This window comes from Achromobacter insolitus (assembly GCF_002209555.1).
Lineage (GTDB): Bacteria > Pseudomonadota > Gammaproteobacteria > Burkholderiales > Burkholderiaceae_B > Achromobacter > Achromobacter insolitus.
In genome coordinates this window covers 683,200-738,838 of record NZ_NJIF01000001.1, presented here as the reverse complement: position 1 = coordinate 738,838, position 55,639 = coordinate 683,200, and the positions used below count along the sequence as shown (strand labels likewise).

At 66.4% G+C, this 55,639-nt stretch carries 52 protein-coding genes and 1 pseudogene (2 of these 53 running past the window's edge); 30 read left to right on the top strand and 23 right to left on the bottom strand.

Translation table 11 applies throughout. The features are described 5' to 3' along the window. A protein-coding gene (locus tag CEY08_RS03265; protein ID WP_223306422.1) for a sensor histidine kinase crosses the window boundary here: on the bottom strand, window positions 1-514 show its 5' end (the start). 959 nt of this gene lie to the left of the window's left edge; 514 of the gene's 1,473 nt are visible here — the first part of the coding sequence; the start codon lies at window positions 512-514; the stop codon falls past the left edge of the window. Next, window positions 471-1,178 carry a response regulator transcription factor gene (locus CEY08_RS03260; RefSeq protein ID WP_042796715.1) on the bottom strand — a complete coding sequence of 236 codons (708 nt, stop codon included), beginning with the start codon at window positions 1,176-1,178 and terminating at the stop codon, window positions 471-473. Before CEY08_RS03260 ends, CEY08_RS03265 begins: the two co-directional genes overlap by 44 nt. A gap of 166 nt (window positions 1,179-1,344) precedes the next feature. Here CEY08_RS03260 and CEY08_RS03255 point away from each other — a divergent pair, with 166 nt between their 5' ends. Continuing rightward, on the top strand, window positions 1,345-2,685 hold the full coding sequence (locus tag CEY08_RS03255) for a CitMHS family transporter (RefSeq protein ID WP_063642089.1): 1,341 nt from the start codon (window positions 1,345-1,347) through the stop codon (window positions 2,683-2,685). A 39-nt stretch (window positions 2,686-2,724) separates the two neighbouring features. Then, the gene (locus CEY08_RS03250) at window positions 2,725-3,465 is read left to right on the top strand and encodes an SDR family oxidoreductase (RefSeq protein WP_076815920.1); all 741 of its coding nucleotides are present in this window, start codon (window positions 2,725-2,727) and stop codon (window positions 3,463-3,465) included. A gap of 10 nt (window positions 3,466-3,475) precedes the next feature. Here the strand turns inward: CEY08_RS03250 and CEY08_RS03245 are convergent, their stop codons facing one another. After that, window positions 3,476-4,441 (bottom strand): tripartite tricarboxylate transporter substrate-binding protein, encoded by a 966-nt coding sequence (locus CEY08_RS03245; RefSeq protein WP_076815918.1) that lies wholly within the window; start codon window positions 4,439-4,441, stop codon window positions 3,476-3,478. 41 nt (window positions 4,442-4,482) lie between these two features. Then, the gene (locus CEY08_RS03240) at window positions 4,483-5,814 is read right to left on the bottom strand and encodes an arylsulfatase (RefSeq protein ID WP_076815916.1); all 1,332 of its coding nucleotides are present in this window, start codon (window positions 5,812-5,814) and stop codon (window positions 4,483-4,485) included. A 93-nt stretch (window positions 5,815-5,907) separates the two neighbouring features. Between CEY08_RS03240 and CEY08_RS03235 the strand changes: the two genes are divergently transcribed. Further along, window positions 5,908-6,801 carry a LysR family transcriptional regulator gene (locus CEY08_RS03235; RefSeq protein ID WP_232033758.1) on the top strand — a complete coding sequence of 298 codons (894 nt, stop codon included), beginning with the start codon at window positions 5,908-5,910 and terminating at the stop codon, window positions 6,799-6,801. Window positions 6,802-6,817: 16 nt separating this feature from the next. On the opposite strand, the gene CEY08_RS03230 is transcribed toward CEY08_RS03235, so the two are convergent. From CEY08_RS03230 to CEY08_RS03195, 8 genes are all read right to left on the bottom strand, one after another. Continuing rightward, entirely contained in the window at window positions 6,818-7,528 is a 711-nt protein-coding gene (locus CEY08_RS03230; protein WP_076815913.1) for an SDR family NAD(P)-dependent oxidoreductase, read from the bottom strand. A 30-nt stretch (window positions 7,529-7,558) separates the two neighbouring features. Continuing rightward, window positions 7,559-8,599: a histone deacetylase family protein gene (locus CEY08_RS03225; RefSeq protein ID WP_084738617.1), complete on the bottom strand. Its 1,041-nt coding sequence runs from the start codon at window positions 8,597-8,599 to the stop codon at window positions 7,559-7,561. A gap of 58 nt (window positions 8,600-8,657) precedes the next feature. Further along, complete coding sequence (locus tag CEY08_RS03220; RefSeq protein WP_076815910.1) at window positions 8,658-10,256, bottom strand: dipeptide ABC transporter ATP-binding protein; 1,599 nt, start codon at window positions 10,254-10,256, stop codon at window positions 8,658-8,660. A gap of 2 nt (window positions 10,257-10,258) precedes the next feature. Further along, on the bottom strand, window positions 10,259-11,098 hold the full coding sequence (locus tag CEY08_RS03215) for an ABC transporter permease (protein ID WP_063642084.1): 840 nt from the start codon (window positions 11,096-11,098) through the stop codon (window positions 10,259-10,261). Next, window positions 11,095-12,072 (bottom strand): ABC transporter permease, encoded by a 978-nt coding sequence (locus CEY08_RS03210; RefSeq protein WP_063642083.1) that lies wholly within the window; start codon window positions 12,070-12,072, stop codon window positions 11,095-11,097. Before CEY08_RS03210 ends, CEY08_RS03215 begins: the two co-directional genes overlap by 4 nt. Window positions 12,073-12,085: 13 nt before the next feature. Then, entirely contained in the window at window positions 12,086-13,660 is a 1,575-nt protein-coding gene (locus tag CEY08_RS03205) for an ABC transporter substrate-binding protein (protein ID WP_063642333.1), read from the bottom strand. Window positions 13,661-13,733: 73 nt separating this feature from the next. Further along, entirely contained in the window at window positions 13,734-15,029 is a 1,296-nt protein-coding gene (locus CEY08_RS03200; protein WP_076815908.1) for an aspartate aminotransferase family protein, read from the bottom strand. Between the two features lie 16 nt (window positions 15,030-15,045). Further along, window positions 15,046-16,164, bottom strand: coding sequence for a phosphotransferase (locus tag CEY08_RS03195; protein WP_076815906.1), 1,119 nt, complete (start codon window positions 16,162-16,164; stop codon window positions 15,046-15,048). A gap of 314 nt (window positions 16,165-16,478) precedes the next feature. On the opposite strand from CEY08_RS03195, the gene CEY08_RS03190 reads away from it, so the two are divergent. Then, the gene (locus CEY08_RS03190; protein ID WP_063642080.1) at window positions 16,479-17,174 is read left to right on the top strand and encodes a GntR family transcriptional regulator; all 696 of its coding nucleotides are present in this window, start codon (window positions 16,479-16,481) and stop codon (window positions 17,172-17,174) included. 46 nt (window positions 17,175-17,220) lie between these two features. Here the strand turns inward: CEY08_RS03190 and CEY08_RS03185 are convergent, their stop codons facing one another. The 4 genes from CEY08_RS03185 to CEY08_RS03170 are packed head-to-tail and all read right to left on the bottom strand — an operon-like array spanning window position 17,221 to window position 20,800. Then, window positions 17,221-18,015 carry an ABC transporter permease gene (locus tag CEY08_RS03185; protein WP_063642079.1) on the bottom strand — a complete coding sequence of 265 codons (795 nt, stop codon included), beginning with the start codon at window positions 18,013-18,015 and terminating at the stop codon, window positions 17,221-17,223. Next, window positions 18,003-18,812: an ABC transporter permease gene (locus CEY08_RS03180; protein ID WP_042796720.1), complete on the bottom strand. Its 810-nt coding sequence runs from the start codon at window positions 18,810-18,812 to the stop codon at window positions 18,003-18,005. Before CEY08_RS03180 ends, CEY08_RS03185 begins: the two co-directional genes overlap by 13 nt. Next, window positions 18,805-19,728, bottom strand: a complete 924-nt coding sequence (locus CEY08_RS03175) for an NAD(P)-dependent oxidoreductase (protein ID WP_042796721.1) — start codon at window positions 19,726-19,728, stop codon at window positions 18,805-18,807. Before CEY08_RS03175 ends, CEY08_RS03180 begins: the two co-directional genes overlap by 8 nt. A 19-nt stretch (window positions 19,729-19,747) precedes the next feature. Next, the gene (locus CEY08_RS03170) at window positions 19,748-20,800 is read right to left on the bottom strand and encodes a LacI family DNA-binding transcriptional regulator (protein ID WP_076815903.1); all 1,053 of its coding nucleotides are present in this window, start codon (window positions 20,798-20,800) and stop codon (window positions 19,748-19,750) included. Window positions 20,801-21,021: 221 nt separating this feature from the next. Between CEY08_RS03170 and CEY08_RS03165 the strand changes: the two genes are divergently transcribed. From CEY08_RS03165 to CEY08_RS03115, 11 genes are all read left to right on the top strand, one after another. Next, on the top strand, window positions 21,022-22,074 hold the full coding sequence (locus CEY08_RS03165) for an ABC transporter substrate-binding protein (RefSeq protein ID WP_042796724.1): 1,053 nt from the start codon (window positions 21,022-21,024) through the stop codon (window positions 22,072-22,074). 30 nt (window positions 22,075-22,104) lie between these two features. Continuing rightward, on the top strand, window positions 22,105-23,418 hold the full coding sequence (gene hpsN / locus CEY08_RS03160; protein ID WP_076815901.1) for a sulfopropanediol 3-dehydrogenase: 1,314 nt from the start codon (window positions 22,105-22,107) through the stop codon (window positions 23,416-23,418). A 7-nt stretch (window positions 23,419-23,425) separates the two neighbouring features. Then, window positions 23,426-24,199 (top strand): SDR family NAD(P)-dependent oxidoreductase, encoded by a 774-nt coding sequence (locus tag CEY08_RS03155; RefSeq protein ID WP_084738616.1) that lies wholly within the window; start codon window positions 23,426-23,428, stop codon window positions 24,197-24,199. A gap of 24 nt (window positions 24,200-24,223) precedes the next feature. Further along, window positions 24,224-25,213 carry an alcohol dehydrogenase catalytic domain-containing protein gene (locus CEY08_RS03150; protein ID WP_076815898.1) on the top strand — a complete coding sequence of 330 codons (990 nt, stop codon included), beginning with the start codon at window positions 24,224-24,226 and terminating at the stop codon, window positions 25,211-25,213. A 1-nt stretch (window position 25,214) separates the two neighbouring features. Continuing rightward, entirely contained in the window at window positions 25,215-26,105 is an 891-nt protein-coding gene (locus CEY08_RS03145) for an ABC transporter permease (protein ID WP_331866632.1), read from the top strand. Beyond that, window positions 26,093-26,911, top strand: coding sequence for an ABC transporter permease (locus tag CEY08_RS03140; RefSeq protein WP_076815895.1), 819 nt, complete (start codon window positions 26,093-26,095; stop codon window positions 26,909-26,911). Before CEY08_RS03145 ends, CEY08_RS03140 begins: the two co-directional genes overlap by 13 nt. 69 nt (window positions 26,912-26,980) lie before the next feature. Next, complete coding sequence (locus CEY08_RS03135) at window positions 26,981-28,063, top strand: ABC transporter substrate-binding protein (RefSeq protein WP_042796732.1); 1,083 nt, start codon at window positions 26,981-26,983, stop codon at window positions 28,061-28,063. A 36-nt stretch (window positions 28,064-28,099) separates the two neighbouring features. After that, window positions 28,100-28,918, top strand: coding sequence for an ABC transporter ATP-binding protein (locus CEY08_RS03130; protein WP_042796733.1), 819 nt, complete (start codon window positions 28,100-28,102; stop codon window positions 28,916-28,918). A gap of 11 nt (window positions 28,919-28,929) precedes the next feature. Further along, window positions 28,930-31,158 (top strand): alpha-ketoacid dehydrogenase subunit alpha/beta, encoded by a 2,229-nt coding sequence (locus tag CEY08_RS03125; protein WP_084738615.1) that lies wholly within the window; start codon window positions 28,930-28,932, stop codon window positions 31,156-31,158. Between the two features lie 28 nt (window positions 31,159-31,186). Beyond that, entirely contained in the window at window positions 31,187-31,639 is a 453-nt protein-coding gene (locus CEY08_RS03120) for a VOC family protein (RefSeq protein ID WP_042796734.1), read from the top strand. An 18-nt stretch (window positions 31,640-31,657) separates the two neighbouring features. After that, the gene (locus CEY08_RS03115; protein ID WP_084738614.1) at window positions 31,658-33,004 is read left to right on the top strand and encodes an alpha/beta fold hydrolase; all 1,347 of its coding nucleotides are present in this window, start codon (window positions 31,658-31,660) and stop codon (window positions 33,002-33,004) included. 14 nt (window positions 33,005-33,018) lie between these two features. Here the strand turns inward: CEY08_RS03115 and CEY08_RS03110 are convergent, their stop codons facing one another. Beyond that, window positions 33,019-33,957, bottom strand: a complete 939-nt coding sequence (locus CEY08_RS03110; protein ID WP_076815892.1) for a LysR family transcriptional regulator — start codon at window positions 33,955-33,957, stop codon at window positions 33,019-33,021. Between the two features lie 124 nt (window positions 33,958-34,081). Between CEY08_RS03110 and CEY08_RS03105 the strand changes: the two genes are divergently transcribed. The 3 genes from CEY08_RS03105 to CEY08_RS03095 all read left to right on the top strand — a co-directional run bounded on the left by CEY08_RS03105 (window position 34,082) and on the right by CEY08_RS03095 (window position 37,243). Further along, entirely contained in the window at window positions 34,082-35,440 is a 1,359-nt protein-coding gene (locus CEY08_RS03105) for an MFS transporter (RefSeq protein ID WP_042796737.1), read from the top strand. After that, a complete protein-coding gene (locus CEY08_RS03100) occupies window positions 35,437-35,931 on the top strand; it encodes a GAF domain-containing protein (protein ID WP_076815889.1) in 495 nt (164 codons plus the stop codon). The genes CEY08_RS03105 and CEY08_RS03100 overlap by 4 nt, the downstream gene beginning before the upstream one ends. A 64-nt stretch (window positions 35,932-35,995) precedes the next feature. After that, entirely contained in the window at window positions 35,996-37,243 is a 1,248-nt protein-coding gene (locus CEY08_RS03095) for a metal-dependent hydrolase family protein (RefSeq protein WP_063642072.1), read from the top strand. 48 nt (window positions 37,244-37,291) lie between these two features. Here the strand turns inward: CEY08_RS03095 and gcvA are convergent, their stop codons facing one another. Next, complete coding sequence (gcvA, locus tag CEY08_RS03090) at window positions 37,292-38,203, bottom strand: transcriptional regulator GcvA (RefSeq protein WP_076815887.1); 912 nt, start codon at window positions 38,201-38,203, stop codon at window positions 37,292-37,294. A 157-nt stretch (window positions 38,204-38,360) separates the two neighbouring features. Between gcvA and CEY08_RS03085 the strand changes: the two genes are divergently transcribed. From CEY08_RS03085 to CEY08_RS03075, 4 genes and pseudogenes are all read left to right on the top strand, one after another. Continuing rightward, window positions 38,361-39,569: a CaiB/BaiF CoA transferase family protein gene (locus tag CEY08_RS03085; RefSeq protein ID WP_076815884.1), complete on the top strand. Its 1,209-nt coding sequence runs from the start codon at window positions 38,361-38,363 to the stop codon at window positions 39,567-39,569. Beyond that, window positions 39,566-40,708 (top strand): annotated as a pseudogene (locus CEY08_RS30110) (acyl-CoA dehydrogenase family protein); the annotation flags it as partial. The gene CEY08_RS03085 and the pseudogene CEY08_RS30110, both read left to right, overlap by 4 nt. A 78-nt stretch (window positions 40,709-40,786) precedes the next feature. After that, complete coding sequence (gene acuI, locus CEY08_RS30105) at window positions 40,787-41,776, top strand: acrylyl-CoA reductase (NADPH) (protein ID WP_232033897.1); 990 nt, start codon at window positions 40,787-40,789, stop codon at window positions 41,774-41,776. Window positions 41,777-41,820: 44 nt separating this feature from the next. After that, entirely contained in the window at window positions 41,821-42,789 is a 969-nt protein-coding gene (locus tag CEY08_RS03075) for a tripartite tricarboxylate transporter substrate binding protein (protein WP_063642070.1), read from the top strand. Between the two features lie 6 nt (window positions 42,790-42,795). Here CEY08_RS03075 and norR read toward each other — a convergent pair whose 3' ends face one another. Next, the gene (norR, locus tag CEY08_RS03070) at window positions 42,796-44,325 is read right to left on the bottom strand and encodes a nitric oxide reductase transcriptional regulator NorR (protein ID WP_076815880.1); all 1,530 of its coding nucleotides are present in this window, start codon (window positions 44,323-44,325) and stop codon (window positions 42,796-42,798) included. A gap of 152 nt (window positions 44,326-44,477) precedes the next feature. Between norR and ytfE the strand changes: the two genes are divergently transcribed. Continuing rightward, entirely contained in the window at window positions 44,478-45,158 is a 681-nt protein-coding gene (gene ytfE / locus CEY08_RS03065) for an iron-sulfur cluster repair protein YtfE (protein ID WP_063642069.1), read from the top strand. Here the strand turns inward: ytfE and CEY08_RS03060 are convergent. Next, complete coding sequence (locus tag CEY08_RS03060; RefSeq protein WP_076815878.1) at window positions 45,155-45,463, bottom strand: DUF1272 domain-containing protein; 309 nt, start codon at window positions 45,461-45,463, stop codon at window positions 45,155-45,157. The two genes, ytfE and CEY08_RS03060, sit on opposite strands and share 4 nt — an antisense overlap. A gap of 171 nt (window positions 45,464-45,634) precedes the next feature. Here CEY08_RS03060 and CEY08_RS03055 point away from each other — a divergent pair, with 171 nt between their 5' ends. The 7 genes from CEY08_RS03055 (at window position 45,635) to CEY08_RS03025 (ending at window position 53,544) form a co-directional block, all read left to right on the top strand. Beyond that, entirely contained in the window at window positions 45,635-46,552 is a 918-nt protein-coding gene (locus tag CEY08_RS03055) for a DUF808 domain-containing protein (RefSeq protein WP_076815876.1), read from the top strand. A gap of 202 nt (window positions 46,553-46,754) precedes the next feature. Next, entirely contained in the window at window positions 46,755-47,624 is an 870-nt protein-coding gene (locus tag CEY08_RS03050) for an alpha/beta hydrolase family protein (protein ID WP_042796746.1), read from the top strand. 58 nt (window positions 47,625-47,682) lie between these two features. Further along, entirely contained in the window at window positions 47,683-48,627 is a 945-nt protein-coding gene (locus tag CEY08_RS03045) for an ABC transporter permease (protein ID WP_042796747.1), read from the top strand. Further along, on the top strand, window positions 48,624-49,442 hold the full coding sequence (locus tag CEY08_RS03040) for an ABC transporter permease (protein WP_076815874.1): 819 nt from the start codon (window positions 48,624-48,626) through the stop codon (window positions 49,440-49,442). Before CEY08_RS03045 ends, CEY08_RS03040 begins: the two co-directional genes overlap by 4 nt. Beyond that, window positions 49,442-51,097: an ABC transporter ATP-binding protein gene (locus CEY08_RS03035; RefSeq protein ID WP_076815872.1), complete on the top strand. Its 1,656-nt coding sequence runs from the start codon at window positions 49,442-49,444 to the stop codon at window positions 51,095-51,097. The genes CEY08_RS03040 and CEY08_RS03035 overlap by 1 nt, the downstream gene beginning before the upstream one ends. A gap of 91 nt (window positions 51,098-51,188) precedes the next feature. Continuing rightward, window positions 51,189-51,809 carry a GntR family transcriptional regulator gene (locus CEY08_RS03030; protein WP_063961070.1) on the top strand — a complete coding sequence of 207 codons (621 nt, stop codon included), beginning with the start codon at window positions 51,189-51,191 and terminating at the stop codon, window positions 51,807-51,809. Between the two features lie 175 nt (window positions 51,810-51,984). Further along, window positions 51,985-53,544: an ABC transporter substrate-binding protein gene (locus CEY08_RS03025; RefSeq protein ID WP_042796749.1), complete on the top strand. Its 1,560-nt coding sequence runs from the start codon at window positions 51,985-51,987 to the stop codon at window positions 53,542-53,544. Window positions 53,545-53,586: 42 nt separating this feature from the next. Here the strand turns inward: CEY08_RS03025 and CEY08_RS03020 are convergent, their stop codons facing one another. The 3 genes in view from CEY08_RS03020 to CEY08_RS03010 are tightly spaced (at most 43 nt apart) and all read right to left on the bottom strand, a layout consistent with a single transcriptional unit that may run on beyond the window. Beyond that, entirely contained in the window at window positions 53,587-54,585 is a 999-nt protein-coding gene (locus CEY08_RS03020; protein ID WP_076815870.1) for a Bug family tripartite tricarboxylate transporter substrate binding protein, read from the bottom strand. A gap of 43 nt (window positions 54,586-54,628) precedes the next feature. Next, window positions 54,629-55,555 carry an allantoinase PuuE gene (locus CEY08_RS03015; protein ID WP_063642063.1) on the bottom strand — a complete coding sequence of 309 codons (927 nt, stop codon included), beginning with the start codon at window positions 55,553-55,555 and terminating at the stop codon, window positions 54,629-54,631. A 24-nt stretch (window positions 55,556-55,579) separates the two neighbouring features. Further along, window positions 55,580-55,639, bottom strand: the 3' portion of a protein-coding gene (locus CEY08_RS03010) for an ureidoglycolate lyase (RefSeq protein ID WP_223306424.1). Its footprint extends 438 nt past the window's final position; only the last 60 of its 498 coding nucleotides appear in the window; its start codon lies off the right edge, out of view; the stop codon is at window positions 55,580-55,582.

Sequence of the window (55,639 nt, the reverse complement as noted above, 5' to 3'; positions counted from 1 at the left end):
CCTGGATCAGCGCGGTCTCGGCGTTGCGGGGACCGGCAATCTTGCGTTCCATCCAGGCGATGCGTACCGGCGCGCCCTGGTAGCTGGCGTCGTACAGGCGCGGGGAATAGGCGGCGCCGTCGTTGCCGCGTCCGGGCGGCGCGGGCAGATCGGCGTACCCGGAAATCAGCGCGCCGCCGGCATCGCCGACGCGGTAGAACACGCGATCGCGCGGGGCCTGCTCCAGCAGCGCCAGCGAGGCGTAGGGCATATCCATGCGCCATTCCCCCTGCACCAGTTGCAGGCTGTCGGCGATGGACAGCGCCGAAGAACGCAGCAGCTGATCGTAGGTGGTGTCGGCAGTCTGCTGGGCGTAACCGCGTACCAGCAGATAGAGCGTGGCGAGGGCGGCGATGAAGAGCGCCAGCAGCATGGCCAGCAAGCGGCGCTTGATCGAGATGCGACCCTGCGCGGCGGCGGGGTGGGCGGGATCAGTCCCGGCGGATGCCGGGCGCGGTGGCGCTGTCGTGGTCATCGGTGGAGGTCAGGAGATAGCCGGTGCCGCGCTGCGTTTCGATGCGCAGCGGCGAGCCTTCGAGCTTGCGGCGCAGCCGGGCGATATAGACCTCGATGGCATTGGGCGCGGCATCGTCGTCGAAGGCGAACAGCTTGTTGGCGATTTCGGTTTTGCTGACGGCGCGGTTCATGCCGGCCAGCAGGATCTCCAGCAGGCTGTATTCGCGCTTGGGCAGTTCGATGCGCTGGCCAGCCAGCGTGACCTGGCGCGCGGCGCTGTCGATGACCAGTTCGCCAAAGCGCATGGTGCCGGCGGCCTGGGCGCTGGGTCGCCGCAGCAGGGCCCGGCAACGGGCTTCCAATTCGCGGAAATCGAAGGGCTTGGCCAGGTAGTCGTCGGCCCCGGTATCCAGAGCGTGGACGCGATCTTCGATGTCGATGCGGGCGGTCAGGGCCAGCACGGGGGTCTTGCTGCCGCGGTCGCGCAGCCGGTGCAGGACGTCGAAGCCCGACATGCGCGGCAGGCCGATGTCCAGGATGACGAGATCGAAGACTTCGTACTGCAGGACGCCGTCGGCGCTCAGGCCGTCGTTCTGGCAGTCGACCGCATGGCCGAGACGGCGCAGCCGGCGCACGAGTGCGTCGGCAAGGTCCGCGTCGTCTTCGATCACCAGTATGCGCATGGGGGCGATTGTCGCATGAGGGGGAGGGCCCCCACGCTGCACTCGCTGCGCTCGCGTCCAAAAACGACAGGTTGTCGACAGCTTTTATTTCTAGTCTTGCGGTCGCGCTCTTCCCCCGCCGGAGGCGCGGTTCACGCATAACAACGACTAGCCGGAGATAACCTTCATGCTTCTGACCCTGCTTGGCTTCGGCATGGTGATCACGTTTATGACGCTGATCATGACCAAGCGCCTGTCGCCGCTGGTGGCGCTCATCCTTGTCCCCATTATTTTTGCCTTGCTGGGCGGGTTCGGGTCGGGCATCGACAAGATGATGCTGGATGGCATCCGCAAGATTGCGCCCACGGGCGTGATGTTGATGTTCGCCATCCTGTACTTCGGCGTCATGATCGACGCGGGCCTGTTCGATCCCATCGTTGGCCGCATCCTGCGCGCGGTGAAAGGCGATCCGCTGAAGATCGTGGTGGGAACCACCGTGCTGGCGCTGGTGATTTCGCTGGACGGCGACGGTTCGACCACCTACATGATCGTGGTGGCGTCGATGCTGCCGCTGTACCGCCGCCTGAAGATGAATGCGCTGTCCATGACCTGTCTGGCGATGCTGGCCAGCGGCGTCATGAACCTGACGCCCTGGGGCGGCCCGACCGCGCGCGCCGCCAGCGCCTTGCACGTGGATGCGGGTGACATCTTCGTGCCGCTGGTCCCGGTGATGGGCGTGGCTATCGTGGCCATTCTGGTGCTGGCATTCTGCCTGGGCCTGCGCGAGCGTCGCCGGCTGGGCGTGCTTTCTTTGCCCGACGGCGCCTCGGTGCATGCGGGCTATGACGAGGACGGCCCCAAGAACCTGCCCGAGATCGAGGTCGACCAGGATCTGCGCCGCCCGAAGCTGTTGTGGGTAAACGCCGGCCTGACACTGGCCCTGATGGTGAGCCTGGTGATGGGCGTGCTGCCGCTGCCCGTGCTGTTCATGATCGCCTTCGCGATCGCGCTGGTCATCAATTACCCCGACCTGGCGGAGCAACGCCGCCGCGTCGCGCAGCACGCGGGCAATGTGCTGTCGGTGGTGTCGTTGATTTTCGCGGCCGGGATCTTCACGGGCATCCTGTCGGGCACCGGCATGGTCGAGGCCATGTCGCGCAGCCTGCTGGCCGTGATCCCGGACGCCATGGGCCCCTATCTGGCTGGCATCACCGCGCTGGTCAGCCTGCCTTTCACTTTCTTCATGTCCAACGACGCCTTCTACTTCGGCGTCCTGCCCATCCTGAGCGAGGCGGCGCAGGGCTACGGCATTTCGCCGGTCGAGATGGCGCGCGCCTCCTTGGTCGGCCAGCCGGTGCATCTGCTGAGCCCGCTGGTGCCGTCGACCTATCTGCTGGTCGGCCTGGCCGGGGTGGATTTTGGCGACCACCAGCGTTATTCGCTGAAGTGGGCCACGATGGTCTGCCTGGTGATGCTGGCGGCCGCGCTGGCCTTCGGCCTGTTCCCGCTGGTTGGCCAGGTGGCCTGATCGGCGGCGCCTGACCGTCTATTTCAAAAGGGGAAGTTCATGGCTTTGCGCATTGCTTACGTCACCAGCGGAATGGGCCACACGGGCACCGCGATCTGCCAGGCCCTGCACCACGCGGGACATCGCGTGGTGGCAGGCTGCGGTCCGCGCTCCGCGCGCAAGGATCACTGGTTGAAGGAACAGAAGTCCCTGGGCTATGACTTCATCGCGTCCGAGGGCGATGCCACGGACTGGGCGTCGACCGAGGCCGCGTTTGCCAAGGTGCGGCGCGAAGTCGGCGAGATCGACGTGCTGGTGAACAATGCCGGCACCATGCTGGATATGCGGTTCCGGCAGATGAGCCATGCCGACTGGTCGGCGGTGCTGCGCAGCAATCTGGATACGCTGTTCAACACGACCAAGCAGGTCGTCGACAGCATGGCGGACCGAGGCTGGGGCCGCATCATCAATATCGGTTCGGTGGCGGCGGAGAAGGGCCAGATCGGCCAGATCAACTACGCCACCGCCAAGGGCGCGGTGATCGGCTTCACGCGTTCGTTGGCGCAGGAGGTCGCGGCGCGCGGCGTAACCGTCAACCTGGCGTCGCCGGGGTTCATTGCCGATGACACCGTGAAGGCGTTTCCGCCGGCGCTGCTGGACCGCATCGTCGAAAGCGTGCCGGTAGGCCGGTTGGGCACGGCCAAGGACCTGGCTGGCCTGTGCGCCTGGCTGGCGTCGGATGAGGCGGCCTTCGTGACGGGGGCGAACTATGCGATCAATGGCGGCGTGTACATGAGCTGAGGGCGGGGCCTCAATTCGCCAGCTTCACCGCCCCGCTGTCGATCAGTTTCTGCCACTTGGCGCTGTCGGCCTGGATGAACGACTGCAATTCATCCCGCGAGCCGCCGCCAGCGACCATGCCGGCGTTTTCCAGGGCAGCCTTGAACTCCGGCGTGGCCACGGCGGCGCGCAACGCGGCGTTGACCTGATCCAGCTGCGCCGCCGGGATTTCCTTGCTCGCCGCAACCGAGAACCACTGGGTGGCGGCGTAGCCCTTGAAGCCGGACTCTTCCACCGTGGGCACGCCCGGCAGACTGTCCAGGCGGTAGGGCGTGGTGACGGCATAGGCTTTCAGCGTGCCGGCCTTGATCTGCGGCATGACCGGCGCGGAACCGAGAATGGCCAGGGGGATCTGGCCGCCGGCCACGTCCGAGACTGCCTGGCCGCCGCCCTTGTAGGGCACGTGCACGATGCGGGTCCCGGCGTACTGGTTGAGCAGTTCTCCGGCCAGGTTCTGCGAGGTGCCGTTGCCGGAGCTGCCATAGCTCCAGGCCTCGGGCCGCTGGCGGGCGTCTGCCAGCACCTCCTGCAACGACGCCTTGGCGTCCTTGGCGGGACCGACGATGACCATGGGGCCCTGCGCCATCAGGATGACGGGCGCCAGCTCGCGGCCGATCTCGGGCTGGGGCGTGGGATAAATGAGCGGACCGGGCACGGTCAGAAGATAGCCGTCGCTGGCCTTGCTGCGCGCCACCAGTTGCAAGGCGATGGCGCCGGCCGCGCCGGGGCGGTTTTCGACAATCACATTCAGGCCGCTGCGCCGCGCCAGGTCCTGCGCCGCGATGCGGGTCAGCACGTCGGCGGTGCCACCGGGCACGAAGCCGACCACCCAGGTGATCTGCTTGCCGGGCCAGTCCAGCTTGTTGTCCGCCGCGCTGGCGGTGGCGGTCAGCGCGGCGCCCAACAGCAGCGCACAGCAGCGGATAGCGAATTTCATGTTTTCCCCTTTTATGTTTTTGGCCCGGTCTGCCTCAAGTCTCAGGTCGGATCCGGCTTGCCGGGCGGCGTGTTCGGATGCGCGGCGCAGGACTGGTTGAAGGACTGCACCATTTTCAGGATGGGTCCGAGGACCCAGGTGTTGAAGATGAGGATGTCGCTTTCTTCCTTGGGATCCTGCTTCAGGTTGAACAGATAGGGAGACTCCAGCTTTCCCTTGCCTTCGTTGACCTCGGGCTCCCAATAAAAGTGCAGCTTCCAATCGCGCCACTTGACCGCGCGCAGGTCATTCTTGATGTAGAACAGGAAACCCTCGCGTGGCGACGCCTGGCTGGCGCCCGTAAAGAAGTCGGTCTGGTCGATGCCGTCGATGGGGCGATCCTGCGGTATGGACGCGCCGCCTATGCGCGACAGCGTGGTGTAGAGATCGGTGACGTGCACGATCTCGTTGGAAACCTGGCCGGGCTTGACCTTCCCAGGCCAGCGGATCATGAAGGGCACGCGCAGGCTGCCTTCCATGGCCGTGTGATAGGTGCCGCTCCAGGGGCCGGCGGTGCCACGGTAGGGCTTGCGGAATTCCGGGCCATTGTCGCTGCAGAAAATGAACACGGTATCGTCGCGCAGCTTCAGGTCGTCCACTGCCTGCACGATCTGTCCGACTCGGTGGTCCATTTCCACCATGGAGTCGGCGAAGTCGCCCGCGCCGGTGCGTCCGGCGAAGTCCGGATGCGGCAGGGTGGGAAAGTGCAAGTGCACCAGCGGCAGATACAGAAAGAACGGCTGGCTGGCTGCGGCGTGCTTGCGCATGAAGCCAATGGAACGCTCGACCAGTTCGGCGTCGATGCCGCGGCGCGTCTCCAGGTCGTAGACCTTGACGTTTTCCGAAGGCGAACCGGCCTGGCCCTGCATGATGTGAGGGATATCGGCGACCGCGGGATCGAAACCGATGGACGAGGTGAACTGGCTTTCGTCCGTGGTGCGTGGAATGCCATACCACTCGTCGAAGCCGCGATCGGAAGGGTAGCGGCCGGGGATGTCGCCCAGGTGCCATTTGCCGTAGTGCGCCGTGGCGTAGCCCTGGCCCGACAATTGTTGAGCCAGGGTGATCTCGTCGCGCGCCAGCCCTTGCGGCAGGCCCGGCGGCACGGATTGCAGGCATCCGGTGCGGATGGGATGGCGGCCGCTCATCAGCGCGGAGCGCGTGGGCACGCAGTCGCTTTCGACGTTGAAGTTCTGCAGCAGCAGTCCTTCGGATGCCAGCCGGTCGATGTTTGGGGTGGGCGCGCCGCGCAGGGCGCCGCCGCCATAGCAGCCCAGTTCGCCCCATCCCAGGTTGTCGGCCACGATCAATACGATATTGGGCTTTTTGTCCACGCGCTGCACTCCTGTCGCTCTTCGGGTTTATCCAGGGATTCTAGGAGCCTGGTTCGGGCTTAATATTCCTGAAGATGAGTCTATGCATAACCAATGTTCATGAATCTGTCGCTGCGTGACATCGAGTATTTTCTGGCCGTGGTCGAACACGGCAATCTGGACCGCGCCGCTGCCGCCTGCGGCGTGAGCCAGCCTGCGCTGTCGAAATCGCTGCAACGGCTGGAAGCTGACACCGGACTGGCGTTGCTGGATCGCGGCGGCCGCGGACTGCGCCTGACGTCCGCGGGCCTGGCGTTCCGCGAGCACGCGCAACGCCTATGGGCGGAGTACCGCGACGCAGTGCGCAACGCGATGGAGCTGCGCCTGGGCGAGGCGGGGCTGCTGCGGATCGGCGCCACCGGCGCGACGGTGGATAGCGTGGTGATGCCGGCGCTGCGCCGCCTTCTGCCGCGCCGGCCTGCGCTGCGGGTGCAACTGACGCAGGGGCAATCGGACGATCTCAATGATCAGGTCGCGGGAGGCAAGCTGGACCTGGCGGTGACGCCGATCTACGCCGACGTGCCGGGCACGCTGCACCAGGAAGCGATCCGCGAGGACGGCCTGTGCGTGGCCGCCAGCCGCAAGCACCACCTGGCCTCGCGGCGCAAGCTGGCGCTGCGCGATCTGGACGGACAGCGCTGGATCCTGCCCATGCCGGGCTCGGTGGCACGTCATGCGCTGGAAGCGCGTTATGCGGAAGCGGGCCTGGCGCAACCAGCGGCGGCGCTGGAAGTGCAGCATTTTTCCGGCGGTGCGCTGGCGTTGCTGGCGGCGTCGGATCTGTTGGCGCTAATGCCGCAGAGCGCGCTGGGCGGCGACATCGTGGAACTGCCGGTGGCGCTCGGCCGGCCCTTGCGGCGCAGCATGGCGCTGGTCACGCGCCATGGCGCCACCTGGTCGCCGCTGATGCAGGAGTTCCGCGCGGTGGTGCTGGAGGCTGCCGGCTAGGGCTTGCCAACACGCCCTAGTACTCCGACTCCACCTGCCAGCTGATGGGTATTTCAGCGACGCTGGCGCTGGGCGGGAGTTCCAGCACCAGCCGCGCCATGCGGGCGATATCTTCCGGCTGGGTCAGGCGGGTTTTGATTTCGGCGGGCACCCCGTCCGCCATGTCGGTGGCCACGAACCCTGGGCAGAGAGCCGTGCAGCGTATCTGGTGGGGGTCGCCGCAATGGCGGATGCCGTGGGCCAGGGCGAGCACGGCAAATTTGCTCATCGCGTAGAGCGTCCCTTCCGGTGCCCGAACCCGTTTGCCGGCTAGCGAGGCCATGACCAGCACCTTGCCAGCGCCCGACGCAATGAGGTGCGGCCAGGCCTTGCGTGTCAGACGCATCGGAGATTTGACGTTGATGGCGAATAGCCGGTCGAACTCGTCGTCCGTGGCCTCGACGACCGAACTCTTGCTGAGAATGCCGGCGTTGTGAATCACCGCGTCGATGCGACCATAGCGCGCCATCGCGGATTCGATCCAGGCGTCCTCGCTGGCGGCATCCTCCGCGTCGAAGCGGGCGCGGTGCACCTGATCGGCCGGAAAGCCGTCAAAAACCTCGGTAGCGCTGCGGGTGCCGGCGCTGATGTGCCAGCCGTTGGCCAGCATTTCCCGCGCAATGGCCAGGCCTATGCCGCGGCTGGCGCCGCTGATCAGCGCGACGCGGGGAGTGATAGTGGGTTGCATCGCGTTCCTGGTTCCGAGAAATGGGTGGAGCTAGCGGGCATGGCCCAGGTAGCCTTCCAGCATTGAGCGTGTGTTGGCGCGCAGGGCGTCAATGGCGTAGCCGCCTTCCTGCACGAACAGCGTGGGCAAACCCAGCTGCGCAATCCGCCTGCCCAGCAGGGCGTAGTCCGGCGTGTCCAGGCTGAGATTGCCGAAAGCGTCGCCGCGGAAGGTGTCATAGCCGGCGGCCACCACCAGCGCGCGGGGGTTGAATTGCTCGATGCGTTCCAGCGCCGGCTCGAAGGCCTTCAGATAGCCAGAGATTTCGGTGCCCGCCGCCAGCGGAAGGTTCAGGTTGTAGCCGATGCCCGCGTCCGCGCCCGTTTCCTCGCCGTAGCCGCTGCTGAAGGGGTAGAGACTGCCGGGGTCACCGTGGATCGAGATGGTCAGCACGTCGTCCCGGCTATAGAAGATCTGCTGCGTGCCGTTGCCGTGATGGACGTCGATGTCCAGGATAGCCACCCGGCCCCATTGACCGACCAGCCTTTGCGCGGCCAGTGCAGTATTGGCGAGCAGGCATCCGCCCATCCCCATGTCGGTCATGGCATGGTGGCCGCTGGGCCGCACCAGCGCGTATACGCTGGACGAGCCGTCCAGTAGCGCCTGCGCGGCGGCGACCGCGGTCTCGGCGCTGGCGTAGACGTTGCGCCAGGTGTCCTCGACGATGGGCGTGGCACCGTCGGCCAGATAGCGGCCCGCCATGGCCACGGGCGTGGACGCACGCATGTCGGGGTAGTGGCGGTTGGGCCAGATGTTGGGGCGCACCTCGAACGAGGCGTCGGGCGCTTTGCGCCATTCGGTCCAAGCGCTCTGCAGATAGGTAAGGTAGTCCGGCGTGTGAATCTGCGTCAGCTCGGGCACGCCCTGGGCGAGCGGCCCGACGGTCTGGCAATCCAGGCCGACGTCGCGCAGCGCTGCCTCGATCTCGCGACCGCGACCGCGCGCATCGTGATGCGGTTTGAGGATGCCGCGGACCAGCGCGTTGCCGGTCCAATCGGCGTCATGCAGGGGGGAAAGCAGGGCCTTCATCATTGGAGCTCCTGGGTAGCCGGAGGGATTAATGAATAGTGGGCAGCCATGGGTACCCCGCCTATTTCCACTGGCGGCCCGGCACGGCGTCGATAAGCTGCCGGGTGTAGGGATGCGCCGGCGCTTGCAACACCTGCGCGGCGGTGCCTTGCTCGACGATGGCGCCCTGTTGCAGTACCACGATGCGGTCGCAGAGCTGGGCAGCCACGCGCAGGTCATGGGTAATGAAAAGCATCGACAGATGCAGTTTTTCCTTCAATTCTTTCAACAGAGTCAGCACCTGGTCCTGCACCGACACGTCCAATGCTGACACCGGTTCGTCGGCGATAATCAGTTCGGGCTGGGCTGCGATGGCGCGGGCCAGGCCCAGCCGTTGGCGCTGGCCGCCGGAGAACTCATGCGGATAGCGGTCCAGCGCCGTAACGTCCAGCCGCACCAGTTCCATCAGTTCGCGGGCGCGCCGCAGCGCCTGGTGGCGAGGCACGCCCTGCGCGACCAGGCCGCTCGTCAGGATGGTGGAGACGCGGTGGCGCGGGTTGAGCGAACCGTAGGGGTCCTGGAACACCATTTGCACCGAGCGGCGCACGGCAACGTCGTTGAAAGCGCCGGGCGCCGTCAGGTCCGCGCCCTTCAGGCGCACCGAGCCGCCGTCTGCCGCGATCAGGCCGGCGACGATGCGGCCGATGGTCGATTTTCCCGAGCCGGATTCGCCTACCAATCCCACGGTCTCGCCGCGAGCAATCTCGAAGCTGGCGTCGCGCACCGCAGGGAACTGGCGCGCGGGCTTGAATAGTCCGCCCTTGCGCACATAGGTCTTGCGCAGTCCGTTCACAGAGAGCAGCGCTGGGGCGGCGATCGGTGCAGCGGCAGGGGGCACGGAGGACGGCACGGCCGCGAGCAGGCGGCGGGTGTAATCGGCCTGCGGATGGCTGAGCACTTGAGGCGCGGCGCCGATCTCGACCACGCGGCCGTCCTTCATGACGACAATGCGATCCGCGATTTCGGAGACTACGCCGAAGTCATGGGTAATGAACAGCACGCCCAGGTTCTTGCGCTTCTGGATGTCCAGCAACACTTCCAGGATCTGCGCCTGGGTGGTCACGTCCAGCGCCGTGGTCGGCTCGTCGGCGATGAGGATCTCGGGTTCCAGCGCCAGCGCCATGGCAATCATCACACGCTGGCGCTGGCCACCGGATAGCTGGAACGGATAGGAGTCCGCTATGCGGCGATGATCGGCGAGTCCTACCGATACCAGCAGCTCGGCCAGGCGCTCGGCGTTGAGAGTCGCGTCTGACGCGTCATGCTCGCGCAGCATTTCCACGATCTGGTCGCCGCAGCGCATAAGGGGGTTCAAAGCACTGAGGGGTTCCTGGAACACCATGGCTATGCGCTTGCCGCGGATCTTGCGCAGCGCATTCAGCGGCAGACCGGTCAGCGCCTGGCCGTCCAGCTTTATGGCGCCGCCGCTGATGTTCACGCCGCGCGGCAGCAGGCTCAGGATGGCATGGGCCAAGGTAGATTTGCCGGAGCCCGATTCACCCACCACGCAGACGATTTCTCCCGGCGCAATGTCCAGGCTGACGCCTTCGACCGCATATGGGCGGTCGGCGCCGGCGGGAAGTTTGATGGACAGGTCTTCGATCTGGAGCAAGCCGTTCACGGTTATTGTCCCTTGCGGTGCAGACGGGGGTTGAGCGCGTCGTTCAGGCCTTCGCCCACCAGGTTGATGGCCAGTACGGTTAGGAAAATAGCCAGCCCCGGGAACAGGCACATCCACCAAGCCAGGCGCAGCAGCGAGCGCGACGCGCCCACCATGTAGCCCCAGCTCATCAGGTTGGGATCGCCCAGGCCCAGAAAACTGATGGCGCTTTCCAGAAGGATGGCATTGGCAACCATGAGCGAGGCCATCACGATCAGCGGAGACAGGCAGTTGGGGAGAATTTCGGCAATGACGATGCGCAAACTGGACAAGCCTTGCACCCGCGCAGCCTCGACGAATTCGCTGGACTTGACGCGCATGAATTCCGCGCGCACCAGCCGCGCTACCGGGGGCCAGCTCACCAGCCCCACCGCTGCGATCACAGAGGCGAACGAGGGCTGGAAAATGGCCACCAGCACGATGGCGAAGAAGAAGCTGGGAATGGTCTGGAAGATTTCCGTCAGTCGCATCAGGACTTCATCGCTGCGGCCTCCCAGGAAACCGGCGGGTATGCCCACCGCCAGGCCGATCACTAATGCCACCGCAGTGGCGACGCAGCCCACCAGCAGCGAGGCGCGCGCGCCATGCACGATGCCGGATGCGATGTCGCGTCCCAGCGAATCCGAGCCCAGCCACACGCCGGATTCCTGCAGAGGCTTGAGAAAGGGCGCGACCGAGGGGTCCCAGGGGTTCTCTGGATAAATGCCGTTGGCGCTCAGCGCCATCAGCACGATCAGGCACAGCACCAGCAGGCCCGCGACGGCGCCGATGTTCTTGGCAAAGCGTTTGGACAGGCCTTTCATGCAGCACTCCGCATACGGGGATCGATCAGGAGGTACATCAGGTCGGTGAGGAGGTTGAAGGCCACCACCATCAGCGATGTGCAGAAGAAAACGCCCAGCAGCACCTGGTAGTCGCGCTGCATCAGCGCGTCGAAGGCCAGGCGGCCGATGCCGGGCCAGGCGAACACCGTCTCCACCAGCACCGAGCCGCCAATGAGTTGTCCCGCCTGGATGCCGGCCAGGGTGATGACCGGCAGCACGGCGTTGCGCAGCTGATGCACCCAGACCACGCGCGAAGGCGACAGGCCCTTGGCCCAGGCCGTCTTGACGAAGTCGGCGGTCTGCACTTCATTCATCGACGCCCGCGTCATCCGGGCATACAGAGCGAGGTTGAACGCGGCCAGGGTCAGCACGGGCAGAACCGCGTGATGGGCAATGTCCAGCGCGCGTGCCAGGCCGGTCTTGCCCGAGCCCATGGCCTCCAGCCCGAACGGCGGGAACCAGCCCAGCTGTACCGAGAAAAGCAGCACCAGCATCAGCCCCACCCAGAAGATGGGCGTGGCGTAGAAGGCCAGTGATCCCGCCGTGATGGCGGAATCCTTCCAGGTGCCGCGGTACTTGCTTGCCAGCACACCAAGCAGGACGCCGCCTAACAACGACAGCAGGAACGCCGGGATGGCCAGCACGAGGGTGGCCGGCAGGCGGTCCGCGATCAGGTCCCAGACCGGCTGCTGCTGGCGGTAGCTGAAACCCAGGTTCAGGGTCGCCATGGAACCCAGGTAGCCAGCCAGCTGAACCGGTAGCGGCTTATCCAGGTTGAACTCCTTGCGCAGCTGGTCGATGTACTGCTGGTCGGATGCGCCTGCCTCGCCGGCGAGAACGCTGACCGGATCGCCCGGCGCCATCCGCACCAGCATGAAGTTGATGACCGCCACGGCCAGCAGCACCGTGATGGACTTGATCAGGACGGAAGCGATCGCCAGCAGGGACTTCATGGCCGGTCCCTCCTCACTTCTGGATGTAGGTCGTGGCGAAGGTCTCGGCGACGCCGATGGCCGAAGTCGTCACGTTCTTGACCGACTTGTTGGTGATGGTCGGGAATGACAGCTCCACCAGCCACGCAGAGGGCGCATCCTGCGCCAAGGTGGTTGCCGCCTGCGTGTAGAGCAGTTGGCGCTTCTGCTTGTCGGTTTCCAGCGATGCGTTGGTAAACAGCTGGTCCAGAGCGGGGTTGGTGTAGCCGGAAATGTTGGTGCCGTATACACCCTGGCGGATATTGTCCGACCGATAGCTGCGGTCCACGCCCAGGGCAGGGTCCGAGTACTGGTACAGGTAGGTGACCGTCATGTCGAAGTCCCAGTTGGCGTAGCGCCGCGCCCAATTGCCGGCGTCCGTGCTTTCCAGCACCACATCGATGCCCACCTTGGCCAGGGAGTTTTTCACATACTCGGACACCTTGTTCCAGGTGTCGCCGTACGGCAGGCCCAGTAGCCGCAGAGACACGCGCTTGCCATTGGCGTCGGGCTTGAGGCCCATTTCGTCGAGCAGGGCGATGGCCTTCTTCGGGTCGTACTTGTATTGGGGAATGTTGGCGTCGTAGAAGCTCGTCACCGACGAGATCGGGCCGGTGGCGGGCCGCGCGGCGCCGAAGAAAATGCGCTTGGCGATGAAGTCCCGGTCGATTGCGTACTGAATCGCCTGGCGGAAGCGCTTGTCGTCCAGCGGCTTGACGCGGTGATTCAGCTCGATCCAGGACAGCGGGCCGGCGAATTCATAACCCTTGGTGGTGACTTCCAAGGCCGGATTGGCTTTGATCTGTGGCAGGAACGCGAAGTCGATGTCGCCAAAACTGGCGACCTGCACCGATCCATTTTCCAGTGCCAGCAGCCGTGAGGCCGAATCGGGAATGACCTGGAAATAGACATTGTCGAGGTAGGGCAGGCCAGCCTGCCAGTAGGCGTCGTTGCGCACCAGTTGCACATACTGGCCGCGCTTCCATTCCTTGAACTTGAACGGGCCCGTGCCAATCGGCGTCTGGTTGGCTGGGTTGTTGCGGAAGTCCGTGCCCTTGTAGAGATGGGCAGGCATGATGGGGGCGCTTGAGACTTCGAAGGCGTTGAGGAAGGGCGCGTAGGGCTGCTTCAGGGTGATTTTCACCGTGTGGGCGTCGGGTGTTTCGATGCCGGCCACGTGGGACAGGTTGCCGCGGGCGCGCGGATGCGTCTGCGGCAGGTAGTCCTGTAGCGAGAAGCGCACGTCTTCCGAGGTGAAGGGCTTGCCGTCGTGCCAGGTCACGCCTTGCTGAAGGTGGAAGGTGTAGACCAGCCCGTCAGGCGAGATCTCCCACGATTTCGCCAGGGACGGTTTGGCCGTGAGGTCGAAATCGTAGGTCAGCAGGCCTTCGTATATCTTGCCCGCGGCGATTTGCGTGGGCGTTTGCTGATTCAGGCCATATATCAGCGTGGGCGGCTCGGGATTCAGGATGACGTTCAAGGTGCCGCCGCGCGTTTGCGCGAGGGCGCCCGATGCTGCCGAGGCCAGGAGCGAGGCACCCAGGGCGAGTTGTCCGAGTACCGATTTCATCTTGGGTGGAAGCTGCTTCATTTTCTTTTTCCTATCTGTAGCGTGGAGACTGCGAGAGGGCGGCCCGGTTGCCTCAAGGCAGCGCGGCCGCGGCGCATTGCTGTTCCAGGGCTTGCAACAGCAGGTCCGCGTGGGCCTTCTGGAAAGTGAGCGGGGGGCGAATCTTCAGCACGTTGGCCAGAGGGCCGCTGGCGCCGATCAGTACGCCGGCATGCCGCAGGCCATTGACCACGGCCGCCGCTACGGCGGGCGCGGGTTGGGTGGGACAGCGTGCGTCCACCAGCTCCACGCCCCAATACAAGCCGCGGCCGCGAACGTCGCCGATGCAAGGATGGGATTCGGCCAAGCGGCGCAGGCCGCCGCCCAGGTACGCGCCGACCTCGGCTACGCGGTTTGGCGCGTCTATGTCTTGCAGGACGTTTAGCACCGCGACTCCCACCGCGGCCGATACTGTGTTGCCGCCGAAGGTATTGAAGTAGCGGCATTTGCGGCCGAATTCGTCCACTAGGTCCGAGCGGAGCACGAGTGCGCCTATCGGATGGCCGTTGCCCATCGGTTTGCCCAGCGACACCATGTCCGGCAGGACGTCGTCGCGCTGGAAGGCCCACCAAGATTGGCCAGCGCGGGCCAGGCCGCCCTGGACTTCGTCGGCGATGAACAGGCCGCCTCGCTGCCGGATGGCCGCCGCAGCTCGTGCCAACGCCTGGTTCGATTCGGTATGGATGCCGTCGCTTGCGAAGACGGTGTCGACCATCAGGGCTGCCGCGGGCGTGCCCGCCTGGGCGAGTTCGTCGGCGGCGGCCTTCACCGCCTCGGCGAAACGCGAGGCGGCTTGCGCAGGGTCGCCGCGGTAGCTATCGGGCGGCGGCACCGTGCGGACGTGGGTGGCCACGGGGCGCAGCGAGGGCGACATGTCCGCGAGCGATCGCGTCACGCCGTGATAGGCGTTGCGGGTGACGATGAAGCCGGTGCGGCCCGTGGCTTCGATCGCGATACGCAGCGCCAGGTCATTGGCTTCGCTACCCGTGCACGTGAACATGACATTGTCCAGGGCGGCTGGAAACAGGGCCAGCAACCGTTCGGCATACTCCACCACGCCTTCGTGCAGGTAGCGGGTGTGCGTGTTCAGCATTGCGGCCTGGCGGGCCAGCGCCTCGACCACCGCGGGGTGCGCATGGCCGACCACGGGCACGTTGTTGTAGGCGTCCAGATAGCGCTTGCCTTGCGCGTCTTCCAGCCAAACGTCCTCGCCTCGCACCGGATGCACGGGCTCGTCGTAGAACAGCCGGTAGGCCGCGCCAAGGACGCGGCGGCGGCGCGCCAGCAGTTCGCTGGACGACGAGGAAGAGGCGGGGAAATCCTGTGGCATGGTGATATCCGTGGGTTCAATGAGATGCAAAAGCAGGGGCGCGCCGATCCCGCCCGTATTTCCAGGGGTCTATCAGGGCGTCGAAGAGCCGGGTCGCGGCGGCATGGCTGCGCAGGATGTAATCGCGGTTGCCAGGGAACTGCCGCGCGCGCCAGGCTGTGATGACCATGCGTTGGGCCAGCCGGGCCAGCACCAGGTCCAGCGTCAACATGCGTTCTTCCTGGCTCAACGCCAGCACGGAGGCATAGCCCGTGAGCATGCAATCCAGCACCTGCATGGGAGCGTCGGACTGGGTCATCTGGTAGGAGGCGGCGATGGCGATCTCGGCGATGCGCGGGGCGTGGACCATGTCGCCGAAGTCGAGCACGCCAGCCACCGCCACGCCGCCGGCGTCGGTCAGCAGATTGCTGGCCGATAGGTCGTTATGGATGATCTGTTGCGGCAGCCCTTGCAGTGCGGGCACGGTATGGCGGGCATACAGATCCAGAAAGTCGGCCAGCGAGTCACGATGCCGCGTGTCTTCGACCACTTCGAGCAGCGGGCGCATAGAGGCCGCTTCGCATACGTTCCATAGGAAACGGCGCCCCGCCGCCGGGTGCGCGAAATCCGCCAGCGCCGCATCGAGCTCGCCAGCGGCGCGGCCCAGGGCGACCCAGGCGGCTCGCTCTGCGCGCAAGGTCGAGCCCGGTTCTCCTTCCAGAAAGCTGTAGGCGCGCACCCGCACCGCCGGGGCTTGCGCGCCGGGCGGTTGGTGCATGAGCCAATCGGCGCCGTCCAGACCCTGTGGCGCGTGGTGAGTCGGCACCGGCACGGCGCAGCGGCCTGCCAAATGGCGCAGCACGGCGATCTGCATTTCCGTTTCGGCCACGGTTTCGGCTGTATTGATGAATTTCAGCGTCAGCGACGAGCCATGGGCCCGGGTCACACGAAAGTTGCGATCGCGCTCGCCCGCCAGCGGCTGGCAACCGGCCGTCGCGCCATACCAGGTCCGAGCCACTGCGGCTGCGTCCTCTACGGTCGCGGCGGGCGGCGAGGTGGTCAGCAGGGCTTCGGTGAGAGCGGTGGATTCGACGATACGCGGGGGGTGGGCCGGCACGGTGTTGGGCGGAATCAGTAGTTCAAGATGATGCATCATGCATCAAGTGCCAAGCCGACCGAATCAGTGATTACCCGAGCCAAGCCAGTAGTGGCTACGTCGGATATTTTTTTATTATTTAAATAAATCAATAACTTAATATTTGCTTGTTGAGCGTTGATATTGCTTTGTGAACGATTCGACGTTGCCGATCCAACTTCGATTTCGTCTTAACTAGGCTCCTCGAAGGGTTTTTCATTCTTTATGATGCATCATATTGAAAATCTCCTGAAAACACGGCGATGCCCTTAGGCGGCCTCCGAGCCTTTGTCGTATCGTCTTCATCCCTGCCACGCGCCCAACCTCCAACAACAATGACGCAGAACTCCGAAACGCAGACCGCCGCCGCCTTTTCCCAGCTGGAGCATGGAAACCTGGGCGCGCTCGTATATGAGCGGCTGGCTCAGGCGCTGATGGAGGGAAGGCTGCGCCCGGGCGATCGGCTGCGCATCCGGGAACTTGCAGAGAGCATGGGCGTCAGCGTGACGCCTGTGCGCGACGCGATCCTGCGCCTGGTGCAGGACGGCGCGCTGGTCATGCGCAGCGCGCGTGACATCCGGGTCTACGAGGTCAGCACGGCCGAGTACCTGGAGATCCGCGACATCCGCCTGGAACTGGAGGGCATGGCGGCGGCCAGGGCGGCGCAGAACGCCACGCCAGAGGACATCGCGCGGCTGGAAGCCATGGTGCAGGCCAACGAGGACGCGCTCAAGGCGCAAGACATCCGTACGGCGGTCGGGCTAAACCAGCGCTTCCATTTCGAGTACTGCAAGATCGCACGGATGCCGACCATGCTCGAAATCCTGCAACGCCTGTGGCTCAAGATGGGGCCGCTGATCGCGCAGATCTACGCGGAAGGCGGACGCGACATGATCGACGGCCATTACCCGCTCATGGCGGCGATCCGCAACAAGGACCCGCAAGCCGCCCGGATCGCCATGCAGACGGATATTCTCTCAGGCGGACAGCCCATCCTGGACTACAAGCTGCGGCAGGCGGACACGCGCTAGGCGGGTTGCGCCGGGCGGGTCGCGCCGCGCGTCCCGGCGCGGCTATTCAGCGTCCCCAACGCGCCTTCAGGCGCTGTTCGAACACGCGCAGGGCGACGTCGATGCAGATGCCGACGATGCCGATGGCAATCATGCCCGCCATGACGATGTTGGTGGCGATGTTGAGCTGGCCCTGCACCATCATGTAGCCGATGCCGTTGCCTACCACGATCAATTCTGCGCCTACCAGCGATTGCCAGCCGATGCCGGCGCTGACGCGCAGGCCCGCCAGGATGGACGGCAGCGAGGCTGGCAGCAGCACTTCCGCCACGATGCGCGGCCCGCTCGCGCCCAAGGTACGCGAGGCTTCCAGCAGGCGCGTGTCGACGAACTTGGCGCCGCGGTAGGCGCTGATGAGGCAGGGCGGAAAGGCGCCTGCGAAGATGATCAGCGTCGGGCCGCCGATGCCCGTGCCAAACCACAGGCCGGCAAACGGCACCCACGCGATGGGCGCCACGAAGCGCAGTGCGTCGAAGAAGGGGCTGACCACGTCATCCAGCCAGCGGTACCAGCCCATCAGCAGCCCCAGCGGTATGCCCACCGCCGCAGCTAGCAGGAAGCCGCAGGCGAAGCGGTAGAGGCTGGCCCCCAGATGCGTCCAGAGCGTGGCGCCGGAGTACGGCTCGCTGCTGTACTGCGCGATGGTTTGCAGCACCGTCAGCGGACCGGGCAGGTAGTTGGGCGGGAAGATACCGCCCACGCTCAACAGATGCCAGGCCAGGAAGAAACCGGCCAGTCCCAGGCACGACAGGCCGAAGGTGAAGGCGGGCGTATCGCCCGAGGCGCGTGTCAGCGTAGCCATGGCAAAGCCCTCTTTTCGATCCATTCCAATCCGCGCGTCATCACCGCTCCCAGCAGGCCCACCCAGACCATGGCGTAGAGGATCATGCCGGGCCGGATGTCCAGCGCCGCGGTGTCCAGCACCTTGCCCAGCCCGATAAAGGCGCCGATGAGTTCCGCTGCCACCAGGGTCATCCAGGCCGTCTGCAGCGACAGGCGCAGGCCGGTGAAGATCATGGGCATGGCGCCGGGCACCAGCACCTCGCGCAGCATGCGAAGCGGACTGCCCGCGCCATGCACGCGCGCGGCTTCGATCAGCGTGGGGTCGATATTGCGCACCCCCGCGTAGGTGTTGATGACGGCGGGCGTGAACGAGGACACCCAGATGAGAAAGATTTTCGCCGGGTCGCCCAGGCCCAGCCACAGGATCGCCAGAGGAATCCAGGCCAGTGGCGGGATCGGGCGCAGCAGCGAGAACACCGGTCCGACCAGGGCGTCGATGCGCTTGCTGAATCCCATCAATAAGCCCAGCGGCACGCCGGTGCAGATAGCCACCAGAAAACCCAGGAACACCAGGCGCAGGCTGTGCCCGATGTGCTGGAACAGCGTGCCGCCGGCGTAGCCGGAGTCCCGCGACAGCTGCACGGCCGCCTGCCACGTAGTGAGCGGGGTGGGGAAGCGCGCGCCATTGACCAGGCCCAGCGCCGACACGATCCACCAGGCGGCGAAGGCGGCGGCGACCGCGGCCACGCCGACGGTGACGCGGCGGCGCGATACGCGCGGCCGCCGGGCGGGCAGGGTTGCGATGTGCTCACTCATGGCCGGACCTCGCGGCTTGGCGGTGCAGGTTCGCCACATCTTCCAGCAATAGCAGCATGGCGGTGCAGTCCTGTTCCTGGCGTCCCCAGGACTTGGCCAGCGCGAACATTTCGCGGGCATAGCCGCCGAGCCCCAGGGGCGCACCCACCGAGGCGGCCAGGTTCATGGCCAGGTTGATGTCCTTGTAGCCCATGCGCATGGGAAAGTCGGGACTGATGTCGCCCGCCAGCACCTTGCCCGGAAAATTCGTCAGGAGTTGTCCGCGCCCCGCGGTGGTGTTGGATAGCACCTTGACGACGGTGGCGCGGTCCAGGCCCAGCTTGGCGGCGAACATCAGCGCCTCGCCCGTCAGCACCATGCCAACCATGGACATGTAGTTGTTGACGAGCTTGAGCCGTATGCCTGAGCCGAAAGGCCCCACGTGCACGATCTCATCGGCCATGGCGGCGAAGATGGGCGCGGCCTGGTCGAAGTCGGCCTGCGCGCCGCCCGCCATGATCAGCGCCTTGCCCTGCGCCGCCTCGCGCGGCGTGCGTCCGACCGGGGCGTCGAGGCAGCGCAGGCCCAGGGCCGCGAGGTCGGCGGCGATGCGGTCGGTCTCCACGGCGTCACCGGTGCTCATCTCGATGACCAGCGCGCCCGGGTTCAAGCCCGCGGCCGCGCCGTCGGCGCCGAACAGGGCGTCGCGCACGTGCGAGGACGTGGGCAGCATGGTGATCGCCACGTCGCAGCCGCGCGCGGCGTCGAGCGGTGTAGCGGCCCGACGGAACCCGGTGTCCGCCAAGCGCTCCATCGCGGCCGGCACGACGTCGTAGCCTGATACGGCATACCCCTGCGCGGCCAGGTTGCGCAGCATCGCGCTCCCCATGACGCCCAGGCCCAGGAATGCGATGCGGGGTGATTCGGTGTGTTCCATGGGGATTGCTCCGGTGTGGTCAGCTGCCTAGCCGCGCGCTGGTGCTGCTGCGTGGCGGGGCGGTGGTATCGCGGACGATCAGTTCCAGTTCAATGCAGACGTTTTCGGGCGGCGTGTCGGCGTCGGCGGCCAGCAGGATGTTGGCGGCTCGCTGTCCCAGTTCAAAGGCCGGCACGTTCAGGGTCGTAATGCCTGGCCGGCAGTGGGCGGCCATTTCGATGTTGTCGAATCCCGTGATCGAAATCTGTTCGGGCACGCGCAGGTTCTGCCACAGGCACTCCTGCAATGCGCCATAGGCCAGGATGTCGTTGCCGCACATGACCGCCGTAGGCGGTTCGGGCAAACGCAGCAGCGTGGCCATGGCGCGGCGAGCTTCGGGCACGGTGTAGGGCTTTTCAATGACGTACTGCGGCGGCAGGTCGATGCCGCGCCGCTTGAGCGCGCGCGTGAAACCGGCCACGCGGTCGGCCGCGCGGTCATTGTCTTTGGAGATGCCGGCGATCACGCCGAGGCGGCGGTGGCCGATGTCCAGCAGATAGTCGGCGATGCGCTGCGCCGCCGCGGCGTTGTCCCAGCCCACCATCGGCCAGGGATCGGCGTCGTCGTAGTGGCAGGTAGTGACGAAGGGAATGCCTTTGGAATGCAGCAACTCGTAGAGTTCGGGGTCGCGGCTGCGTCCCACCAGCATCATCGCGTCGACGCCGCGCTCGATCAGGGCGCGCACTTCTCCGGCCTCGCGCGCAGGGCTGTAGTTGGTGCTGGCCAGCAGCAGCTGGTAGCCGTGTTCATGGATTGCCTGCTGCATGCCATCGACCAGCTTGGCGAACAGGGCGCTATCCACCGTGGGGATGATGGCGCCCATGGTGCGGGTCTTGCGCGAGGCCAGCGAACGGGCTGCGCCGTGCGGAACATAGCCCGCTTCGGCAAGTAGTGCCATGGCGCGGGCGCGCAGGTCCGGCCGCACTTTTTCGGGATGGTTCAGCACCCGCGACAAGGTGGCCGACGAGATGCCGCCGGCGGCGGCGATCGACTTCAGGGTGTCCCCGGGTAGGGGCGCAGACTTTCGCTTCATGTTTGAAAGCGCTTTCAGAAATTTGATGGTGTGAATATACAGTTATTGAAACGCTATGGTCTATTTCTAGGGTTTTCTCGGGGTTGAATGCGATTCTTGCGCGCTTATTCTTTGTATGCGCTTTCAAAAAATCGAGCCCGAACGCAGATCCGGGCCTGCTATCCGGGGAATGCCGCGGCAGCTCGCGCATGCAGACCGGAATCCACTGACGGAGACTAAGCATGTCGAGAATCCCCCGCATCCTGGGTTTGTGCCTGGCGCCGCTGGGCGCCTTGTTGTTGAGCCCGTCCGTGTCGGCGCAGGCGCCGACCCCCATCAAAGTCAGCTACCAGATCGCCTATTGGGCGCTGCCGATCTACATCGCTACGGAAAAGAACTGGTGGGCCGAAGCGGGCCTGAAACCTGAATTCGTGGTGTATCCCGCGGGCGCGCAGCAGATCGCGGGCGCCGCGTCCAAGTCCTGGGATGTGGGCGGCACGGGCTCGCCGCCGGCGGTGCTGGGCGCGCAGCGCTACGGCATCGTGACGCTGGGCGTCACCAATGACGAATCGACCGCCAACGGCGTGATGGCGCGCAAGGAGAACGCCGCTGCCGTGCGCAGCAACGCGGCCAAGGAAGTGAAGGGCAAGCAGATCCTGCTCAGCCCGAACTCCACCGGGGAATACGCGACCATGGCCTGCCTGCAGAAGTGGGGCATGCAACGCAGCGACGTCAGCGTGGTGACGCTGGCCCCGGCGCAACTGGTGTCCGCCTTCATCGGAGGCAATGGCATGCTGGCCGGCACCTGGGCGCCGAACTTCTACACGCTGAACGAGCAAAGCGGCGCGGAGGTTGTGTGCAGCGGCAAGGACGCCGGCGTGATGATCCCGGGGGCGCTGGTGGCGCGAGGTGAGTTCGCCCAACAGAATCCAGACGCCGTCGCCAAGTTCCTGGCGGTGTACCTGCGGGCCGTCAGCTTCGAGAAGAACAACAAGGCGGAAGCCATGGGCTACCTGCGCAAACTGTTCCAGGCCAATGGCATCAAGCTCAATGACGGTTATCTCGGGCAGGAGCTGGAACGGCCGATCTTCACGTTGGACGAGCAGCTCAAGCTGATGTCGCGGACAGGCGGCAAGTCCACGCTGGACAACGCGTACGAGGCATTATCTGGCTACCTGAAGAGCGTGGGCACGCTCACCGAGGTGCCGGATCCCAAGACCTACATCACGGACGACTACATGAAGCGGGTCGACCAGACCCCGGCGCTCAAGACCTTTGCCAACAAGGCCAACTGAGCTTCATCCCTACTTCCGCGAGGTCATGCCATGGCAGTAAGCAAGCTCAAGTCCGCGTCGAAACAGCCCCAGGGCAATGAGGCCGCGGCGCGCGAGGTCGCCGCCGAGATGCTGGCGAACATCAAATCCGGAGGCGAAGCCGCGGTGCGCGACTATGCCAGGCGGTTGGACAAATGGGAGGGGGACATCATCGTCGGCGCCGCCGAGATCGAACGGCGTACGGCAAGCATCCCCGACGGCATCAAGCGCGACATCGAATTCGCCGCCAGCCAGGTGCGCAAGTTCGCGCAGGCGCAGATGGCCTCGGTGCGCGAGTTCGAGCTGGAGCTTGCGCCGGGCCTCGTCGCCGGACAACGGCTGATACCCATCAACGTCGCGGGCTGCTACGTGCCCACGGGGCGCTATGCGCACATTGCCTCGGCCTATATGAGCATCGCCACCGCCAAGGCGGCCGGCGTGCCCACGGTCATCGCGTGCTCTACGCCCTACCGAGGCGAAGGCATACATCCTCAGGTGCTTTACGCCATGCAAGTGGCGGGCGCGGACGCCGTAATGACGCTGGGCGGCGTGCAGGCAATCGCCGCCATGGCCTACGGCCTGTTTACCGGCAAGCCGGCAGACATCATCGTCGGGCCGGGCAACAAGTTTGTGGCGGAAGCCAAGCGCATGCTGTTCGGCAGCGTGGGCATCGACGTCTTCGCCGGTCCGTCCGAGGTCTGCATCATCGCGGATGCTTCGGCGGATCCCGCCATCGTCGCCTCGGACCTCGTCGGGCAAGCCGAACACGGCCACGAGTCGCCCGCGTGGCTGATCGCGACCGATCGCGCCCTGGCCGAAGCAGTGCTCGCACGGGTGCCGGAACTGATTGCCGCCTTGCCTCCCACCGCAAGGGACGCCGCCGGCGCCGCGTGGCGCGACTATGGCGAGGTCGTGCTGTGCGATACGCGCGAAGAGGCTGTCGAGGTCTCCGACCGCTACGCCAGCGAACATCTGGAAGTCCATTGCGAAGACCTGGATTGGTGGTTCAGGCACCTGACCTGCTACGGCTCGCTGTTCCTGGGCGAGGAAACCACGGTGGCTTTCGGCGACAAGGCCAGCGGCACCAACCACATCCTGCCCACCAAGGGCGCGGCGCGCTATTCGGGCGGCCTGTCCGTGCACAAGTTCATCAAGACCGTGACGTGGCAACGCATGACGCGGCAGGCCAGCCGCGATACCGCCCAGGTCACCGCCCGGATTTCGCGCCTGGAGGGGATGGAGGCGCACGCCCGCACGGCGGACGATCGCCTGGCCAAGTACTTTCCCCAGGAATCCTTCGAACTGGGCGAACCCGTGCGGGAGTGAAGCCATCATGCAGAACGACATGTCCCGCCTGTTCGACCTGGACGGCCGCGTTGCGCTGGTGAGCGGCGGCAGCTCCGGCATAGGCAAGACCATCGGCCTGGCGCTGGCTCGGGCGGGCGCCAGCGTGGTGCTGGTGGCGCGGCGCGCGCAGGAGCTCGCTTGCGCCGCTGGCGAGTTCGAGGCGGCGGGCTTGCGGGCGCGTGCCTTGACCTGCGACCTGAGCGACCGCGAGGCGCTGCGCGCCCTTGCGGCCCGCGCGGCCGAACCGTTCGGCGCGCCCGACATCCTGGTCAACGCTTCGGGCATCAATGTGCGCAAGCCTTTCGAGGACACCGCCGACGAGGACTGGGACCGGTCCCTGGCGATCAACCTGACCGCGCCGTTCCTGCTGACTCGCGCGCTGGCCCCTGCCATGCGAGAGCGGGGCTGGGGCCGCATCATCAATATCACCTCGCTGCAATGCGTGCGCGCCTTTCCGGACAGCGCGCCCTATGGCGCCTCCAAGGGTGGCCTGATGCAGCTGACCCGCGCCATTGCCGAGTACTGGTCGCGCCATGGCGTCACCTGCAACGCGATAGCGCCAGGCTTTTTCGAGACGCCGCTGACCGCCTCGGTGATGAGCGATCCGGCCCGGGTTCAGGCCCTTGCGGCCAGCACCATGATGGGTCGCAACGGCCGGCTGGATGATCTGCACGGCGCAGCCGTCTTCCTGGCAAGCGAGGCGTCGGCCTACATCACCGGGCAGACCTTGTTCGTAGATGGCGGCTTTTCGGCCCGCTGATCGGCATCTCCGTGGAGTTCCGCCATGAAAGCCCTTGTCTACACCGCGCCCAGCCAGATGATGTTCCGCGAGGAACCGGATCCAGTGCCGGGAGACGGCGACGCGCTCTTGCGTATCGAGGCCGTGGGCATCTGCGGCTCGGACATGCACGCCTATCACGGGCATGATCCGCGCCGTAATCCGCCGCTGATCCTGGGCCATGAGTTCGTTGGCACGCTGGTGGGCGGCAGCCGCGCGGGCCAGCGGGTCACCGGTAATCCGCTGATCCATTGCGGCCAATGTGATTTTTGCGTGCAGGGCCGCAACAACCTGTGCCGCAACCGGGGCATGGTGGGCATGACCCGTCCCGGCGCATTCGCCGAGTTCATGGCCATCCCCGAGCGTTGCCTGATCCCCGTGCCGCAGGACATGCCAGCCGCCGCGGCGGCGCTGACCGAGCCCGCAGCCACGGCCTTGCATGGCGTGGCGCTGGCGCAGCGGGCGCTGTTCCGACCCTTGGCCGAAGCCCGCGCGCTGGTCGTGGGTGGCGGCGCCATCGGTCTTTTGACGGCGCTGTTGCTGCGCAGCCAGGGCTGCCGCGTCAGCCTGGCCGAAACCAATCCGTTGCGGCGCGCCTCGGCAGAACGGCATGTTGGCTGCATGGCCTTCGATCCACGCGACACGACGCCCGAGGCGGGGGCGTACGAACTAGTGGTGGACGCGGTGGGTGGCAAGCTTACAAGGCCGGCCGCGCTGGCCGCGGTGCAGCCGGGCGGCGTGATGCTGCACATCGGCCTGCAGGATTGGGCCAGCGAGATCGACATGCGCCGGCTGACTCTGGACGAGATCACCCTGATCGGCGCCTACACCTACACCAGCGCGGATCTGCGAGCGACCGTGGACGCTCTGCATCGAGGCGTTTTCGGCGATCTGTCCTGGATCGAGCAGCGTGAGCTGGGTGCGGGCGCGCAGGCCTTCTCCGACCTGGACGGCGGACGCGCGGCATCGGCCAAGATCGTGCTGAGGGCGCATTGACATGGCGCGCCATTCACTTTCACCCCGCGCCATCGCCGGCGCCCAGGCCGTCCTGGGCCTGCTCGACCGGAGCGCCGTCATGACCATTGCCAGGCCCCCCGCCCACCCACCGACGCCGGCACGCCGGCGCCTGTCCCTGCGCTGGCTGGTCAGCGGCGCATCGGTCGCGGCGCTGCTCTTGGCCTGGTATCTGGCTACAGGACCGCTGGAGCTGCTGAGCGCGGTGCAGTTGCCGTCGCCCGTCGATGCCTGGGACGCCTTGCGGGAGATTGCCGGTGAAGGCTATGCCGACGGCACATTGCTGCAACACGTCGCGGCCAGCAGCATGCTGGTGCTGTACGGCTTCGCGGCGGCGGCCTTGACTGGCGTGCCGTTGGGCATCCTGATGGGGCAAAGCCGGCTGGTCGAAGCCTACGTCAATCCGGTGTTCCAGATCATCCGCCCGATTGCGCCCATTGCCTGGATCCCGCTGACGATACTGTGGTTCGGGCTGGGCACCAGCGCGAAGGTCTTCGTCATCTGGCTGGCGGCCTTCGCGCCCACTGTGATCAACACCTACACCGGCGTGCGCAATATCGACGATACGTTGATCCAGGCGGCGCGGGTGAATGGGGCGGCTGGCCGCCTGATGTTGCTGGACGTCATCGTCCCGGGCGCGCTGCCCGCTATCTTCACCGGTCTGCGGACGTCGCTGCAGGCCTGCTGGATGGTGCTGGTGGCGGCCGAACTGGTCGGCTCCTTTGTCGGCCTGGGCCACGTGCTGATCATCGCCACCCGGGACCTGAACTCGGGAATGATCGTGGTGGCCATGGCCGCCGTGGCGGGTATGGGCATGTTGATGTCCGCGCTGCTCGCGCAAGTCGAACGCAGGGTGATGCCATGGAAAGCCTGAACAGCGCTGGCTTGGCCCGCGGGCGCTGCCTGGTGTCCCGCCGCACGGCGGAACGTTGGCTGATGCCGGCGCTGGGCATCGCTACTCTGTTCGGCGGCTGGGCGCTGCTCTCCGGCCTGGGCCTGGTGTCGCCGGCCTTCCTGCCGGGACCGCTGACCGTGTTGCGCAGCATGGTCGAGCACACGCGCGAACCCTATGCGGGTTCGGTACTGCAGATGCACCTGCTGGCCAGCCTGGAGAAATTCCTGATCAGTTTCTCCATCGCCGTCCTCCTGGGCGTGCCGCTGGGCTTGTTCATGGGACGCTTTAAGGCGCTGGACTGGGCGGTGGCGCCGGTGTTCGAGGCGTTTCGCTTCATTCCTCCCATCGCGTGGGTGCCCTTCGCGATCTTCTGGTTCGGCACCGGGTTCCTGTCGCCCACGCTGGTGATTTTCGCCGGAGCCTTCGCGCCCTGCGTATTGAACGCCTACCGCGGCGCCAAGCAGATCGACCGCGCCTTGATCGAGGCAGGCCAGATGCTGGGGGCCGGACGCTGGGCGACGCTGACCGAAATCCTGCTGCCGGCCTCGCTGGCGCACATCGTTGCCGGCATCCGAGTCGGAGCGGGGTTCGGCTGGCAATCGCTGATCGGTGCCGAGCTGATCGTGGGTTCCACCGGCTTGGGCTACATGATCGTGCAGGGCGGCAGCAATCTTGAGCCCGCCATCGTAATCAGCGGAATGATCACCATCGGCTTGATAGGCGCGGGCATTGATTTCGCCATGCGGGCCTTGCAACGGCGCGTGCAGCGCGATTGGTCGCGCTGATCGGAACGGAGAAGGAGGGGATACAGGCAGGCAGTGCGAGTAGCGGCATTCCATATTGGAGAGAGACAGATGAAACCATACAAAGGCCTCAAGGCCTTGGCAGCGCTCGTGATCGGGTGCTGGCTGGGGGGACCCGGACAGGCGGCGGCCCAGGCCGCGCCCGCGGGCGCGGAACTGTTCACCATCCGCATCGGGCAGCAGCCGCAGCGGTGGGCGCTGGAGTGGTACATCGCCAGCGAGAAGGGCTGGTGGCAAGAAGTGGGCCTGAAGCCCGAGATCTCGACCTTCGCCTCCGGGGCCGTGGAGATTGCGGCGGGCGCCTCGGGGTCCTGGGACGTAGGCGGGGCGGGCAATATTCCCTCGCTGCTCGGGGCGTCGAAGTACGGCTTGCAGACCATCGGCATTGCTGATGGAGAGGCCGCCATCATCACGCTGATGGCGACCAAGGACCGGGCGGACGAATATCTCAAGAACCCGGCGCTGCTTAAAGGCAAGACCATACCCGTCACCAGCAATTCCACGGGCCATTGGGGAGCCGCCGAATGCCTGTCGAAGAAGTTCGGGCTCAAACCCGATGACTACCGCTTCGTGAATCTGTCTCCGCCGGACATCAACGCCGCGGTGATGAGCGGCAAGTACGACATCTCGTCCGTGTGGGCGCCCAATACCTACATCCTGGAGGAAGCCATCGGCGCAAAGGTGATCTGCACCGGCGCCGAGCTGAAGATGCCCATCCACAGCTACCTCTTCACCACGCCGGGATTCGCCAGGCAGCATCCGGACAAGGTGGCTCGCTTCCTGGCGGTCTATCTGCGCGCGGTGGCCTGGCAGCGGGCGCATCCCGAGGAGGCCAAGGCATATCTGAAGGCGTTCTTCGGCAGCGTGGGCGTGAAATTCCCCGACAAGTACCTGGAGCAGGAGCTGCGCGACCGGCCCGCGTTCGATCTGGCCGAGCAGACCAGGCTGTTCGCCCCAGGTCCCGGCGGCACTTCCGAGATCGTGGGGTGGTGGAACAGCGTGGGCGAATTCATGGTGTCCGTGGGCGTGGTCAAGAAGATCCCCGATCCCAAGACCATGGTCACGGGCAAGTATCTGCAGATGATCCAGGACGATCCCAAACTCAGGGCCTTCGTCGCCGATGTCGCAAAGTAGGCCAGCGGCCGCGGTTCTCAACAAAGGAACGCAAGCATGAGTCAGATTACTTTCGAGCGGGTGCAGCGCACGTTCAGCCGGGGCGGGGAGCGCTTTCTCGCGCTGGATGACGTCAGTTTCGAGGTGGGCGAAAGGGAGTTCGTTTCCATCGTCGGGCCCTCCGGCTGCGGCAAGACAACGCTGATGCGCATGGCGGCGGGCCTGGAATTCCCGTCGGCAGGCAGCGTGCGCGTGGGGGGCAAGGAAGTGGAGGAGCCCGGTCCCGACCGCGCCGTCGTGTTCCAGCAGTTCGCGCTGTTTCCGTGGAAGACCGTGACCGAAAACATCGGCTTCGGCCTGAAGTGCAAGGGCGCTTCGCGCGAGGCGCGGGCACGGACCGTGGCGCGCTATATCGAGCTCATGGGCCTGTCTGGCTACGAGCAGGCGTATCCGCACCAGTTGTCCGGCGGCATGCAGCAGCGCGTCGCCATCGCGCGCAGCTACGCGCTGGATCCCGATGTGCTGCTGATGGACGAGCCGTTCGGCGCATTGGATGCCCAGACCCGCGTGGTCATGCAGGAAGAACTGGTCAAACTGTCCCGGCTCAATCCGCGCACCGTGCTGTTCATCACCCACAGCGTGGAGGAAGCCGTGTACCTGTCGGACCGCGTGGTGGTGCTGACCGGGCGGCCGGGCCAGATCAAGGAAATCATCAACGTGGCCGACGTGCGCAAGCGCGAGGACTGGGACAGCATGGAGCGGATCGAAGACGTGATGGACATGGAGGCGTTCGTGCATCTGCGCACACACATCTGGAAGCTGCTGCGCGCGCAGGAGACCGAACCGCTGGACGCCGCCTTGGCCGCGGCTCATTGAAGGGAAGCCCGATGAAGCATATCAATGAAGGCGCGGCGCCTGCCGCGAAGACCTCGCGGCTGGCCGCCCTGCATACCGAAACGCCGTGGTGGAGGCTTACCCCCAGCGCCGCCGATGCGGGGGCCATCGAGCCGCGTGCAATGGTCCGCATGCTGGAGCAGTTGATCGTGATCCGCCGCTTCGAGGAGAAGCTGCTGAAGTTGAGTGTTGCCGGCATTCTGCATGGTCCGGCGCACTCCAGCATCGGCCAGGACGGCGCGGCCGTGGGCGCCATGTCGGTACTGGAGTCGGCTGACAAGATCAACGGCACCCACCGCATGCACCACCAATTCCTTGCCAAGGCGCTGAACCACGCCACGCCGGCGGATTATTCGCCGTTGGAATCGCAAACCCTGGACTCGCACCGCGATGTGGTCTACCGGACCTATGCCGAAATCCTGGGCCTCACGCCAGGCTATTGCGGCGGCCGCGGCGGGTCCATGCACTTGCGCTATCCCGAGGCGGGCATCTATGGCTCCAACGCCATTGTGGGCGGCAATCCCTCGCATGCGGTGGGCTACGCCTTCGCCGACAAGCTACGGGGGCGCGACCACGTGTCCGTGGCCTTCTTCGGCGACGGCGCCATGCAGAGCGGCGCCGCGTACGAGGCCATGAACCTGGCGGCGCTCTATAGCACGCCCACCATTTTCTTCGTGGAAAACAATCTGTACGCGGTCTCGACCCACGTTTCGGAGCAGACCCGCGAGACCCGTCTGTCGGCGCGCGGCCTGTCCCTGGGCGTGCCGGCCATCGAGTTCGACGGCATGGACGTCGTGGCCGCGCGGCTGGCCATGCAGGAGGCCCGCGCCATCATCCGCCGCGAGGGCGGGCCGGTGCTGCTGGAGGCGCAGACGTACCGTTATCTGCACCAGTCGGGCGCCCTGAAGGGCAGCGCCTTCCGCTACCGCGACAAGGAAGAGGAAGAGGCCTGGGGGGCGCGCGACCCCATCCTGGCCTTTCCGGCGCAGCTGAAATCGCTGGGCCTGATCGACGACGCCGGCATCAGCCGCCTGGAGCGCCGCGCCGACGAACTGATAGACGGCGCGCTGGAACGGCTGCTGGAAAACTACGGCGACGAGGCCGCGCAGCGCATCCGGCCCGAGCTGTGGCCAGACCCGGCCGGCGTGGATAGCGGCATTCGTGGCGATCTGCGCGAGCTTGCCGGCCAGCGCGCCGTGGAGCTGGAGGAGCAGGCGCCCGCAGCCCTGGTGGACGCCAAGTTCCAGGACGTGATTTCGCGCGCCATGTTGCTGAACATGCAGCGCGATGACGGTATCTTCATCCTGGGCGAGGACGTGCATCGCCTGAAGGGCGGAACGGCCGGTGCCACCAAGGACATCGGCGATCATTTCCCGCAGCGCCTCATCGGCACGCCCATCTGCGAGAACGGTTTTACCGGTCTGGCGTTGGGCGCGGCGCTCAATGGCATGCGCCCGGTGGTGGAGATCATGTATCCGGACTTCGCGCTGGTGGCGGCGGATCAGCTGTTCAATCAGATTGCCAAGGTGCGCCACATGTTCGGTGGCAAGTTCGCGGTGCCAGTGCTGGTGCGCAGCCGGGTCACCGCAGGCACCGGCTATGGGTCGCAGCATTCCATGGACGCCAGCGGCCTGTTCGCCCAGTACCCCGGATGGCGCATCCTGGCGCCGTCGCGGCCTTATGACTACATCGGGCTGCTCAATGCGGCGCTGCGCTGCGACGATCCGGTGCTGATGGTGGAATACAACGATCTGTTCAAGAAAGTGGACAAGGTGCCGGCCGAGGCCTGGGACTACATCGTGCCCATCGGCCGCGCCCGAGTGGCGCGCGAGGGCGCGCGCTGCACCATCCTGACCTACGGCGTCATGGTCGAGGTCTGCTGCCAGGCGGCGGAGCGGACGGGCGTAGACGCCCAGGTGATAGACCTGCGCACGCTGGATCCGCTGGGCATCGATTGGGAAACCATCGGGGCTGGCGTCAAGCGCACGCAGGCGCTGATGATCGTCGAGCAGACCACGCGTGGCACCTCGATCGGCTCGCGAGTGGCGAGCGAGGCCCAGTCCCGGTTGTTCGACTGGCTGGACCACGAGATCGTGCATGTTACGGGCGCCAACTCCTCGCCGGTGGTGTCCAAGGTGTTGGAGCGCGCGGCGCTGGCGGACGCTCAAGCCGTGGAAACGGCCCTGAAAACCATGGACAGCCGCCGCGGCGGATCCCGCTGATGCAGGCGCCCCAGCCTGGGAGAGACCAATGCTGAAAGACAAACTGCTCGCTACCCACCACACCGCCGTATGCGTCAACGATTTCGAGCGCGCGCGGAACTTCTACACCGGCTTTCTGGGCTTCGAGCTGGAGGGCGAAATGGACCATCGCTCCGAACCGGCGCTGGGCGAAGTGGTCGGCCTGCCGGGCGCCACCATACGCTGGGCCATGCTGCGCCATGGCGGGCACCGGGTCGAGCTGTTCAAGTACTACACGCCGGACGGCGACAAGCAGCCGCGCCGCCAATGTGACTTCGGCTACAGCCATATGGCCTTCGAAGTGGAGGACGTGGACGCCGTATATGAGCAGGCGACGCAGGCAGGCTATGAAAGCGTTTCGTCGCCGCGGGTCATGCGGCAGGGACGCACCAAGGTCTTCTATCTGATGGAGCCCGAAGGGGCCATCACGGAGTTCATCCAGTTCATGAGCCCGGCGGCCTGACCTTTTGAAGGAAAGAGCATGACGAGAACGCTGGATATGGTCGTCCCGCCGACGGGCGAAGCCCTGGACGCCGCCCGCCTGGTCGCCTGGATCGTGGCGCCGGGCCAGGCCTTCAAGACGGGCGATGTGCTGGTCGAGATTGAAACGGACAAGTCCATCATCGAGGTGCCGGCGCATGATGACGGGATCATGGTGGAACACCTGGTCGCCGTGGACGGCATAGTCAACGCGGACACGGTAATCGCGAGAATCCAGATGGAGGGGGAGGCGCCGCTCAAGTCGCAGCCGCAGTCCGCATCGCCCCATCCCAGTGGCACGCAGGTGCCGCCGGCCTCGCCGACCCCCGCGCCCGCGGCGGCGCAGCCGGTCCGGCCGGCCCAGCCGGCGCATGCTTTACCGTCGGGCGTGCGCAAGTTCTCCACCCCCGCCGCCCGGCGCGTCGCGGCCGAGCACGGTATTGCGCTGGATGGGGTGGAGGGGTCGGGCCCCAATGGCCGCGTGACCGTGGCCGACCTCGGTCAGGCGGGCACAAGCGGGCAGGATCGCATGCAGTTGCGGGGAGCGCAGGGCGACAAGCGCGAGGGCTGGGCGACAACCCCCCATGGCGACGTCCGGTTCACGGTCTGGGAGGCAAGCAGCCCGGACAGCCAGACCGCCGTGCTCATACACGGCATGTTCGGCGACCGCGACGCCTGGGCCAGCCTGGCGCATGCGCTCAGCCGTGCGGGGCTGCGTGTGCTGGCGATGGATCTGCCTTGCCATGGCGCGACGCGCTCGCAGGCGACACGCTTCGAACAGGTCGTCGACGCTGTGGTCGATACCGTCGCGTTCCTGTGCGGCGGACCCGTGACCCTGATCGGCCATTCATTCGGCGCTGCCGTGGCAGCACGTGCCGCGTCCCGGCCCGGCATGGCGGTGGACAGCCTGATCCTCATCGCGCCGGTCGGATTGGGCACGGAGATAAACCAGAGCTTTCTTACGGGCATGGCGTATGCCGGTACCAACGAGGCGGCGCAGCGTGAACTGCAAAAGCTCACTGTTTCGGGCATGACGCCGTCGGGTAATTTCATCGATGCCTTGCGGCAAAGCACCCAGGCGCGGCGCGAACCCCTGATCGAGTTGTGCAGGGAAGCGAGCTGGGACGGTGTGCAGCAGCTGAGCATTGTCGAGGACCTGAACCATCTCGCGTGCCGCTGCACGCTGATCCATGGGCGGCGCGACGCTGTCATCCCGTGGCGCCACGCCCTGAACGCACCGCCCCGCACCGCGCTGCACCTGCTACCGGACGCGGGCCACATGCCGCAATGGGAAGCGGCGAAGCTGGTGGCGGATATTGTGCTGGACGCGCTGGCAGCGGCGCGCTGAGCGGCCGCCAGCGTTCAGGGGACCGGCGTCGCCGTGTTCTCGCCGCTGGCGAACAAGTCCACCAGGGTCTGGCGCAGCCAGCGCTGCGCCGGCACCGTGTCGTTGCGCTGGTGCCAGAACAGTGTGATGGTGCGGGGCGGCGCGAGCATGGGCAGCGCCATGGCGCGCAGATAGGGCGCATGCGGTGTCAGCGCGCCAAGATGGCGCGGCAACACCGCGATCATGTCGGTATGGCGCAGCATTTCGTAGGCCACGTTGTAGTGGTTGACCAGGGCCGCCACGTCGCGCGACAGGCCGCGCGCCGACAGGTACACGTCATACGAGGGCGGCGTCTGCCCGCCCAGGCTCACGTCCACGTGGCGGGCCGATAGAAAGGCCCGCGTGCTCAGGCGTTTCATGGAGGCCAGCGGATGGTCGCGGCGCATGAAGCAGGCGTACTCCACCAGCCACAGCGAACGCGAGCGGATGTGGCCCGGGTACTGGGCTTCGTTGATGTAGGCGCTGAGCACGCAGTCGGCGCGGTTGTCTTCCAGCTGATCGGGAATATCCACCACATTGTTGGGCAGGGTGCGCACGCGCGCCTGGGGCGCCGCGCGCGCCAGCAGGCCGCATAGCGGGGGCATGACGATGCCCGCCGTGTAATCCGACATGGACAGACTGAACTCGACCTTGGCGCGCGCCGGGTCGAAGGCGTCAGGGTCGAGCGCGCTGCGCATGCGGTCCAGCGCCTCGGCCAGCTCGTTCCACAGCACGGCCGCGCGCTGGGTCGGCATGACACCGTTGCCGGCGCGCACGAACAGCGGGTCGCCCAGGCTTTCGCGCAGACGGGCCAGCGCATTGCTGACGGCGGGCTGGGTCATGAACAGCGCATTGGCTGCGCGCGTGACACTGCCCTCGGTCATCAGGGCTTCGAAGACCTTGAGCAGGTTCAGGTCCAGGGTGCGGAAGGTCATGGAAGGATATTCACATCAATGATAGAGGGCATCATTACTATAAATTGGATTCATGAAATCACGCGTGCCTATCATGCGCTTTCTCATCAAGTACGGTCCGAACCGTCGGCTACAGGGGAATCGCATGTCCATGATCTCGGCGCGGATTGAGCGCCTGCCTTTCGCACGTTTTCATAAACACCTGCTGCTGATGGGCGGCCTGGGTTATATGTTCGACGCCATGGACGCCGCCGTGCTGGCGTTCATCCTGCCGGTGCTGCGCACGGAGTGGGGCTTGAGCAGCGTGCAGATCGGCCTGCTGGGCAGCAGCACTTTCATCGGCTTCTTCTTCGGCGCGCTGCTGGCAGGCACGCTGGGCGACCTGATCGGCCGGCGCGCGGTGATGATGTGGGCGCTGGCGCTGTATTGCGTGGCGTCGCTGGTGAGCGCCTGGGTGGACAGCTGGCCGCCGTTCTTTGTGGCGCGGGTGGTCGCGGGCATGGGCACGGGCGCCGAGAGCGCGATCATCGCGCCTTATCTTGCGGAATTCGTGGCGCGGCGCTTTCGCGGCAGCTTCACCGGGGCGCTGGCGGGCTTCTTCTCGTTCGGCTTCGTGGCGGCCGCGTTGCTGGGCTATTTCATCGTGCCGGCGCACGCCAGCGGCTGGCGCATTGTGCTGGTGATCACGGCGTTGCCCGTCGTGATGCTGCTGTGGTGGCGGCGGGCGCTGCCCGAGTCGCCGCGCTGGCTGGAAAGCCGGGGCCGCGAACAGGAGGCAGGCGTCATCCTGGACCGCATCGAGGCCGACTTCACGCGGCGCGGCCACGCGCTGGCCGAGCCACGGCCCGAGCCGGCCGAGCCCGCGCGCGGCGGCGGCAGCCTGCGCGAGAACTTCGCGCTGCTGGTCACCGGCCGGCAGGCCCGCATCACCTTCATGACCTGGATCATGTGGCTGTCCATCACGTTCAGCTACTACTCGTTCTTCGTCTGGATTCCCGGCCTGCTGGTCGAGAGCGGGATGAGCATCACCAAGAGCTTTTCGTATTCGCTGGCCATGTATTGCGCGCAGGTGCCGGGCTATTTCAGCGCCGCCTGGCTCAACGAGAAGATCGGCCGACAGGCCACCATCGCCAGCTACATGCTGCTGGGTGGCGCCAGCGCGCTGGGCCTGGCGCTGTCGCACAGCGACGGGCAGATCATGCTGGCCGGCGTGCTCATGTCGTTCTTTATGAACGGCACCTATGCGGGCGTGTACGCCTACACCGCGGAAGTGTTTCCCACGGCGGTGCGGACCACCGGCGCGGGGCTGGCGTCCGCCATCGGTCGGGTAGGAGCCATCGTCTCGCCCATCCTGGTGGGGTATCTGTACCCGAACTTCGGCTTCCTGGGCGTGTTTGGAACCACCACGGTGACCCTGCTGCTGGGCGCGCTGGTGGTGGTGTTGATGGGCGTGCCCACGCGCGGACGCTCGTTGGAGGAAATCGCGGCCGGAGGCGTGAAATGAGCGGCACCCGCGCGGGCTTGATTCCGACACTGGACGCCCTGGCGCGCGCGCATGCCGAGGTCGCCCAGCCGCAGGCGGTGTACGCGGCGGTGGACCAGGCCCTGGCCGCCTCCATCGGCCACCGCCTGTTCACCATCCTTTCCTACGATCCGCGCACCGGCGTGGCGACACGGCTGTACTCGAATTTGCCCGAGGCCTATCCCGCCGGCGGCAGCAAGATGCTGGCTCCGGGGCTTTGGACCGAAACGGTGCTGGATCGGGGCGAGCCCTATATCGGCCGCACGCCCGCCGATCTGCAGGCGGTCTTTTCCGACCATGCGCTGATCGCATCGCTGGATTGCCAGAGCGTGCTGAACATGCCGATACGCTGGCGCGGCCGCACCGTGGGCTCGCTGAACCTGCTGCACGCCGCGCATTGGTACGGGGCGGAAGACGCGGCCGCGTGCCGCCCCTATGCCCAGCTGGTGCTGCCGGCGCTGTGCTGCGCCTGACGCGGCCGCCGCAACGCCGGCCAGGACTTCTACACGCATTCATCATCCGAACCTAGGGAGCATCATGGAAAGCATATTGTTCAAGAACGCCGCGCTGCTGGATCCGGCCCGGTCCGAGCTGCTGGAAGGCCACGACGTGCTGGTCGAGGACGGCCTGGTCAAGGAAGTCTCGGACCGGCCCTTGTCCGCGGCGCGGGCGCGCGTCATCGACCTGAAGGGCAAGACGCTGATGCCCGGCCTGATCGACCTGCACGTGCACGTAATCGCGGTGCAGCTCAATCTGCCGCAACAAATGGCGATGCCCAATGTGCTGGTGACGTTCCGCTCCGCGCCCATACTGCGCGACATGCTGCGGCGCGGCTTCACCACGGTGCGCGACGCCGGCGGCGCGGGCCATGCCTTCAAACAGGCAGTGGAGCAGGGCCTGGTGCAGGGGCCGCGCCTGTTCGTGTCCGGCCGGGCCTTGAGCCAGACGGGCGGCCATGGCGACGGGCGCGCACGCACCGACTTCATGCCGGGCGATTCACCTTGCCCCTGTTGCGTGCGGGTCGGAGCGCTGGCGCGCGTGGCCGACGGCGTGGACGAGGTGCGCCGCGCGGTGCGCCAGGAGCTGCAGATGGGCGCGGACCAGATCAAGATCATGGCATCGGGCGGCGTGGCTTCCCCGACCGATCCGGTGGGCGCCTGGGGCTATTCGGAAGACGAGATCCGCGCCATCGTGGCCGAGGCACGCGCGCGTCAAACCTACGTGCTGGCCCACGCCTACACCGCGGACGCGATTGCGCGGGCCGTGCGCTGCGGCGTGCGCACCATCGAGCACGGCAATCTGGTCGACGCCGAGGCCGCGCGGCTGATGGCGGATAGCGGGGCCTACGTGGTGCCTACGCTCGTGACCTACGAGGCGCTGGCCACGGAAGGCGCGGATCTCGGCCTGCCCGCGGACAGCGTGGCCAAGATCGCGCAGGTGCGCAACGCCGGCCTGCGCTCGTTGGAAATCTACCGCGACGCGGGCGTCTCCATGGGCTTCGGCACGGACCTGCTGGGGCCGTCGCACCGACTGCAGAGCGACGAGTTCCGCCTGCGCGCCGAGGTGCTGGGACCGCAGGCCGTGATCGCCAGCGCCACGCTGGTGGGAGCCGAGGTGCTGGGCATGCAGGACAAGCTGGGCCGCATCGCGCCGGGCGCGTTCGCCGACATGCTGGTGGTGGACGGCAACCCTCTGCGCGACCTGTCTTGCCTGCTGGGCCAGGGCGAGCATATTCCGCTGGTGATGCAGGGCGGCAAAGTACAGTTCGACGAACTCGCGGTTTGAGGGCTGCCGCAACGCCCTGCGCCGCGGCGGCGGGCAGGGCGGCGGACTTCAGCCTCCGGGCACCAACGTTTCCATGTGCTTGTTGAAGCGCTCGCCTTCGACCATCAGCCAGTCGCAGAAGGTCTTCAGCATCGGATCGTGGCGGCGGTCCTCGCGGATGATGAGGAAGTAGCCGGGCGACTGCACGGTCAGCGGGCCGAACGGCGCCAGCAGCCTTCCGTCCTCGATGTCGCTGGCCACCAGCGACGAATAGCCGATGGTCATGCCCAGCCCGTCAAGCGCGGCCTGCAATGCGAAATACAGGTGTTCCAGCTCCAGCGATTCGGCCGGCACGACGCGGCTGTGCTGCACGCTGGCCAGCCAGTCGTTCCACGCGCTGCGCCGCGCACGGCAATGCAGGAAGGTGTGGCGAGACAGGTCGGTGATGCGTTCCAGCGGCAGTCGCTGCAGCAGGCCGGGCGCGCACACAGGAAAGAAACTCTCGTTCAGCACGCGGCGCTTGTAGAGGCCGGGCACGGGTTCGGCCTCGCGCCGGATCACCACGTCCAGGTTCGAGGGCAGGCGGCTGTAGGGCTCCAGCCCGGTGGAGATTTCCACCTCCACTTCGGGGTAATGCTCACGAAACCGCGCCAGCCGAGGAAACAGCCAGCGCATGGTGAATGTGGGCAGCGCGTTCACGCGCAGCACTTCGCGTGTGCGCAGGCTTCGGGAGGCCGATGCGATCGCGTTCAGTGCGGGGCTGATGGTGTCCAGATAGAGACGCCCCTGGTCGGTCAGCTCGATCTTCTTCCCCAGGCGGCGAAACAGCTTCACGCCCAGCCAATCTTCCAGCGCCTTGATCTGATGGCTTATTGCGCCATGCGTGACGGAGAGCTCGTCGGCGGCTTGCGTGAAGCTCAGCTGACGGCCCGCGGATTCAAAGGCGCGGATGGAGGTCAAGGGCGGCAGTCTGGGTTTCATTGTGAAATTACCTCACAACAGTCGCGAGAAATGATGCCTGGCCCCGGCACCCGCTCCCGTGCTGGAATACGCCGCATGGTTGCAGGCCGGAAAAACGCGGCAATGGATGTCGCGCCCCGGGAACGCTGTGAATTTAACTCACCGTAAGGGAGGGGGCATGCTGCAGGGCAAGGTCATACTGGATCTGACGTGGGTGCTGGGCGGACCATTCGCCGGCCAGTTGCTGGCGCAATTGGGCGCCGAGGTCATCAAGGTGGAGCCCGTCAGCGGCGACTACGCGCGCTCGGTGCCTCCGGTCACCGAAACGCAGGATTCGCCGTTCTTCCTGTCGGTAAACCGGGGCAAGCGCAGCGTGGCGCTGGACCTGAAGCATCCGCTGGGCCGGCAGGCGTTCCAGGATCTGGTGCGCGAGGCGGACGCGGTGATCTACGGTTTCGCCTCGGACGTTCCGGCTCGGCTGGGGCTGGACCACGCGACCCTGGCCGCGATCAATCCGCGCATCGTGGTCGGCCAGTTGATCGGTCTGGACGACCGCGGGCCCTATGCGGGCGCGCCCGCATTTGACCTGATGCTGCAGGCCATGTCCGGGCTGATGAGCATCACGGGGGAGGCGGGCGGCAAGCCGGTGCGCGTGGGTTATCAGGTGGCGGACCTGGCGGGCGGGCTGTACCTCGCGCTGGGCGTGGCGGCCGGCTTGGCACAGGCGCAGGCCAGCGGCGCGGGCGAGGCTGTGCAGGTGTCGCTGTTCGACGCGCAGATGGCGATGCTGACGTGGCAGGCCCAGGGCTATCTGCAAGGCGGGCACGTGCCGCGCGCGGCGGGCGCGCGCCACGGAATGATCGCGCCCAGCGACATCTATCGCACCTCGGACGGACGGTGGATCGCGCTGGCGCCCACGGGCGAGGCATTTTGGCAGGCCTTGTGTGGCGCCATCGGGCTCCCCGAACTCGCCGCCGACCCGCGCTATGCCACGCCCGCGGCGCGCGTGGCCAACGTGGACGCGCTGACCGAGGCTTTGTCGGGTGCCATCGGCGCGCGCAGCGCGCAGCAATGGCTGGACATCTTCGAGGCGCGGCGCGTGCCCGCCGCGCTGGTGCTGGGCGTGGACGAAGCGCTGGCCCATCCGCTGGCGGCGTCGCGCGGCATGGTGGAAGAGGTGGCCAGGCCACGGGATGGCGAGACCGTGCGCATGCTGGGCAATCCCTTCAAGTTCGTCGGGCAGCCGCGTCTGGACTACCCGCCCGCGCTGGGGCAGGACACGGCGGCGCTGTTGCGCGCCATGGCCGGCTACGACGGCGCCAGCCTGGCCGCCCTGGAGGCGGCGGGCGTCATCCGCACCGGCGCGGCGGCGGGAGCCATGCAATGAGCGCGGCGGCGGACGATCGCGACCTGGGCTTGAGCGAGGGCGAGCGCGGGCTGCTGCTAGGACTGGCGGCCTTTGCGCAAGAGGCGGTGGTGCCACTGGCGGCGGCGGGCTGCGGCGACCAGGCCTGGGCCGGCGCCCAGATCCGCGAGGCCTGCAGGCTGGGCTATGCGGGTATAGAAATCCCGGCGGATTGCGGGGGATTGGGCTTGCCGTACTACATGCGGGCCCGGGCGGCGGAGACGCTGGCCGCCACGGATTTCGCGTTTGCCTTCGCCTTCATCAATCAGCACAACGTGGCCTTGCGCATCGCGGAACACGGTAGCGCCGCCGCCCGCGAGCGTTACCTGCCCGGATTGCTGGCCGGCGATCTCGTCGGTGGCACCGCCATGTCGGAGCCGCGCGCGGGCAGCGATTTCGCTTCCATCTCCACCCTGGCGCGGCCCCGCGATGGCGGGGGCTTCATCCTGGATGGCGAGAAAGCCTGGGTGGCCAACGCCGCGGGCGGGGAACTGGCGCTGGTGTTCGCGCAGACCGATGCGGCGCGGGGGCCGGCCGGCATCGCCTGCTTCATCGTCGACCTGCGCGCGCCGCAATGCGAGCGCGTGACAGGCGCGCCGCTGGAAGGGCTGGGCGCGGCCGGCATCGCCGGCATTCGCCTGAACGGCTACCCGGCCGAGGATAGCGACGTGCTGTACCCGCCAGGCCAGGGCTTCCAGATGGCCCTGGCCGGTGTGAACAAGGCACGCACGCACATCGCCGCGATGGCCGCGGGCCTGCTCGACAGCGCGCTGCGGCAGGCGGTGCGCCACGCTTCGACGCGGCAAGCTTTCGGCCGTCCCATCATGGAGCAGCAAGGCTTGCGCTGGTCGCTGGCCGACGTGTCGATGCGGCTGCAGATCCTGCGCATGCTCACGGACCGCGCCGCGGGCCTGATCGATGCCGGTTCGGACGAAGCTGTACCGGCCGCGGCCATGGCCAAGAAGTACGCGGGTGAGGAGTGCCTGGACGCCATTTCCGCCTGCGTGCAGGTCCTGGGCGCCAGCGGCCTGTTGCCGGCCCAAGGCATGGCGCGGCGGCTGCTCGCGGCCAAGGCGCTGTGCTTCGCCGATGGCACCACTGAAATGATGAATGAGCGCATCGCGGCCGGACTGGCCCAGCGCTTTGCCGGGGGGCCGCGAACCATCGCGGCGGGGGCCGCCATCCACAGGGAGGAAAGCATGTCGTATCAGGCATTGAAGCTGACGCGAGGCGAAGACGGGGCCACACAGGCGCGCCTGGCGCAGATCGCCGAAGACGAGTTGCCGGAAGGCGAGGTGTTGGTGGAGGTGGAGTATTCGTCCCTGAACTACAAGGATGCGCTGGCGATTACCGGCAGGTCGCCGGTGGTGCGCAGCTTCCCCATGGTGCCGGGCATCGATTTCGCCGGCAAAGTGCGCCGCAGCGCCGATCCGCGTTTCAAGCCGGGCGATGCGGTGCTGCTCAATGGCTGGGGCCTGGGCGAGACGCGGTGGGGCGGTTTGGCGCAAGCCGCGCGTGTGCGGGCAGACTGGCTACTGCCCTTGCCGGCCGGGATGGACGCACGCCAGGCCATGGCCATCGGCACCGCTGGCTACACGGCCATGCTGTGCGTGATGGCGCTGGAGCGGCACAACGCCACGCCTGAGGCAGGGCCAGTGCTGGTGACGGGCGCCAATGGCGGAGTCGGCACGGTCGCCATCGCGCTGCTGGCGGGCAGGGGCTACACGGTTACGGCAAGCACCGGGCGTCCGCAGGAAGCCGACTATCTGCGCGGCCTGGGCGCCAGCGGCATTCTGGATCGCGCCACGCTGTCGGCGCCCGGCAAGCCCCTGCAGAAGGAGGCGTGGGCGGCGGCCGTCGATTGCGTCGGCAGCCATACGCTGGCCAATGTGCTGGCCGGCATGCGCTACGGCGCGCCGGTGGCGGCCTGCGGACTGGCCCAAGGCATGGACCTGCCGGCAACGGTGGCTCCCTTCATCCTGCGCGCAGTGACGCTGGTTGGCGTGGACAGCGTCTATGCGCCCATGGCGCTGCGTGCCGAGGCCTGGCGCCGGCTGGCTGCGGAGTTGCCGCGCGGCATGCTGGAGGTCAACACGCGGGAGCTGGGCCTGTCGGAAATCGCGGCCGCCGCGACGCCCATGCTGGAGGGCAGGATACGCGGCCGCATCGTCGTCGATGTGAACCGATAAGGGCCGCAGCATAGCGGCCCGCACACCACCAAAGGAGACTGGGCATGATGAAGCAACGATGGCGTTCCGCCATCGCTGCGGCGGCGCTTTGCGCCGCCGCCGGCGCGGCATGGGGACAGGGGTATCCGGACAGGCCGGTGCGGTTGATCGTGCCGTTTCCGCCCGGCGGTTCGGTGGACTACGTGGCGCGCAATATCGCGCCCGTTCTGTCGCAGAAGCTAGGCCAGACCGTGGTGGTGGACAACAAGGGCGGCGCTTCCGGCACCATAGGCACCGCCGAGCTCGCGCGCGCGCCAGCCGACGGCTACACGCTGATGCTGGCGTTCGACTCGCACGCGGTCAACGGTTCGCTCTACAAGAACCTGTCATACGACACCATCAAGTCCTTCGACTACATCAGCCTGATCGGCACCATGCCTGCGGTGCTGCTGACGGCCAAGAAGACCGGCATCACCACCTTGCAGCAGTTCCTGGACTACGCGCGCGCGCATCCAGGCCAGCTGAATTACGGCTCCTCGGGCGTGGGCGGATCGAATCATCTCAACCTGGCGGCCCTGGCGGCGCGCACGGACATCAAGCTGACGCACGTGCCTTATCGCGGCGGCGGCCCGATGTTCAACGCGGTCCTGGGCGGCGAGGTGGACGTGGTGATCGCCAGCCTGCCGACCATCGTCGGCTTCGTGCAGGGCGGGCGCCTGAACGCGCTGGCCATCGGCACGGCGCAGCCCGCACCGGCGCTGCCCGACGTGCCGCCCATCGCCACGCTGGTACCCGGCTTCGAGGCCTATTCCTGGGTGGGCATGCTGGCGCCGGCCGGCCTGCCCGCCGAGGTGCGCAAGCGCGTGCAGCAGGCCTTGAGCGACACCTTGGCGACGCCGCAGGTGAGGGACAGCATGGAGCAGGGCGGCTTCAATATCGTGTCCAGCTCGCCGGAGCAATTCCAGCAGCGCGTGCAGGCCGAATCGCAGCGCTGGGGCAAGCTGATCCGGGACACGGGCATCAAGATCGAATAGGCCGCCTCAGCCCTTGAGCCCGATGCGCCGCGCCAGCTTGTGCAGGTTGCTGGGGTCCACGCCCAGCGCTCGCGCGGCGTGGGCCCAGTTGCCTTGATGTGCGTCCAGCGCGCGGCGGATGGCCTGGCGCTGGCATGTGTCCACCGCTACGCGCAGCGTCTGGTCCTGGCCCAGGGGCGCGGGCGTGTCGGCATCGTCGTGCGGCGAGAGCAGGGGCATGTCGCCGTCGGACAGGTCCAGCAGTTTCGCGCCCAGTGTCACGATCTCGTTGCGGCTGGCGCCATGGCTGACGGCCTTGATGGCGGCGCGGCTGATGACGTGCTCCAGTTCGCGCACATTGCCGGGCCATCGGTAGCGGCGCAACATGTCCTCGGCCTCCGGCGACAGTCTCAGGCTGCGCAGGCCGAGGCGCGCGCGGTTCAGCTCCAGATAGCGGCCGGCCAGCAGCAGCACATCATTGCCGCGGTCGCGCAGCGGGGGGATGGGGATGGGGTAGACCGACAGGCGATGGTAGAGGTCGGCGCGGAAATCGCCGGCGCGAACAAGGTCGCGCAGGCTGCGGTTGGTGGCGGCCAGGATGCGCACGTCCACACGGCGCGGACGGTCATCGCCCAGGCGCTGGATTTCACCGTTCTGCAAAGTGCGCAGGAGCTTGGCCTGCACCAGCAGCGGCAGTTCACCCACTTCGTCCAGGAACAGCGTGCCCCCGTTGGCGGCCTCGAAGCGGCCCGGGCGGTCGGCGACCGCGCCCGAGAAGGCGCCCTTGGCGTGGCCGAACAATTCGCTTTCGGCCAGCGATTCGGGCAGCGCGGCGCAGTTCACATGCACCAGCGGCTTGTCGCGGCGGCGCGAAAGGCGGTGCACGCGATGCGCGAACAGTTCCTTGCCCACGCCGGTTTCGCCCAGCAGCAGGATGGGCAGTTCCGAATCCGCCACCACCTGGATCTCGTGCAGCAGACGGCCGATGGCCTCGCTTTGCCCCAGGATCTCGTTGTTGTCGGCGACGGCGCTGTCGGCGGGTTCCGGGCCGCGCGCCACGCGCAGCGCGCGGATTTCCGCCTCCAGGCGGGTGGTGCGCAAGGCGGCTTCCAGCAGCACGATGTAATCGCGCAGGTCGGACTGGGCCTCGGCGTCAAAGGTGCCGACCTCCAGCGCATCCAGGGTCAGCACGCCCCATGGCCGGCCTTCGATATGCAGGCTGGTGCCCATGCAGTCATGCACCGGCAGCGGTTCGCCCGCCATTCCGTTGATCAGACCGTCGTAGGGATCGGGCAGGGTGCTGTCATGGTGAAAGCACGTGACCCCGCGCCGCGCGAGGATGGCGGCCAACCGTGGGTGCTGTTGCACGGCGAAGCGGCGGCCCAGCGCATCCTGGGTGAGTCCGTCCACCGCGATGGGTCGCAGATGATCCTCTTCCAATTGCAGCAGCGCCACCGCGCCGCAGCGGAAGTGCGTGCGCAAGCTGGACACCAGCCGCTGCAGGCGGACTGCGGGGGGAAGGTCGGCAACCAGATCGGCCAGCAAGAGGTTTTGCATGGGGTGAATTTTACCGTTCGGGGTGCATTGAACCGTCATTTTTCAGGGTGATATTCACCCTTTAATTTGCAATCTATTGATAAATAGCAAGTTTTTCCTGGCACGGTTTTCGCGTTTGTTCCAGTACCCGTCACGAACTATGGAGAGACGCGATGAGCATGGTCGAGCAATCCCTGGGGCAATTGGCCCGCAGCATCCCTGGCGCTACCCAGGTGTTTCATGAGTACCAGCTGGATTTCTGCTGTGGCGGCAAGAAGAGCCTGGCAGAGGCGGCGGCCCAGCGTTCGCTGGACGCGGGGCAGATCGAGGCCCGCCTGATTGAACTGGCGCGCGCGCCGTCCCACGAAACGGATTGGAGCCAGGTCTCCGCCGCCGAACTGGTCGACCACATCCTGGCGCGCTATCACGAGGTGCATCGCCAGCAGCTACCGGAACTGATCCGTCTGGCGTTGAAGGTGGAACAGGTGCATGCCGACAGCCCGGACTGCCCGACAGGCCTGGCCGATCACTTGCGCGTGATGCAGCAGGAGCTGGAAAGCCATATGCAGAAGGAGGAACAGGTGCTGTTCCCGATGCTGGCCCGCGGCCATGGGGCCATGGCCAGCATGCCCATCATGGTCATGCGCGCCGAACATGACGATCACGGCGTGGCGCTGGAACGGCTGCTGGCGTTGACCCATGGCATAACGCTGCCGCGCGCCGCCTGCAACACCTGGCGCGCGTTGTACCTGGGCCTGCGTACCTTCAAGGAGGACCTGATGGCGCACATCCACCTGGAAAACAACATCCTGTTCGAGAACGCCGCCAGTCCGGCGGCGCGCGCGCGCAGCTAGCGGCGTTCTGGCGCAACGCCGTCCAGGCTGCGCCGCAGCGCCTCGTGCGCGGCGAAGTCGACCGGGCGGTGCTTGCGCTCGGCGCTGGCGGGATAGTTGCCCAGGAAATTCCCGCCCTTGCGGTCGCTGGCCGGGCGGACCGGGCGCGGCGCGAAGCCGCCGCCGCAGTTGGGGCAGACATTGCCCAGCAGTTCCTCGGCGCAAGCGGCGCAGAAGGTGCATTCAAAACTGCATATCCGGGCTGCGGTGGAGTCCGGCGGCAGCGCCGCATCACAGTGTTCGCAACTGGGTCGCAAGGCAAGCATGTGGCCTCCTGGGGCGAGAGACGAGTCCAGGCGACAGGGTAGGCCGGACGGCTGGACGGCGCCATGGAGGTTACGGACAGAAAAGAAGTGAAAACGGCCAGGCAGGCGCCATTTTCCGGATGGCGGCGGCCTGTACACTCGGGAAACCTTATGAGGCTTAGGGGATTCTTGATGGCCGGAAGCAGCTTCTTCGCACTGTTCGACGATATCGCGACCATACTGGACGACGTGTCCGTCATGACCAAGGTGGCGGCAAAGAAAACGGCTGGGGTGCTGGGCGACGACCTGGCTCTCAATGCCCAGCAGGTCACGGGAGTGCCGGTCAACCGGGAACTGCCGGTCGTATGGGCAGTGGCCAAGGGCTCTTTCATCAATAAGCTGATCCTGGTGCCCGCAGCGCTGCTCGTCAGCGCATTCGCGCCCTGGGCGATCACGCCCTTGCTGATGGTGGGCGGGGCTTTTCTCTGCTACGAAGGCGTGGAAAAGCTGGCGCACAAGTTCCTGCCGCATGGCGATTCGGACGAAGGCAACCATGCCGCGCGCGCCGAAGCCCTGCAGGATGCCTCGGTGGACATGGTGGCGTTCGAACGCGACAAGATCAAGGGCGCGGTGCGCACGGATTTCATCCTCTCGGCGGAAATCATCGTCATCAGCCTGGGAGCGGTGGCGGACGCGGATTTCACTCGCCAGGTGCTGGTGCTGTCCGTTATCGCCATCGCGATGACGATCGGGGTGTATGGGCTGGTGGCCGGCATCGTCAAGCTGGACGACCTGGGTCTTTATATGAGCCGCAAGTCCTCGCAGGGGGTGGCCTGGCTGGGCCGGCGTATCGTCGGCGCGGCGCCTTATCTGATGAAGACGCTTTCCGTGGTCGGCACCGCCGCCATGTTCATGGTGGGCGGTGCCATCCTGACCCACGGCATCCCGCCGGTGCAGGCCGCCGTCGACCAGGCCGCCGCCGCAGTGGGCGGGGGCGGGGTGGTGCAGGCGCTGACCGCCACCTTGCTCAACGCCTTGTTCGGCATCGTGGCCGGAGCGGTAGTGCTGGGGGCGGTCAGCCTCGTCAAGCGCCTGTTCAAGAAAGGCTGAGGCAGGCGCACGGCCTCGGCTGATGCGCGCCCGCGCCGCGCTGCGCGCGGCGCCGCCCGTTTCCGCGCGTTTCCTAGGGAATCCCCTGCCTTGTTGTGCCGGAATGCGTGCGCCTAAAATTGGCGCCAATTTATGTGATCATTATTTCGACCACCGGTACACACCATGCGTCCGCCCGCGCGGCCATGGAAACGAGGAAACCATGCAGTCCAACGCAGCACTTGCCATCCAGCCCGACGCCGCCCGCGCGCGGGCCATGTACGACCTGGGACATAGCACCGTCTTTGCCGCGCGCTCCGATCCACGCTTTTCCTATTGCACCTACGTGCCGCCGCATATCGATTCCGCCAGGCATCCGATGGAACTGGTGGTGATCATGCACGGCACGGGCCGCGCCTTCGTGGAATACCGCGACGCGTTTGCGGAGTTCGCCCGCTGGAACGACTGCATCGTGCTGTGCCCCCTGTTCCCGGTGAGCCCGCTGGGCGATGGCAACCGCGACGGCTTCAAGCAACTGCGGGAAGGCGACATCCGTTACGACCAGATCCTGCTGGACATGGTGGCGGAGGTCGGCGAGAAGTTCGGCCGCGAGTTCAAGAAATTCGGCCTGTTCGGCTATTCGGGCGGCGGCCAATTCGTCAACCGTTACGCCTACCTGCACCCCGAAAGCCTGTGGGCCGTGTCGATCGGAGCGCCGGGCTCGGTGACGCTGCTGGATCCCAACCAGGATTGGTGGGTGGGCGTGCGCGACGCGGAGGCGCGTTTTGGCAAGCGCGTCGATATCGAAGCGCTCAAGCAGGTGGCCGTGCACATGATCGTGGGCAAGGCCGACCTGGAGACCTGGGAAATCACCCACCGCGAAGGCGGCAAGTTCTTCATGCCCGGCGCGAACGCCGCCGGCAAGACCCGCCCGGAGCGCCTGGAGTCGCTGCGGCGCTCGTTCGAGGCCGCCGGCGTTTCCGCGGTGCTGGACGTGGTGGAAAACGTGCCGCACGACGGCTTGAAATGCGTGGGCCAGGTGCAGGACTTCCTGGCTGCTGCCTTGCGCAAGCTGCGACATGAACGCAATTGAGACCACCGGCAGCGGACGCGGGCTTCCGCGAGTCCGCGCCGAGGAATAGGAGAGGGCCATGCTGCGTTTCGCGCTATCCCGTATCGTCATGGCCATACCGACCCTGCTGATCGTGGCGGTGGCGGTCTTCGTGATGATCCGGCTCATCCCGGGCGATCCCGCCCAATTGCTGCTGGGCGACCTGGCCACGCCGGCCGCGCTGGCCGACCTGCGGGCGCGGCTGGGGCTGGACCAGACCTGGCTCACCCAGTTCGGCATTTGGTTCGGCAACATGCTGCACGGAGACCTCGGGTCGTCCATCAATACCGGGCAACCGGTACTGCCGCTGGTGTGGGACCGTTTCCTGATCAGCGGCCGCGTTGTGCTGGTGGCCGTGTTCTTCGCCGCGCTGGTGGCGGTGCCGGCCGGCATGATCGCCGCCTGGAAGCAGAACAAGGCGCCGGACCTGTTCCTGGTGGGCACCGCCACGCTGCTGGTGTCGATCCCGACCTTCTGGCTGGGCCTGCTGCTGCTGATCTTCTTCGGCCTCAAGCTGCAATGGCTGCCGGTGGTGGGCTATGTGTCCATTGGCGAGGACTGGAAGGCCGGCCTGCTGTACCTGGCCATGCCCATCCTGACGCTGTTCCTGCACGAAATCGGCGTATTGATGCGCATGGCGCGAGCCAGCACGCTGGAAGTGCTGCGGCTGGACTACATCACCCACGCGCGCGCCAAAGGACTGTCGGAATCCGCGGTGCTGATGCGCCATGCCTTCCGTAATGCGTTCGGCCCCACCTGGACGCTGATCGGCCTGGTGCTGGGCAACCTGCTGGGCGGCATCGCCGTGGTGGAGACCGTGTTCACCATCCCCGGGCTGGGACGCCTGCTGGTGGACTCCATCTTCGCCCGCGATTACCCGGTGATCCAGGGCTGTCTCCTGTTCGTGGGCGTGGTCTACGTGATCGTGAACCTGTTCATCGACCTTTGCTATCCCATTTTCGACCCGAGAGTGACCGCCGAATGAAAAAGCGAATCGCAGCCAACGCGCTACTGGGCGGCGCTATCGTGGCGCTGATGATAGTGGCGGCCGTCATGGGCGCCTTCTGGACCCCCCATGATCCGCTGAAGATCAATTTCGTGGCACGGCTCAGGCCGCCCGGCGGAGAGTTCCTGCTGGGCACGGACGAATTCGGCCGCGACGAACTGTCGCGTCTGCTTGCCGGCGCGTCCAGCAGCGTCTGGATCAGTCTCCTGACGGTGAGCTTTGCCATCATCGCGGGCACGGTCATCGGTACCCTGACGGGCTTTGTGCGGGGCTGGACCGACCGCGTCATCATGGCCTTCAACAATGCGCTACTGGCCTTCCCGGGACTGCTGCTGGCGCTGGGCCTGCTGGCCGTCGTGGGCGCCAACAAGTACGGCATCATCCTGGCGCTGGGCCTGGCCTATACGCCGTCGGTGACGCGTATCGTGCGCGGCACGGTGTTGTCTCTGCGCGAGAAAGAATTCATCGAATCCTCGCGCGTGCTGGGTAATTCCGAGCTCTACACCATGTTCCGCCATGTGCTGCCCAATTGCGTGGCGCCGCTGACGGTACTGGCGACGTCCATGTTCGGTTGGGTGATCCTGGCGGAAAGCGCGCTGTCCTTCCTGGGCCTGGGCGTGCCGCCTCCCGCGCCGACGTGGGGCAATATGCTGGCCGCCGCGCGGCCGTTCATGGCGCAGGCCTCCTATCTATCCATACTTCCCGGCCTGGCCATCGCGCTCGCGCTGCTGGGAATCAATCTCCTGGGCGACGCGGTGCGTGACCGTCTCGATCCCCGCATGAGGGGCGTGTAATGAGCGCTTTGGTATCGGTATCCAATCTGTCGCTGACCGTGGGCCCCGGCGGCCGCGAAATCGTGAGCGGAGTGTCCTTCGAGGTAGCGCCAGGCGAAATGGTCGGCATCGTCGGCGAATCGGGCAGCGGCAAGACGCAGGCCGCGCGCGCCATCATGGGCCTGACGCCCGCGCCGCTGGTGGTTGCGGGCGGCTCCATCACGTTCGAAGGCGTGGATGTGACGCGGGCGGCGCCCGCGGCGCTGCGCAAGCTGCGCGGCGCGCGCATCGGCATGGTGTTCCAGGAGCCGATGACCTCGCTCAATCCGTCCATGCCCATCGGGCGGCAACTGGAGGAGGGCCTGAGGCTGCACCGCAAGGACCTGTCCGCCTCCGCGCGCCGTGAACGCATCCTGGAAATGCTGCGCCGGGTCGGCATCCGGGACCCCAAAGGGGCGATGGAAGCCTGGCCCCACGAGTTCTCCGGTGGCATGCGCCAGCGCATGATGCTGGCGTCCGTGATGCTGCTGGAGCCCACGCTGCTGATCGCCGACGAACCCACCACCGCGCTGGACGCGGTGGTGCAACGCGACGTGCTCGAACTGATGGTGGACCTGACCCGCGAACACCATACGGCCGTGCTGATGATCAGCCACGACCTGCCGATGGTGGCGCGCTACACCGAGCGCATGGTCGTGATGCAGCACGGCAAGGTGCTGGAAACCGGCGCCACGGCGGCCATCCTGGAACGGCCTCAGCATCCCTACACGCGCAAGCTGCTGGATGCCATGCCGCGCCGGCTGCCGGCGCGCCAACTGGGCAAGGAGGCGCCCATCGTCGAGGTCAAGAACCTGGTGGTGGACTACGCCGGACACCAGCGCTTGTTCTCGCGCACCGGCGCCAAGCGCGCGCTCAATGGCATCGACCTGCACGTCAAACCGCGCGAAGTGGTGGCGGTGGTGGGCGGCTCGGGCTCGGGCAAGACCACGCTGGGCCGCGCCATCGCGGGGCTGTTGGCGCCCACGTCGGGCCAGATCCTGTTCCGTGGCCAGCAGGTGGACCGGCGCTCCGCCTCCTGGCGGGACTACCGCTTGAATTGCCAGATGGTGTTCCAGGACCCGTATTCCTCGCTGGACCCGCGCATGACGATCGGCCAGCTGGTGGGCGAGGGCCTGCGCATGCTGGAAGATATGCCTGCGGCGGAAAAGCGCCGCCGCGTGGACGAGGTGCTGGCCGAAGTCGGGCTGGGATCCGAATACGCGAAACGCTATCCCCACGAAATGTCCGGTGGTCAGCGGCAGCGCGTCGCGATCGCCCGCGCCATCGTGCGGCGTCCGGCCTTTGTCATTGCGGACGAACCGGTGTCCGCCCTGGATGTGACCGTGCGCGCACAGGTGCTGGACCTGTTTGCCGACCTGCAGGAACGCCACGGTTTTTCCTGCCTGTTCATCAGCCATGACCTGGGCGTGGTGGAACAGGTGGCGGACCGCGTGGTGGTAATGCGCGACGGCGGCATTGTTGAGCAAGGTTCGCGCGACGCCGTGTTCGACCAGCCGCGGGAGGAATACACGCGCAGCCTGCTGTCGGCGATTCCAGCGCTGGAATCCACCGACACCGGCGGCGTGCGGCTGCGTTGGAGGCTGGACCAGCAGGAGCCGCTGCGGGCCAGCGCCTGAGGGGGCGGGTTTCCCAGGGGGTGCCAGCGCCATCCCCCTGGATACTTACGCATAAAATACGCGCTTCGGATTTGATAGACGGGAGTGGTCCATGCCGAAAGCGGCAACGGCACAGCCCGGCCTGGTTGATCGCATTGCCCATGATATTCAAGCGGGCGTATTCGGTCCCGGCGCCTGGCTGAAACAGATCGACCTGCAGGAACGCTACGACGCCAAGCGTCTGGACGTCCGGCGGGCGCTAGACCAATTGGCCGCCAAGCGGCTGATCGCGCACATCCCCAACCGGGGCTATCACGTCTATGCGATGGATCCGGATCAGCACCTGCAGATCCGCGATATCCGCATTCTGCTGGAAACTGGCGCCGCGGCGGACCTGATGCCCAATGTGACGCCGGCCAAGGTTCGGGCATTGCGCGCCCTGGCCGAACGTTTCGCCAAGCTGCTGCAGGATGGCACGCTGCTGGAACAGTACGAGGTCAACCTGGCCTTCCATGCCGGCATGTACGATCTGTGCCGCAACCGCGAACTGGTGGCGCTGATCCACGAAACCCGCGCCCGCGGTCCCGCGGCCCCCGCCAAGGAATGGGTCACGCGCTCGCGCATCGAGATTTCCGCGCGCGAGCACTTCGACATGGTGGACGCCCTGGAAGCGCGCGACGTCAAACGCCTGCAGAAAATCATCGCGCAACACGTAGGCCAGGACATTTCCTGACGCGTCCGGCATCTGGCGCATCTGCTTGCGGCGGCCCTCCGGGCCGCCGTTTTTCATTCCGGCGCCTTTCAGGGATACCCCCGATAGCGGCGTGGCGCATTCCGCCCATAATGAGCAGCTAATTTTGGCGCCAATATATGCGTGAATTTCGCGCCGCACGCCGGGGAGTCTTTGCATGCACCACGTTTTCGTACCCAGAGCGCTTGCGCTCAGCCTGGCGCTGGCCGCCGCCGGCTCGGCCCAGGCCGCGCTGCTTACCATCGCCCAGCCGGCCGACATTCGCTCGACCAACCCCGGCGTCAACCGCGACAACACCACCGACGGCGTGGTGCTCAACATTGTCGAAGGCCTGGTCGGCTACCGCGAAAACGGCACGGTGGGCCCTTTGCTGGCCAAATCGGTGGACCTGTCGGAAGACGGTCTGACCTATACCTTCAAGCTGCGTGAAGGCGTCAAGTTCCACAACGGCGCCGCGCTGACCTCGGCCGACGTGATCTGGAACTGGCAACGCTACATGGATCCGAAGACGGATTGGCGTTGCCGCAGCGACTTCGATGGCCGTAACGGCCTGAAGGTGACGGACGTGTCCGCGCCCGATGCGCAGACGGTGGTGATGAAGGTGGACCGCAAGTCCGCCGTGTTCCTGGATTCGCTGGCCCGCACCGACTGCGGCATGACAGCCATCATCTCCAAGGATTCGGTTGCGGCGGATGGTTCCTGGATCAAGCCGGTGGGCACCGGTCCGTACATGTTCAAGGACTGGAAGCGGGGCGAATACACGCTGCTGTCGGCTTTCAAGGACTACGTTTCGCCCGCTGGCGACAAGCCGGATGGCTACGTCGGTTCCAAGCGCCCGCTGGTGGAAGAGGTCAAGTTCCTGGTGGTGCCGGATCCGTCCACCTCCAAGGCGGGCCTGTTGTCGGGCGCCATCGACGCCGCCCAGATCACCAATACCGACGTCGGCGAACTCAGGAATGCCAAGAACCTCACCGTGTTCAGCCCGCATGACGCCGTCAAGCACGTGCTGTTGTTCCAGACCGAGGATCCGGTGCTGAAGAACGTGAAGGTCCGCCAGGCCATCGCCGCGTCGCTGGACATTCCGCAGGTCGTGGCCGCGGCCTCCGAAGGCCTGGGCCAACTGAACAACTCCGCCGTTTACGCGGGTTCCGCCTATTACAAGGACGCCGAAAAGCGCGGCTACAAGTACGATCCAGCCCGGGCGCAGCAATTGCTGAAGGAGGCCGGCTACAAGGGCGAGCCCGTCGTCATTTACGCCAACAAGCGTGCCCATGTGCCCAGCTATCAGGTGGCGGTGATCGCGCAAGCCATGATGCAGTCCGTGGGCATCAACGCCAGGATCGAGGTCCTGGAGTGGGCCACGCAGCTGGACCGCTACAACACGGGCAAATACCAGATCAGCTCGTTTTCGTTCTCGTCGCGCCTGGACCCGTCGCTGAGCTTTGAGCAGTTCTCGGGCGACAAAGCCAAGCAGCCCCGCAAGGTGTGGGATGACCCCGCGGCGCAGAAGTTGATCGATGAGAGTTTCCTGGAATCCGATCCGGCCAGGCGGCAGGCACTGTTCGATCAGCTGCACGCCCTGATGCTGGAGCAGACGCCCATGCTGATGCTGTACAACGGCGCCGACGCCTGGGCGTCCAGCAAGCGCGTGGATGGATTCTCGGTTTGGGAAGGCAAGCCGCGCGCCTGGGAGACCAAGGTCCGGGACGGCAAGTAATCCCGCTCAGGCAGGGCCGCCAGCGCGGCCCGCTACCTGCCTTCAGTCGAGTTTTACACCCGCCTGCTTGATCACCGTGGCCCAGTCCCGGACTTCATTGCCCAGGAATGCGCCCAGCTCGCCCTGGGTGGATGGAGCCAGAATCAGGCCTTCATCGGCAAAGCGCTTGCGCAGATCGGGATTGGTCAGCACTTTCTCCAGCGCCGGGTGCAGGCGCTGGACCACTTCCGCAGGCACGCCCGCAGGCGCCATCAGGCTGTACCAGGTGGTGGCCTCCAGTCCCTTCACGCCTTGCGAGGCCGCGGTCGATACGTCGGGCAGGGCGGGCGACTTTTCGGCGCCCGTCACCGCCGCGGCGCCGACCCGGCCGCCCTTGTACTGCGGCAGCATTTCCACCACCTGGGTCACGCCCATGCTCAATTCGCCCGAGGCCACGGCCAGCAGCACCGGCGCGCTGCCCTTGTAAGGCACGTGCACCAGCTTGCCGCCCGTGGCCAGGTTCAGCACTTCGCCCGTCAGGTGAGTGATGCTGCCGGCGCCCGAAGATCCGAAGGTCAGCTTGCCGGGTTCCTTGTTCGCCAGGGCGATCAGGTCCGGCAGGTTCTTCGCGGGCAGGCCGGGATTGATGGCGAACACCAGCGGGCTCTTGCCCACCAGCGTGATGGGGGTGAAATCCTTCACCGGATCGTAGTTCAGGTTCGGATACAGGCTGGGCGCGATCGCCAGCGTGGATACGTTGCCCAGCAGCAGCGTATAGCCGTCCGGCTCTGCCCGGGCCACGGCGTTGGTGCCAATGGTGCCGCCCGCGCCGGCGCGATTTTCCACGATGACCTGCTTGCCCAACGTATCGTTCAACTGTTGCGACAACGCGCGCGCCAGCGTATCGGCCGCCCCTCCGGGCGGGAAGGGCACGACGATGCGGATGGGCTTGCTGGGGTAGGCCTCGGCCAGCGCGGCCGCCGGGCTCAGGCCCAGCGCGAGCAACCCGGCCATGGCCGTGGCCAGCAGGCCGCGGCGATTGATTTTCTGGTACTTCGACATGCTGCTCTCCTGATGAGAAAACGTGGGCGATGCAGAAAACAAATCAGCGCGCGGCGCCTTGGGCGGCAGGGTGGTTCGCATGCCAGTGGCGCGCGATGTCGGCGCGCCGGCACACCCAGACGTCGTCGTGAGCGGACACATGGTCCAGGAAGCGCGCCAGGCCCGCCGCGCGGCCCGGCTGGCCGACCAGTCGCAGATGCAGGCCCACGGACATCATCTTGGGCGCGGTGGCGCCCTCTTCGTACAGCATGTCGAAGGCGTCGCGCAGGTACTCGAACAGGTCCTGTCCCGTGGCCATGCCGCCGCGTATGAATTTGGCGTCGTTGTTGGCCAGTCCGTAAGGCACCAGCAGGTGGGGTTTGCCGCCTACCTCGGTCCAATAGGGCAGCTCGTCGTTGTAGGTATCGGAGTCGTAGAGGAAACCGCCTTCCTCGGCCAGCAGGGCGCGGGTGTTCAGACTGGGACCGTAGCGGCAGTACCAACCCAACGGGCGCGAGCCCACCGTGCGGGTGATTGATTCCACGGTGCGGCGGATGCGTTCGCGTTCCTCTTCCAATGTCAGGTTCTGATGGCGTTCCCAGCGCCAGCCATGCGCGCATACGTCATAGCCGGCCGACTTGATCGCTTCACAGACGGCCGGATTGCGTTCCAGCGCCAGGCCACATCCCAGAATGGTGGCCGTCATGCCGCGTTCCCTTAGCAGCCGGTGCACGCGCCAGAAGCCGATCCGGCTGCCATACTCGAACATCGATTCGGCCGCCAGGTCGCGTCCCGTGAAGCCGCCCGCGCCGCCTTCGGTCAGGCCGGTCTCGGATTCAGCGTCGCCGTCCGGCACCGAAGGCTCGCCGCCTTCCTCGTAGTTGATGCACAGGTTCAGCGCCAGGCGCGCGCCGCCCGGCCACTTGGGATCGGGCGGGGTGGCGCCATAGCCGACGAAGTCGCGGCGCAAATGCGGATGATCGGTAGTCATAGCAGGCTGGTCATCGGTGAGAAATCAATCGGAAAGCGAGACCACGGCGTGCGGAGCCGGCGCCTGCCAGAACTCATCGTCATC

Bases quoted from the DNA above. Each gene is read 5' to 3' on its own strand.
- CEY08_RS03260 (WP_042796715.1), bottom strand. From the start codon at position 1,178: ATGCGCATACTGGTGATCGAAGACGACGCGGACCTTGCCGACGCACTC.
- CEY08_RS03255 (WP_063642089.1), top strand. From the start codon at position 1,345: ATGCTTCTGACCCTGCTTGGCTTCGGCATGGTGATCACGTTTATGACG.
- CEY08_RS03250 (WP_076815920.1), top strand. From the start codon at position 2,725: ATGGCTTTGCGCATTGCTTACGTCACCAGCGGAATGGGCCACACGGGC.
- CEY08_RS03245 (WP_076815918.1), bottom strand. From the start codon at position 4,441: ATGAAATTCGCTATCCGCTGCTGTGCGCTGCTGTTGGGCGCCGCGCTG.
- CEY08_RS03235 (WP_232033758.1), top strand. From the start codon at position 5,908: ATGTTCATGAATCTGTCGCTGCGTGACATCGAGTATTTTCTGGCCGTG.
- CEY08_RS03230 (WP_076815913.1), bottom strand. From the start codon at position 7,528: ATGCAACCCACTATCACTCCCCGCGTCGCGCTGATCAGCGGCGCCAGC.
- CEY08_RS03225 (WP_084738617.1), bottom strand. From the start codon at position 8,599: ATGATGAAGGCCCTGCTTTCCCCCCTGCATGACGCCGATTGGACCGGC.
- CEY08_RS03215 (WP_063642084.1), bottom strand. From the start codon at position 11,098: ATGAAAGGCCTGTCCAAACGCTTTGCCAAGAACATCGGCGCCGTCGCG.
- CEY08_RS03210 (WP_063642083.1), bottom strand. From the start codon at position 12,072: ATGAAGTCCCTGCTGGCGATCGCTTCCGTCCTGATCAAGTCCATCACG.
- CEY08_RS03205 (WP_063642333.1), bottom strand. From the start codon at position 13,660: ATGAAATCGGTACTCGGACAACTCGCCCTGGGTGCCTCGCTCCTGGCC.
- CEY08_RS03200 (WP_076815908.1), bottom strand. From the start codon at position 15,029: ATGCCACAGGATTTCCCCGCCTCTTCCTCGTCGTCCAGCGAACTGCTG.
- CEY08_RS03195 (WP_076815906.1), bottom strand. From the start codon at position 16,164: ATGATGCATCATCTTGAACTACTGATTCCGCCCAACACCGTGCCGGCC.
- CEY08_RS03190 (WP_063642080.1), top strand. From the start codon at position 16,479: ATGACGCAGAACTCCGAAACGCAGACCGCCGCCGCCTTTTCCCAGCTG.
- CEY08_RS03185 (WP_063642079.1), bottom strand. From the start codon at position 18,015: ATGGCTACGCTGACACGCGCCTCGGGCGATACGCCCGCCTTCACCTTC.
- CEY08_RS03180 (WP_042796720.1), bottom strand. From the start codon at position 18,812: ATGAGTGAGCACATCGCAACCCTGCCCGCCCGGCGGCCGCGCGTATCG.
- CEY08_RS03175 (WP_042796721.1), bottom strand. From the start codon at position 19,728: ATGGAACACACCGAATCACCCCGCATCGCATTCCTGGGCCTGGGCGTC.
- CEY08_RS03170 (WP_076815903.1), bottom strand. From the start codon at position 20,800: ATGAAGCGAAAGTCTGCGCCCCTACCCGGGGACACCCTGAAGTCGATC.
- CEY08_RS03165 (WP_042796724.1), top strand. From the start codon at position 21,022: ATGTCGAGAATCCCCCGCATCCTGGGTTTGTGCCTGGCGCCGCTGGGC.
- hpsN (WP_076815901.1), top strand. From the start codon at position 22,105: ATGGCAGTAAGCAAGCTCAAGTCCGCGTCGAAACAGCCCCAGGGCAAT.
- CEY08_RS03155 (WP_084738616.1), top strand. From the start codon at position 23,426: ATGCAGAACGACATGTCCCGCCTGTTCGACCTGGACGGCCGCGTTGCG.
- CEY08_RS03150 (WP_076815898.1), top strand. From the start codon at position 24,224: ATGAAAGCCCTTGTCTACACCGCGCCCAGCCAGATGATGTTCCGCGAG.
- CEY08_RS03145 (WP_331866632.1), top strand. From the start codon at position 25,215: ATGGCGCGCCATTCACTTTCACCCCGCGCCATCGCCGGCGCCCAGGCC.
- CEY08_RS03140 (WP_076815895.1), top strand. From the start codon at position 26,093: ATGGAAAGCCTGAACAGCGCTGGCTTGGCCCGCGGGCGCTGCCTGGTG.
- CEY08_RS03135 (WP_042796732.1), top strand. From the start codon at position 26,981: ATGAAACCATACAAAGGCCTCAAGGCCTTGGCAGCGCTCGTGATCGGG.
- CEY08_RS03130 (WP_042796733.1), top strand. From the start codon at position 28,100: ATGAGTCAGATTACTTTCGAGCGGGTGCAGCGCACGTTCAGCCGGGGC.
- CEY08_RS03125 (WP_084738615.1), top strand. From the start codon at position 28,930: ATGAAGCATATCAATGAAGGCGCGGCGCCTGCCGCGAAGACCTCGCGG.
- CEY08_RS03120 (WP_042796734.1), top strand. From the start codon at position 31,187: ATGCTGAAAGACAAACTGCTCGCTACCCACCACACCGCCGTATGCGTC.
- CEY08_RS03115 (WP_084738614.1), top strand. From the start codon at position 31,658: ATGACGAGAACGCTGGATATGGTCGTCCCGCCGACGGGCGAAGCCCTG.
- CEY08_RS03110 (WP_076815892.1), bottom strand. From the start codon at position 33,957: ATGACCTTCCGCACCCTGGACCTGAACCTGCTCAAGGTCTTCGAAGCC.
- CEY08_RS03105 (WP_042796737.1), top strand. From the start codon at position 34,082: ATGTCCATGATCTCGGCGCGGATTGAGCGCCTGCCTTTCGCACGTTTT.
- CEY08_RS03100 (WP_076815889.1), top strand. From the start codon at position 35,437: ATGAGCGGCACCCGCGCGGGCTTGATTCCGACACTGGACGCCCTGGCG.
- CEY08_RS03095 (WP_063642072.1), top strand. From the start codon at position 35,996: ATGGAAAGCATATTGTTCAAGAACGCCGCGCTGCTGGATCCGGCCCGG.
- gcvA (WP_076815887.1), bottom strand. From the start codon at position 38,203: ATGAAACCCAGACTGCCGCCCTTGACCTCCATCCGCGCCTTTGAATCC.
- CEY08_RS03085 (WP_076815884.1), top strand. From the start codon at position 38,361: ATGCTGCAGGGCAAGGTCATACTGGATCTGACGTGGGTGCTGGGCGGA.
- acuI (WP_232033897.1), top strand. From the start codon at position 40,787: ATGTCGTATCAGGCATTGAAGCTGACGCGAGGCGAAGACGGGGCCACA.
- CEY08_RS03075 (WP_063642070.1), top strand. From the start codon at position 41,821: ATGATGAAGCAACGATGGCGTTCCGCCATCGCTGCGGCGGCGCTTTGC.
- norR (WP_076815880.1), bottom strand. From the start codon at position 44,325: ATGCAAAACCTCTTGCTGGCCGATCTGGTTGCCGACCTTCCCCCCGCA.
- ytfE (WP_063642069.1), top strand. From the start codon at position 44,478: ATGAGCATGGTCGAGCAATCCCTGGGGCAATTGGCCCGCAGCATCCCT.
- CEY08_RS03060 (WP_076815878.1), bottom strand. From the start codon at position 45,463: ATGCTTGCCTTGCGACCCAGTTGCGAACACTGTGATGCGGCGCTGCCG.
- CEY08_RS03055 (WP_076815876.1), top strand. From the start codon at position 45,635: ATGGCCGGAAGCAGCTTCTTCGCACTGTTCGACGATATCGCGACCATA.
- CEY08_RS03050 (WP_042796746.1), top strand. From the start codon at position 46,755: ATGCAGTCCAACGCAGCACTTGCCATCCAGCCCGACGCCGCCCGCGCG.
- CEY08_RS03045 (WP_042796747.1), top strand. From the start codon at position 47,683: ATGCTGCGTTTCGCGCTATCCCGTATCGTCATGGCCATACCGACCCTG.
- CEY08_RS03040 (WP_076815874.1), top strand. From the start codon at position 48,624: ATGAAAAAGCGAATCGCAGCCAACGCGCTACTGGGCGGCGCTATCGTG.
- CEY08_RS03035 (WP_076815872.1), top strand. From the start codon at position 49,442: ATGAGCGCTTTGGTATCGGTATCCAATCTGTCGCTGACCGTGGGCCCC.
- CEY08_RS03030 (WP_063961070.1), top strand. From the start codon at position 51,189: ATGCCGAAAGCGGCAACGGCACAGCCCGGCCTGGTTGATCGCATTGCC.
- CEY08_RS03025 (WP_042796749.1), top strand. From the start codon at position 51,985: ATGCACCACGTTTTCGTACCCAGAGCGCTTGCGCTCAGCCTGGCGCTG.
- CEY08_RS03020 (WP_076815870.1), bottom strand. From the start codon at position 54,585: ATGTCGAAGTACCAGAAAATCAATCGCCGCGGCCTGCTGGCCACGGCC.
- CEY08_RS03015 (WP_063642063.1), bottom strand. From the start codon at position 55,555: ATGACTACCGATCATCCGCATTTGCGCCGCGACTTCGTCGGCTATGGC.